Source organism: Kribbella sp. VKM Ac-2569, from assembly GCF_004216905.1.
In the GTDB taxonomy this organism is placed as follows: Bacteria; Actinomycetota; Actinomycetes; order Propionibacteriales; family Kribbellaceae; genus Kribbella.
The window spans coordinates 114484-164115 of the sequence record NZ_SGXJ01000009.1 but is presented as its reverse complement, the minus strand read 5'-3'; the positions used below and the strand labels follow the sequence as shown (position 1 = coordinate 164115).

The following is a 49632-nucleotide window of genomic DNA, read 5'->3' as shown; positions in this document are numbered from 1 at the left end:
GCCTCGCCCGCATCGTCTTCAACCACCTCACTACCGACCAACCCACCGCGAGAACCACCCTCGCAGCCGCGGCTTGACATAGGAGAAACACATGGCGGGTGGAGCGGCTGGTGCGGGCAAGAGCAGCAAGCTTGCGAAGAACTTGGTCAAGTACGGCGTGCGGTACGGGCCGCTCGTCGTCGAGGCGGTCCGGCACGGTCGGGAGCCCGCGCAGCAGGCGGTCCAGGCCGCCTGGGCGAAGCGGTCCGCGCGCCGGAAGGCGGTCGAGCACGCTCTCACCGTGCGCGACGGCTCCTTGCTGAAGGTGATCAAGGACGGTCAGGCGATCTTCTTCGTGTTCTCCGGCGACGCGATCGTGACGACGTACCCCGTCGTACCGCAGAGCAGCTATCCCGAGCTGCTGCGGCACGCGGACCTGGACAAGCGCGAATCGGCCGTCGTCCTGGCAGCGCGCAGGCAGAAAATCCTGCCCAAGGTCCGCCGGAAACGTTGACGAGCGCGTAACATTCCGGACCCGGCCGGGCAACAGGCGGGACGCACAGTGGAAGGACGTTTCCACGAGGGAGGGCGTCCGCATGCTCTGGAAGATCAGGACCGAACTCGCCGACCGGCCCGGTGCGCTGGCCGAACTCGCTGCACGGTGTGGTGCGGACGACATCAACATCCTTCACCTGGAGGTCTTCACCTCCGAGTCCGGCGCGGTCGACGAGCTGGTCGTCTCCACCGGCGTCGGCTGGACCGCCGACGACCTGACCGCGCTGGTCGCGGAGGCCGGCTGTGGCCGTACGACGGTCCGCCCGTGCCAGGCCGACGTACTCCATGACGCGCCGACGCGGTACCTGCGCGCCGTACTGCGGATGATCGACGACCCGGTGTCTGTCGACGACGAGCTGGGCAACCTGCAGGGGTTCGACGAGTACACGCCGGCCGAATGGGCCCGCGCGGACGTGCTGGTCGAGATCGCCGGCCGGCTGGCCGAGCGGCTCGATACGCCGGAGGGCCCGCGGCCCGGTAGCGGCGTCGTACCCGAGCTGCGGATCGCGACCGTCGAGGACGCCGACGCCGTCGTCGCGATGCACGAGCGGTGCTCGTACGAGAGCCGCACCCGGCGGTACCACGTGCCGATGCCGAAACTCACCTCCCGCACCGCGCGGCACCTGTCCGCGCCGGCCGGCGGCGTGTCGATCGTCGCGTGCGTCGACAACGCCGTGATCGGGATGGCGACGGCGGCGCCGTGGGAGGAGCTGGGCAGTACGACGATGGAGGTCGCCGTACTGGTCGAGGACGGCTGGCAGGGACAAGGGCTCGGGCTGCGGCTGCTGCGCCAGGTCGTCGGGGAGGCCCGCGCGCTCGGCGCCGACCGGGTGGTCTGCATGGTGCAGCCGGAGAACCACGCGATGCTCCGCACCCTCGAGCGGTTGCGGATGCGGTCCCGGGTGATTCGGGACGGCGACAGTCTGATGGTGAGTGTCGCACTGACCGACCGGAGCCTGTCGCATGCGGTGGATCGGCCGCCGGTGGAATATCGTCTGAACCGTGCCACCCCTTCCCACCGGTCGCAACCCGCACGGCCTGCTGGTCAACCTGCCCGCGAGCACGCGCTCGCCGCTCTTTCAGCTCTTCAGCCGATTTCTGATCGCGCTGGGGCTGCTGACCCTGATGGTGCTGATCGTGGTGGTCGACCGTGACGGGTACAAGGACAGCTATGACGGCACAGTCGGGCTGATCGACAGCATCTACTACGCAACCGTCACGCTCACCACGACCGGGTACGGCGACATCACGCCGGTGACGCCCACTGCCCGGCTGGTGAACGCCTTCGTCGTCACTCCGTTGCGGATCGCGTTCCTGGTGGTTCTGGTCGGTACGACACTGGAAGTACTGGCCAACGAGGGTCGCCGGATCATGCGCGACACGCGCTGGAGGAAACGGATGAAGGATCACACCATCGTCGTCGGCTACGGCACCAAGGGCCGCGCCGCCGTGCAGACCCTGATCAGCAACGGGGTGAAGCGCGACCAGATCGTGGTGATCGACCCGCGCGCCACGGCGATCGGTGACGCGGGCAACGACCAGATGGCCGCGTTCCACGGCGACGCGACGAACCGGACGGTGCTGCGTCGCGCCGAGGTGATGACCGCGCGCGAGGTGATCGTGACGACCGACCGGGACGACTCGGCCGTCCTGGTGACGCTGGCGGTGCGGCAGCTGAACCCGGACGCGCACATCGTCGTCGCGGTACGCGAGGAGGACAACGTGCCGCTGCTCCGGCAGAGCGGCGCGGATGCTGTGGTCACCTCGTCCGAGGCGGTCGGCCGGCTGCTCGGACTGACCTCGGTGAGCCCGAACCTCGGCGAGGTGATGGAGGACCTGCTCACGTACGGCGAGGGTCTCGAGGTCGCCGAGCGCCCGGTCCTCGGTCGCGAGGTCGGCAAGCCGCCGTCCGCCGTACCCGATCGCGTCGTGTCGGTGGTCCGCGACGGCAAGGTGCACCGCTACTACGACTCGAACGTCTCGGTGCTGGCCGCCGGCGACAAACTCATCGTCGTCCGTCCCGCCAAGGAAACCCCCTGGGCCGAACGCCCCGGCGCCGACGAGGACGACGAGTAGCTCTTCCGTCGTACGGCCGTCGTGCTTAGAGTCGAACTGCCTGGGGGACGGGCTCTGGCAGGGGGCGGTCATGAAGTGGAACAGGGCAGCGCGGACGGTCGCCGTGGTGGCGATGATGGGTGCCGGACTGAGCGGAACGCAGAGTCAGGCCACGAGTCTGCCGGGCGTTGACGCCTGCGTCTCGGAGGAGAGCGTCGTACAGGCGCGCGGCGGGCCGCGGGAGCCGAACCTCGGGCAGGTCGCCCAGGAGTTGCCGGCAACGGCACGGGGCAAGGCCAAGCCCGGCTTCAGGGCAACGGTCCCGGTGTACTTCCACGTGGTCACGAACGGGGTGATCGGGTCTCTGACGAACGCACAGATCGCGGCGCAGATCGACGTACTGAACAACACCTATGCCGGTGGTGAGGGCGGAGCCCGGACCGGGTTCGGCTTCACGCTGGCGGGCGTGACCCGGACGGACAACGCGGCCTGGTTCGCCGCGAATCCGGGCGGTGCCGACGAGACGAACATGAAGCAGGCTTTGCGCACCGGCGGAACGGATGCCCTGAACCTGTACTCGACGACCGCCGGCGACTATCTCGGATGGGCCTACCTGCCGAGCATCGTGACGAGCAGCCAGGCGTACCTGGACGGCGTCGTGATCGACTGGGAGTCCTTCATAGGTACGTCGACCACCTACGCCGGACGCTACGACCAGGGTGAGACCTCGACGCACGAAGTCGGGCACTGGCTCAACCTGGAGCACACGTTCGCCGGCAAGTGTGGCTCGAAGGGCGACTTCGTCGACGACACGCCGGCGGAGAAGACGGCGACGTCCGGATGCCCGGCCGGCAAGGACACCTGTCCGGCGCCCGGCCTGGATCCGATCCACAACTACATGGACTACTCCTTCGACTCCTGCTACACCGAGTTCACGCCCGGCCAGTCCCAGCGCATGGCCGACGCATGGTTGTTCTACCGCGCCTAACAGCGTCTTTGTGAAGCCACCAACCATTTCGGCGGTCCGCGGATGGTTGGTGGCTTCTCAAGGTTGAGCTGGGTGGGTCACGGTGTGGTTGCGGGGTGCGGTCGGGGACTACCCGGTGTTGACGGGGTTTGGGTGGCGGTTTAATGTCGGGCTTGTAAACGATTACAAGAACGATTACAGGAGGTCGGCGTGAGTCGTCCGACGATCGCTGGGGTGGCCCGGGCGGCCGGGGTCTCGGTGGCGTCGGTGTCGCGTGTGCTGAACGGGCTGCCGGCCACCGAGGAGATGATCGAGCGGGTCCAGCGGGCGGTCGACGAGCTCGGCTACGTGCCGGACGCGCGGGCGCGGTCGCTGAAGGTCGGGCGGACGTTCCAGTTGACGCTGGCGGTCGCGGACGTCGGCAACCCGGTGTACGTGACGATGATGCGGGCGGTCGAGGAGGTCGTCTCCGCGGCCGGATACCGGCTGGTGGTGACGACGACCGGGCCGGACGTGGTGGACGAGGTCGCGCTGGTTCGGGGGATGGCGCGCGGGTACGCCGATGGCTTGCTGATCAGCCCGATCCGCGTCGACGAGGACCTGGTCAAGTCGATCCGCGAGTGCGAGGTGCCGGTGGTGGTCGCAGGTAACGTCCCCGCCAAAGCAGGCGTCGACACGGTCCGGGCCAACTCACCCAAGGGCATGCTGCTCGCCGTCGATCACCTGGTCGCGAAAGGCCGCCGACGGATCGCCTTCCTGAACGGCCCGGCCGACACGGTCCCCGGGGCCGCGCGTTCGAAGGGCTTTACCGAGGCCATGAAAGCCCACGGGCTGGACCCGATCGCAGTTGCCGAGGCAAGCGACTTCACCTTCGCGGCGGGTCGCGCTGCGGCCCCCGCCGTACTGGGCGGGGAGAGCCGGCCGGACGCGGTGATCGCGGCGAACGACTTGCTGGCGGTGGGATTGATGCATGAGCTGGCTGCTGCGGGGCTTGAAGTGCCAGGGGATGTGGCGGTGGTTGGGATGGACGACAGCGAACTGGCCGAGCAGAGCTTCCCGCCGTTGACGAGCGTGAACCTGGGCTCCGCAGAGCGCGGACGCCGGGCCGCCGAGTTGCTGCTGGCAAGGATCGAGGACAACCAACGGACCCCGCGACGCATCGTCGTACAGCCGTCCCTGAGCATCAGGAGGTCCACCCCGTGACGGCGACTATCACCGCGCCGGCGCCGGTGAAGAAGAAGGGGGGCAGGCCGAAGGCGAATCGTGAGGCGATTCTGCTGTTCCTGCCTGCGCTGCTGCCGGTGCTGATCCTGAGCGTGTACCCGCTGATCCGCGGGATCGCGCTCGGCTTCACCGACGCCCGCGCAGGGCTGCACGTCGACACCAACTTCGTCGGCTTCGACAACTTCGGCAAACTCCTGCAGAACCACCTGTTCTGGGACTCGTTCCGGATCGGCGTGATCTGGACCCTGTCGGTCACGATCCTGCAGTTCGTCGCCGCCCTTGGCCTCGCGCTGCTGCTGAACACGAACCTCAAGTTCCGCGGCGTCGCACGCACCCTCGCGCTGATCCCGTGGGCGATGCCGCCGGTCGTGGTCGCGATCATGTGGCGCCTGCTGCTGCACCCGACCAACGGCCCGGTCAACGAGGTCCTGCAGAAGCTGCACCTCACCGACCATCCGATCAACTTCCTCGGCGACTTCGGTACGGCGCTCCCGGCCGTGATCGTGGTGGGGATCTGGGTCGGCATGCCGATGACGACGATCACCCTGCTGGCCGGACTGCAGGGCATCGACCGCACCCTCTACGAGGCGGCCGCGGTCGACGGCGCGAGCACCTGGAGCCAGTTCTGGAACATCACGCTCCCGCAGCTGCGGACCGTGATCGTCGCGATCACCAGTCTGGACATGATCTGGAACTTCAACTCGTTCGGCCTGGTCTACGTACTGACTGCCGGCGGTCCAGGCGGCAAGACGATGCTGCCGATGTTGTTCGCCTACAACGAGGCGTTCCGCTACGGCAGATTCGGGATGGCCGCGGCGATGGGTGACGTGATGGTGGTCATCATCATCGCGTTCCTGTTCTTCTACCTGCGGAACCGGCTGAGGAGCGAGGCATGAGAACTCGTCCCGGGATCCGCGCCCTGCAGTACGTCGCCGTTGTCTGCTACCTGGTCTTCCTCGGCTTCCCGCTGCTGTGGCTGATCTCCAGCTCGCTGAAGTCGCCGCAGGAGTTCGCCAGCATCACGCCGAGCCTGCTGCCGAAGCACTTCGACCTGTCCAACTACACCGACGCGCTGAACGAGCAGGGTCTGGTCCGCGGCCTCGGCAACAGCCTGCAGATCTCGATCTTCAGCACGATCCTGGTGCTGATCGTGGCGCTCCCGGTGTCGTACGCGCTGGCCCGTTTCCGTAGCCGGCTGCGGCCGCTGACGAACGGCTGGATCCTGGTCAGCCAGGTGTTCCCGGTGATCCTGATCGTGATCCCGCTGTTCATGATCCTGCGTCCGCTGCACCTGACGAACACGATCCCCGGCGTCGTGATCGTCTACATGGTCTGGTCGCTCCCGTTCGCCCTGTGGATGCTGCAGGGGTACGTCGCCGCGGTGCCGCGCGAACTGGAGGAAGCAGCCTCCGTCGACGGCGCCGGCCGGATCCGGACGATCGTCTCGATCGTGATGCCGCTGCTCCGGCCAGGGCTGATCGCGACCGCGATGTTCACCTTCATCTCGGCGTGGAACGAGTTCTTCTTCGCCCTGGTCCTGCTGCAGGACCCGCAACTCAAGACCCTTCCGCTGGTCCTGGCCCGCTTCGTGGGCGCGGAAGGGCAAGTGCAGTTCGGCCCGCTCGCCGCCGCCTCCGTGCTGGCCACAGTCCCCAGTCTCGTGTTCTTCGCGTTCCTCCAGCGCCGGTTGACCTCCGGCCTGCTGAGCGGCGCAGTCAAAGGTTAGGAGAGGTAATGAAGAAGGTATTGACCGCGTTGCTCGCGGCGGGAGCGCTGGTGACGCTCGCCGCGTGCGGGGGCAACAGCGACGACAACGGTTCGGGCTCCTCGAACGAGAAGGTGACGCTCAAGTTCCAGAGCCTCGCCTTCCAGAAGACGACGGTCGCCGCGACGAAGAAGATCGTCGCGGACTGGAACGCCGCCAACCCGAACATCCAGGTCGAGTACGTCCAGGGCAGCTGGGACTCGGTGCACGACCAGCTGGTCACCCAGTTCCAGGGCGGGACCGCGCCGGACATCATCCACGACGAGTCCGCCGACATCACCGGTTTCATCAACCAGGGCTATCTCGCGGACCTCTCGCCGTACCTGAGCCAGGAGACCAAGGACGCCGTCTCGCAGGGCGTCTGGGACACGGTCTCGAAGGACGGCAAGGTGTACGCCGCCCCGACCCTGCTGCAGTCGTACGTCGTGTTCGCGAACTCGGCGGCGCTCAAGGCGGCCGGGATCACGGCGACCGGTGACTCGCTCAGCTGGGACGACCTGGCCGCCGACGCGAAGAAGCTCACCGCGGGCGGCAAGTACGGTCTCGGCTGGGGACTGAAGAGCCCGACCGCGACGATGCTGAACCTCGGCGTGAACTTCGACGCGAAGTTCTTCGAGGGCTCCGGCAAGGACGCGAAGGCGACCATCGGCGACGCCGAGCTCGAGGTGCCGAAGCGGATCCACGCGATGGCGTACGACGACAAGTCGATCGACCCGACCTCGCTGACGCAGAGCGGTTCCGACGTACTGCCCGGGTTCTACGCCGGCAAGTACGGGATGGTTGTGGCCGGCAACTACGTCGCGCAGCAGATCCTCGAGGAGGCGCCGAAGACCTTCCAGTGGGAGGTGCTGCCGCCGCTGAAGGGCACCAGCACCAAGCAGGCCGCAAACCCGCAGACGCTGTCAGCGCCGGCCGAGGGCAAGCACATCGAGCAGTCGGCGAAGTTCATCGACTACTACATGAAGGCCGAGAACCTGGCCGCGGTCGGTCAGGGCGACTGGCTGATCCCGACCACCCAGGCGGCCCGGGACACGGTCCAGAAGGCGACCGGCGGCAAGAACGGCTGGCAGCAGATGCTGGCCAGTGGAGCCGAGCTCACCAAGGCGCCGTTCCAGAGCGTGGAGAACTACCCGCAGTGGAAGGACCAGATCGCGACGCCGGCGTTCCAGCAGTACCTGGCGAACAAGACCGACGCCGCGGCGCTGGGCAAGAAACTGAGCGACGGATGGGGCCAGGTCAACAACTGATGACCCAGTTGGAAGAGAAAGCGGTCGGCGCTCTCGTCGGCTCCGCGGTCGGTGACGCGATCGGTGGAGCCGTCGAGGGCTGGACCCCGGAGGCGATCCGGGAGCGGCACGGCGGCTGGGTGACCGGCATCGTCGGCCCGTGGTACGACGACTGGCGGACGGCTCGCCCGATCGCGCCGTACCACAAGGGCGACGGGCACATCACCGACGACACCTTGATGACGCACGCGCTGGTCGAGGTGTACGACGAACGCCGGTCGCACCTGGACGCCTACGCGATCGCCGAGTCGCTGGTGCCGAAGATGATCGACGGGACCCGCTGGATCCCCGAGCTCGAGGCGGACGCGTTGCTGCTGCAGCGGGTCTTCCTGGCCGAGAAGTGGCTGGTCGCCCGCCTGCACTACGGGCACGTCGATCCGCGCGAGGCCGGTGTCGGCAACATCGTCAACTGCGGTGCGGCGATGTACATGGCGCCGGTCGGGATCGCCAACGCGGGCGATCCCGAGGGTGCGTACGCCGAGGCGCTCGACGTCGCCGGTGCGCACCAGTCGAGCTACGGGCGGGAGGCGGCCGCGGTGTTCGCGGCCGCCGTCGCCGCCGCGATGGTGCCTGGGGCAACGGCTGCGTCGGCGGTCGAGGCGGCACTGCAGCTGGCCAAGGACGGCACTCGGAGGGCCGTCGAGGCAGTGGCAGATGCAGCCGACGGCGTGACCGATTGGGAGCAGGCGATTCCCGTGTTGCGCAAGGCGATCGAGCCGTACGACACGGTCGGCCCGAACTACCGCGAGCTGTCGATGGACGCCCGCCGCCCGAGCCGTACCAAGGCGATCGAGGAACTCCCGGTCGCGCTCGGCTTCGTGCTGGTGTCCGAGGGAGATGTACGCCGGGCTGTGCTGGGCGGCACGAACTACGGCCGCGACGCGGACTCGATCGCGTCGATGGCCGGCGCGATCACCGGCGCGTTGAGCGGACAGGACGGCGTACCGGCGGACTGGGCGGACGAGATCGCCGAAGCGAGCAAGACCGACCTCGTGCAGCCCGGTCTGGTGATGGCATCGGTCGTGCAGGACATCCGGGCGGCCGACGCCGAGCGGTGGGCCCGGCGTACGGCGGCGTTGGACGCGCTGGTCTGAATGTCAGTTGTGGTAGGCCTCGAGTTCGACGATCCGGGAGTACCCGTGGTCGTTGGAGTCGTGGATGACGAGCTGGACGGCGTCGACGGCGCGCGGCTCGAAGATGATGGTCACGCGACCTTGGGTGTTGCCGCGGACCTCACCCACCGTCGTCCACGTGCTACTGGCGCGGACCTGGAGGTCGAAATCTCGGATGCCCATCACCGCCGCGGGGTAGGTGGTCGAGTCGAGAGTTTGCAGTACGACTCGGCCGATCGTGGTGGGTTGGATGAAGTCGACGCCGTACGTGTCGGGGAAGACGCCCTTCGTGTTGTCGTGCCAGCCGCTGGCGCCCCACTGCGCCGAGTCGGCGTTGCCGTCGACGCCGCCGCACAGCCGCATGTTGCCGTTGGTGGACGAGGCGACGGCCTGTTCGCCGAGCAGTACGTTGTCGCGGGCCGGGACGGGCTTGATCACCACCGGCACCTGCAGACGCCCCTTGCCGACGGTGAGATCGACGGTGTGGGTCGCGGGCGCGGTGCCGCGCGGGACGGTGATCTCGAGCGGGGCGTTCACCAGTTGGTCGACCGGAAGATAGCTGGAGAACTGGTGCCGGGACAGCGTGAGCGCATCATCCGAGGAGATGCGCATGTCGGCGATCGTGGGTTTGCGGCCGGTGTTGGTCATGCCGAGGGTCAGTTTGCCCGCCGGGAAGCACGGCAGCGGGACGACCTCGACCGGCTGTGGGGTGGCACTGATCTCGACGTGGTTGTTGCTGGTAGCAACGAGAAGTGTCAGCGGGACGGCGACGAGGGCGAAGCGTCGGAGCATGGGGTGGTCCGTTCAGGCGAGGTGGGTTCCGGGGCGGCCGTCCTCGACGACCAGGGTGGCGCGGGTGGACGCCGTACCGCCGGGTGTGACGACGCGGTCGACGATGCGGAACTCGGACGTCCACTGGGTGCGGTCGAGGCGGCAGCTGAGGTAGCCGCGCTGGACGTTCTGGTACTTGATGTGCGGGTTCTCGGCGAGCAGCGCGCGTCCGGTCGCGTCGGCGTCGACACCGTCCTTGCCGGACGAGATCGACGTGGTGACGAACTCGGTGCCGATCGCCGGAGTGGACGGGTCCGCGAAGTTCACCCGCAGATCGGAGGCGACACTGCGGTGCAGGTCTCCGGTCAGTACGACGAAGTTGCGCACGTCCTGGTCGCGGACTCCGGAGAGCACGCGGTCGCGGGATGCGGCGTACCCGTTCCAGGTGTCCATCGGGAGCTCGAGCTCCGGACCGGTCTTGCGGTCAAGCTGAGCCATCGCGACCTGCTGAGCGACGACGTTCCACCGGCTCGTCGAGCGGCCGAGCGTGTCCAGGAGCCAGTGTTCCTGGGCGTCACCGGTGATGGTGCGCGCCGGGTCGGTCGACACCTCGTCCGGCGGCAGCCACCCACCGGACGAGGTCTGGTCGTCGCGGAACTGCCGCGTGTCCAGGACGCTGAGGTCGGCGGTACGGCCGTACCGGAGATGGCGATGCAAGCGGATCGACGGGCCGTCGGGGGACTGGTCGAGACGCAGCGGCATGTGTTCCCAGTACGCGCGGAACCCGTTGGCCCGGCGTACCAGGAAGTCGTCGTGCGGAATGCCGTCCTCGGACACGTACCCGGCCCAGTTGCCCTCGACCTCGTGGTCGTCGAGCGTGACGACCCACGGCGCCGCCGCGTGCGCGGCCTGCAGGTCGGGGTCGGTCTTGTGCAGGGCGTACCGGGCCCGGTACTCGTCGAGCGTGAAGATCTCGCCGGCGAAGTCGACCGGGACAGCCTGGTTCCGTACGCCGGCGGTCGGGCCGACACCGACCTCGTAGATGTAGTCACCGAGGAACAGCACGACATCGTGCTCCCGGCGTACGACGTCTTGGTAGGCGGTGTAGAACCCGTCGTAGAAGGCCTGGCAGGACGCGACCGCCATCGTCACGGCCGGCTCGTCGGACGGCGCGGGCGCGGTCCGCGTCCGACCGACCGGGCTGATCTGACCAGCGGCGCGGAAGCGGTAGAAGTAGTGCCGCCACGGACGCAGCCCGCGTACGTCGACGTGCACCGTGTGGGCGTACTCCGCACGGGCGTGCGCCGTGCCGCGACGTACCACTCTGCGGAACGTCTCGTCCTCGGCGACCTCCCACTCGACGTTCACCGTGCGGTCGTCCATACCGCCGAACGGTTCGAGCGGACCGGGTGCGAGCCGGGTCCAGATCACCACGGCGTCCGGCAGCGGATCGCCCGAGGCGACGCCGAGGGTGAAGAGCGGCCTTTTGTCGGTGCGATGCGGTATTCCTGCTGCATCGACGAGATCAGGGAGGTTGCCGGTCATCGCGAGCGCTGCGGCAGCGCCCGTGGCGGTCAGAAAGCTGCGGCGGGTGACCATGGGCCGAAGTATCGGCCCGCGCCGATGCAACGATCCAGGTGGGCGTTTCGCCTGGCGCAACAAGGGAAGGAAGCAGTGCGATGAGAATGACCTGGGTGCAGCCGGAGGATCTCCTCCCGCACCAACTGGTCCAGGCGCGGTCGGAAGGCGTTGACGTCACCGACGTGCAGGCCCGCTGGCTCGCCGCCGGCGGTACGACGGACGCGCCGGTGTCCGGTGCCTCCGACGAACCGGCCACGCCCGCGCTGCGTGCGCTTGCTCGCGAGCTGCTCGACGTGCTCGACGCCAGGACAGGGGAGTGGCGCGAGCCCGCGATTCCGGAGTTGCCTTCGCTGGGCGAACCGGTCGAACTCGAGGCCCGGACGTTGAACGCCTGGCTCGGGCGGATGGCCGGCAACCTGCTCGGCAAGCCGGTCGAGAAGATCCCGCGCGAGGGCATCCGGGAGATCCTCGCCAGTTCTGGACAGTGGCCGTTGACGCAGTACATCACTGCCGTCGGCGTACCGGACGAGGTGCAGCAGCGGTGGCCGTGGAACCGGCGGTCGAAGGTGAACAGCCTGCGCGAGGTCATCGACGGTATGCCCGAGGACGACGACATCAACTTCGCGATCCTCGCGCTGCTGATGATGGAGCGGTTCGGGGCGGGGCTGACCACGGACGACGTGGCGCAGAGCTGGTTGAACGACCTGCCGGCCGGCCGCGTGTTCACCGCCGAACGTGTTGCCTACCGCAACCTTCTGGAAGGGGTCGAGCCGGCCCGCGCGGCCGTCGTCGGGAACCCGTTCCGGGAGTGGATCGGCGCCCAGATCCGGACCGACGCCTACGGCTGGGCGCACCCCGGTGACCGGACCGCAGCCGCGCGGCTCGCGCTGGTCGACGCCCGACTCAGTCACACCGGCGCCGGTGTCGACGGCGCGCTCTGGGTCGCCGCGATGTCGGCCGCCGCACTGGTGCTCGACGATCCGGTCAAGGCCGCGGTCGCCGGCCTGGATGTGATCAGCGGTCAGGGCGCGATCGCTCGCGCCGTGCGCTTCGGCCTGACCCTCGCGGATGCTGAGCTGGACGATGCGCTCGACGCTCTGCATGCGGAGTACGGCGACCTGCATTGGGTACATGCGGTGAACAACACCGCACTCACTGCCTACGCACTGACTGCTCCGGACTTCACGACGGCGATCGGTCGCGCGGTGATGGGCGGCTGGGACACCGACTCGGCCGGCGCCACAGTGGGCGCGGTTTTTGGCGCGACGCGGGGGGTTCCGGCAGAGTGGTCTGCACCACTGGACAACCGGGTGACCACAAGCCTCCCGGGGATGAACCAGATCGCGATCGACGAACTGGCGCGGCGGACTGTGGAGGTGGCCCGGGGTGGAGCCTGAGGTTGTTGTTGTCGGTAGTGCGAACGTGGACCTGGTGTTGCCGGTCCAGCGGATCCCGCGGCCGGGCGAGACGGTCCTGGCGGGGGCCATGACGCGTGGTCCGGGCGGTAAGGGGGCGAACCAGGCAGTGGCCTCGGCGCGCGCCGGTGCGCGGACAGCGATGGTGGTCGCCCTGGGCGACGACGAAGGCGGTGCGCTGTTGCGGGCCGCACTGAAGGGCGTGGACCTGACGCTGGCGACGACCAGCGAGGCCCCGACCGGTACGGCGATCATCACGGTCGAGGAGAGCGGTGAGAACTCGATCGTGGTCGCGCCCGGCGCGAACGGTGAGCTGACGCTGTCGGCGGACGCTGTGGCCGCTATCGGACAAGCGAAAATCGTGCTTTCTCAATTGGAGATCCCGTTCTCGACCGTGCAGGCGGCGGCCGCTGCTTCGGCGTACTTCATCCTGAATGCTGCTCCGGCGGCCGAGTTGTCCGACGAGCTGCTTGCCGAGGTCGATCTGCTGGTGGTGAACGAGACCGAGGCCGAGGCGATCGCCGGGCCGGACCGGTTCGCGCTGCTGAAGAAGGTGCCGGCCGTGGTCGTCACCCTCGGCGGAGCCGGCGCGGTGATCCTGATCCGGGACCTGAACGGTGACGGCGAGATCGCCGTTCCCGGCGTACCCGTGGAGGTGGTCGACACGACGGCCGCGGGGGACACATTCTGCGGGGTGCTGGCTGCAACGTTAACTGCCGTGTCAGGGAGCGACTCGATCACGGCAAGCGACCTGACGAACGCGGTCCGACGCGCTAACGTTGCTGCTTCATTGAGTGTTCAGGCCGCGGGGGCGATTTCCTCGGTGCCTCACGGGGATGCAATCGACGCGCGTTATGCGGAGGTGTACCTGTGAATCCGCTCGAACCGCGGCCCATCGATCTACCCGGCAGGGTCGATCTCGGGCTCGGGACCGACTTGTCCTTCCTGGACGACGCCAAGATCCTCGGCGCGCCGGAGGACCCGGCCGACCTGCCGCGCTGGCGGGCGAAACTGGCCGAATGGCGGTTCGGCGCGATCGAACGGACCCGGTACGACGGTTCGCACTACGAGCAGCCCGGTCGCGAGTGGACCCAGACGGCGTACTCGGTGGCGCTCGTCTGGCTCTGGGACGACCTGCTCTACAACGTCGAGACCGGGAAGTTCACGCCGGAGAGGTTCGTCGAGCACGGGATCGCCGAGTTCGGCGGGTACGACGCGATCGTGCTCTGGCACGCGTACCCGGTGATCGGGATCGACGACCGCAACCAGTTCGACTTCTACCGCGACGTACCAGGCCTGCGTGCGTTGATCGACGACTTGCACCGGCTCGGCCTGAAGGTGTTCTTCGACTACAACCCGTGGGACGTCGGCACCCGCCGGGCGGACCGCTCGGACGCCGACGAGTTCGCGACCTTGGTCACGGACTACGCGGTCGACGGCGTGTTCCTGGACACCCTCAAGGAGGGCGACCCGAAGTTCACCCGCGCGATCCGGCAGGCGAACCCGGCGATCGCGCTGGAGGGCGAGTCGCGGTTGCCGATGGCAAGGATCGGTGACCATGCGCTGTCCTGGGCGCAGTGGTTCGCCGACACCCACGCGCCCGGCGTACTGAGGGCGCACCTGTTCGAGCGCCGGCACATGATGCACCACACCCGCCGCTGGAACCGGGACCACAGCGACGAGTTGCAGTCCGCGTGGGTGAACGGCGTGGGCATGCTGATCTGGGAGTCGGTGTTCTCGGCGTGGGTCGGATGGAACGCCCGCGACCGCGCGACCCTGCGCCGGATGGTCGCCGCGCAGCGGGCGTTCGCGCCGGTGCTGATCGCCGGCGACTGGATCCAGCTGACGCCGGAGATCCCGGAGACGGCCCGCGACCACGGCGTCTTCGGGTCCAGGTTCGACCTGGCCGACATCACGTTCTGGACGCTGATCAACCGTCACGACGAAGACTTCGACGGCATCGTGCTGCGCTCCGAGGATCAGGTCGGCGACTGGTACGACGTGACCTCGGGTGTGCCGATCACCGCGGACGACGACGGCGTACACCTGACCGTGCCGGGGCGTGGCGTGGCCGGGATCGTCCGGGTCGGCGCGACCGCCGGCGCCTCGTGCCGCGCGACTGCCCGCCGGTTGGGCACGATGCCGCGGGCGCACGTCAGCGAGTCCGCATTCCCGATGCGTCCGGCCGAGCTGGTCGTGGTGCCTGCCGTTACTGGGCCGGCCGATATCGGTCCGACGGTCGACGTACCGGCGGGGGAACGGACGTTGACGGTCCGGCACCGGCGGCGCGAGACCGGGTTGTACGACACCGCGCCGTACGTCGAGGAGTGGAAGCCGCTGCCGCCTCGCCTGCACGACATGCAGACGGTCGAGCGTGAGGTCTCGCTGCCTGGTGTCTCGGTGGCTGTTGCCGAGGTGACCAACGCGGAGTACTTGGCCTTCGTGCAGGCGACCGGTTATCGGCCGCTGATCGCGAACCGGTTCCTGCAGCACTGGGTCGACGGGGCTCCCGTGCCCGGGACCGAGGACCGGCCGGTGACGTACGTCGACCTGCCGGACGCGCGGGCGTACGCCGCGTGGCGTGGCGGGCGGCTGCCTACCGAGGACGAGTGGCAGATCGCCGCTCTCGAGGAGGGATTCGTCCGGCGCGAGCCGCTGGTGTGGAACCTGACCGAGAGCGAGCACCGCGACGGCCGCAGCCGGTTCTGCATCCTCAAGGGCGGTTCGCACTATGTTGCCGAGGGCTCCGACTGGTACGCCGACGGCGGGCCGCAGGACCCGGATGTCAGCTTCAAGCTGGTGCTGACCGGTGGCGGGCTCGACCGCTCGGAGAACATCGGCTTCAGGTGCGCGGGATGAGACCTGCTCCGCTCGACGGGGTGAAGGTGCTGGAGGCGGCGACGCTGTTCGCGGGACCGCTGGCGGCGACCTTCCTCGGCGACTTCGGCGCCGACGTCACGAAGATCGAGCACCCGGCCCGCCCGGACGCCGCGCGCACGCACGGCGCCTCGAAGGACGGTGTCGGGCTCTGGTTCAAGACCCTCGGCCGGAACAAGCGGCTCGCGACGCTGGACCTGTCGCGCGGCCGGGACGTGTTCCTCGATCTGGTCAAACAGAATGATGTGCTCGTCGAGAACTTCCGGCCCGGCACGCTGGAGCGTTGGGGGCTCGGGCCCGAGGTGTTGCTCGAGGCGAACCCGCGGCTGGTGATCGCGCGGGTGACGGCGTTCGGGCAGGTCGGGCCGTGGTCGCGGCGTCCCGGTTTCGGGTCGCTGGCCGAGGCGATGAGCGGGTTCGCGGCGGTCACGGGTGAGCCGGACGGGCCGCCGACGTTGCCGCCGTTCGGACTCGCGGACGGGATCACCGCGCTTGCCACGGCGTACGCCGTCCTGGTGGCGCTGCGCGAGCGCGACCGGTCCGGGGCGGGGCAGGTGATCGACATGGCGATCATCGAGCCGATCCTGATGATGCTCGGCGGCGGCATCACGGCGTACCAGCAGACCGGGTACGTGCAGCCGCGGCTCGGGAACCGGTCGTCGAACAACGCCCCGCGGAACGTGTACAAGACTCTCGACGGCCGATGGGTGGCCGTCTCGACGAGCTCGCAGAGCATCGCCGAGCGGGTGGTGATGCTGGTCGGGCGCGCCGATCTGGTCGCACAGCCGTGGTTCGCGACCGGGCGCGAGCGGGCCCAGCACGCCGACGAGCTCGACGACGCGGTCGGCTCGTGGATCGCGGCGCGGCCGCTGGAGCTCGTGATGGAGGAATTCGAGAAGGCCGAGGCCGCGGTCGGGCCGGTGCACGACATCCGCGGGATCATGAGCGACCCGCAGTACGCCGCTTTGGAGACGATCGTCAGCGTCGACGACGATGAGCTTGGCCCGGTGCAGATGCAGAACGTGCTGTTCCGGCTGTCCGAGTCGCCGGGGGCGATCAAGTGGGCGGGCCGGCCGCACGGCGCGAACACCGACGAGGTGCTCGCCGAGATCGGCGTCACGCCGGCTCAGCTGGCGGCGCTGCGTGCAGCTGGAGTGGTGTGAGGGGGCGTTGAAGTGCTGACGGCACTGTATGTTCCGGCCAACCGGCCGGACCGGTTCGCGAAGGCTGTTGCCGCGGGCCCCGATCTGGTGGTGTTCGATCTCGAGGACGCGGTACCGGTCGCCGACAAGGCGGACGCGCGGGGCTGGGCGGTGGCCTGGATCGCGGTGAACTCCCACGGGCGGGTGGAGGTCCGGGTGAACGCGCTCGGGACACCGTGGATCGCGGACGACCTGGCGGCGATCTCCGCCGTACCTGCGGTGCGGATCCGGTTGCCGAAGGTCGAGAGTGCGTCCGATGTGCAGACAGTCCTGGAAAAGGTGCCGTCAGCAAGGATCACTGCGCTGATCGAGTCACCGCTGGGCGTCGAGCGGGCCTTCGAGATCGCGAGCGCCGATCCGCGTGTCGTCGCGGTCGCGCTCGGTGAGGCGGACCTGTCCAGTGCGCTCGGGGTGGACGGCCCGGAGGGTCTCGCCTGGGCGCGTGGCCGGCTGGTGTCGGCGTCGCGGGCAGCGGGCCTGGGCGCGCCGATGATGTCGGTCTACCCGAACGTGCAGGACCTCGACGGTCTCCGCCGTACGTCGCAGGAAGGCCGCGCGCTCGGATTCGTCGGCCGTACGGCGATCCACCCGCGGCAGCTCGCCACGATCGTCGAGGCGTTCACTCCGTCGGCGATCCAGGTCGCCGAGGCGGAGGCGCTGCTCGCGGCCGTCGAGAAGGCGGATGTCGCCCACGGAGGCGTGATCGTGCTCCCCGACGGCCGCATGGTCGACCCCGCCATGATCGGCCGCGCCCGCGAGCTCACCACCCTGATGCGCGAGATCCAGGCCCGGGCCAGTTAGGCTCGAACCATGCTGCCGCGCAGTGTTGATGCCGTGGTGATCGGTTCGGGGCCGAACGGGCTGGTGAGCGCGATCACGCTTGCCGACGCGGGCTGGGACGTGCTGGTCCTGGAAGCCGCCGACACGTTCGGCGGTGCTGTCCGCTCGACTGAGGACGGCGGCTGGATCAGCGATCGTTTCAGTTCGAACTACCCGCTCGGGGTCGCGTCACCGGTGCTCCGGACGCTGGAGCTCGAGAAGTTCGGCCTGAAATGGGCGCATGCCCCGCTCCCGCTCGTCCATCTGCTCGATACCGACGGCGCCGCGGCCGCGATCCACCCGGATCCGGAGGACACCGCGAAGTCGCTCGGCGCCGAGCACTCGGGCGACGGTGACGCGTGGTTGCGCCTGTACCAGCAGTACGTAGCGATCCGGGAGCCGTTGCTGAACGCGCTGCTCACGACCTGGCCGCCCATCGGTCCGGGCGTGAAGCTGGCCCGGAAACTCGGCTCGGCGGGGGAGCTGCTGCGGTTCGCGCGATTCATGGCGATGCCGATGCACCGGATGGGCCAGGAGCTGTTCGACGGACGGCACGGACCGGCGATCATCGCTGGAAACTCGCTGCACGCGGACGCGCCGTTGTCGGGCGCCGTCAGCGGGACGATGGGCTGGCTGCTCGCGATGCTGGCTCAGGACGTCGGCTTCCCGGTCGTGGCCGGCGGATCCTCGGCGTTCTCCGGCGCGCTGGTACGGCGCGCCGAGCGAGCGGGCGCGTTGCTGGTCCCGGGTACGCCGGTGACCGGTCTCGAGGTGTCCGCGGGCCGAGTGACCGCCGTACACACCGCCTCCGGCGAGACCGTGACCGTCGAGCGCGCCGTCGTCGCGGACACCTCCGCGCCGGTGCTGTACGGCGAGTTGTTGCCGCAGGCCCTCATTCCGGGTGGGCTGCGGCGGGACCTGGACGAGCGGTTCGAGTGGGACTACCCGACGGTCAAGCTGAACTTCCGGCTGCACGGCCCGATCCCGTGGCTGGCTCCCGAAGCCCGGTCGGCCGGCGTGGTGCATCTCGGCGGGACGGTCGATGAGCTCGTGCACCTGTCCGCCGATCTCGACACCGGGCGGGTGCCGGCGCAGCCGTTCCTGTTGATCGGCCAGACCACGAAGGCGGATCCGACGCGCTCGCCGGACGGGACCGAGGCGGTCTGGGCGTACGCGCACCTGCCGCGCGGGATCGCCGACGACGCCTCCGCGGAGAAGCTGGCCGGCCGGATGGAACGCGCGATCGAGCGGTTCGCTCCCGGCTTCGGCGACGTCGTCATCGACCGCGACCTGCAGCGCCCGTCCGCGCTGGAGTCGGGGAACGCCGCGCTCGGGCTCGGCGCGGTCGGCGGCGGGACGATGCAACTCCACCAGCAACTGATCTTCCGCCCGACGATCGGCCTCGGCAGCGCCCGCACCTTCGTCGAGGGCCTGTACCTGGGCAGCTCCGCGATCCACCCCGGCGGCGGCGTCCACGGAGCCTGCGGCCACCTGGCCGCCCGAACCGCCCTCCGCGACGCCTCCCTCCTAGGCCCCCTCACCCGCAAACTCCCAACAGCAACCCTCCGCCACCTGCAGCGGTGACCCCTCCCTCACCACAACCCACCCGCCCAATTTCCCTGGCTGACCCACGAATTTGGCTGGTCAACCCATGAAGTTGTGCCTTTGCCACCCATATTCAGGGTGGCAAACCCCGAACGTCATGGGTCAGCCAGGCAAATTGGTGGGTAGGCCAGCCAAATGGGGGTGAGGTGGTTAGGGTCGGAGGGTGCGGATGGATGAGGCGACGTGCCGGGCTCGGGTGGCGGCGGCGCGGGTTGGGCGGTTGGGGACTGTTGGGGTGGATCTGCGCCCGCACATCGTCCCGGTGACGTACGCCGTACACGCGGACGAGCTGTTCATCGCTATCGATCAGAAGCCGAAGTCGACGACTGCGCTCAAGCGGCTGCGGAACATCGCCGCGCACGAGCGGGTCGCCGTGCTGGTGGATGAGTACGACGAGAACTGGGCGCATCTGTGGTGGGTCCGGGTCGACGGGGTCGCGCGCGTGCTGCCCGAGCACGCTGCAGCGGTCGAGCTGCTGGTAGCCAAGTACCCGCAGTACGAGGCAGACCCACCGCAGGGCCCGGTGATCACGATCCGCGCCGACGCGTGGTCAGGCTGGTCGTTCAGCTGACGCGTACGCTACGTGGGGTGGACGAGCGCGTGAGTGTGGAGGGGCTGCTGCGGGAGCTTGCGCCGCAGGTGCTGGGGTTTCTGGCTCGGCGGCATGGGCAGTTCGACCTGTGTGAGGACGCCGTACAGGAGGCGTTGCTGGCGGCGGCGACGCAGTGGCCGGTGGACGGCGTACCGGCGAATCCGCGGGGTTGGCTGATCACGGTCGCGACGCGGCGGCTCACGGACGCCTTCCGGAGCGAGAACGCGCGGCGGCGGCGCGAGGACAACGTCGCGGCCATGGCCGGGCCTGAGGAGCTGGTTTCGCCTGGTGCCGATGTGGACGAGGCACCAGACACCGACGACACGTTGACCCTGCTGTTCCTGTGCTGCCACCCGGCGGTGACGCCGGCCTCGCAGGTCGCGTTGACGTTGCGGGCGGTCGGCGGTCTGACCACCGCGGAGATCGCGCGCGCGTTCATGGTGCCGGAGGCAACGATGGCGCCGCGGATCAGCCGCGCGAAGAAGAGCATCAAGGCGGCGGGCAGCCGGTTCGTGATGCCGCCCGAGCCGGAGCGGGCCGAGCGGCAACGCGTCGTACTGCAGGTGCTGTACCTGATCTTCAACGAGGGCTATACGGCCAGCTCCGGCGAGGAGTTGCAGCGGGTCGAGCTGACGGCGGAAGCGATCCGGCTGACGCGGATGCTGCGAGCGGCGCTGCCCGACGACGGTGAGGTTGCGGGCCTGCTGGCGTTGATGTTGCTGACCGACTCACGCCGGGCCGCGCGCACGACCGCGGACGGTGGTCTGGTGCCGATCGACGAGCAGGACCGGTCGTTGTGGGACCGCGCGCAGATCACCGAAGGCGCCGACCTGATCCTGCACACGCTGCAGCAGGGCGCGGTCGGGTCGTACCAGCTGCAGGCCGCGATCGCCGCCGTACATGCGGAGGCGCCGAGCGCGGACGAGACCGACTGGCGGCAGATCCTCGCGCTGTACCTGCTGCTCGAGAAGCTCGCGCCGAACCCGATGGTGACGCTCAACCGCGCGATCGCGCTCGCCCAGGTCGAGGGTCCGCAGGCGGGTCTCGACCTGCTCGCGACCCTCGAGGACGACAAGAACATCACCGAGACCCATCGACTGGACGCGGTCCGTGCGCACCTGTACGAGCGCGCGGGGGATCCGGCCAAGGCCCACGAACATTATCTGGCCGCAGCCCGCCGTACGACGAGCCTCCCAGAACAGCGCTACTTGCAGGCGAAGGCCGACGCGGTCACGGGATGAGTCGGTAGAAACGGAACAGCGAGGTGTGGAACGGGAGGATCTGCACCTCCTGGAATCCTGCCTCTCCTGCGTACCGGCGGAGCGTCGCCGGTCGCATCACCGCGCCGGTCGCGGCCGACTCCGGATCACCCATCGCGTCCGGCAGGCAGGACATCAGGCTCCAGCCGTAGTGGTACCGCTCGAGCTCCGAGGCCGGGGCGGTGAACTCGTCCTCGACCAACTCGTCGAGGATCAGGACCGAACCGCCTGGTGCCAGCAGTTGATGCGCGCTCCGCAGCGCGTCGACGGGTCGCGGTATGTCGTGCAGGGCCTCCAGGATCGTGACCAGGTCGAACCGGCCGCTCTGTGAGGAGTCCGACGCGTTCGCGACCGAGTAGGTGACGCGGTCGCTCAGTCCGGCCTCGAGTGCATTCCGGGTTGCTGCGGCGATGGCGTCCTCGTCGAGGTCGAGGCCGTGCACGGTAATGCGTGGATAGGCCTGGGCCATCGCGATCGACGACCAGCCCGTGCCGCAGGCGAAGTCGGCGACCCGGGCCGGTGGGTCGGCGCGGAGTCGCTCGTCGATCTCGGGAATGGCGGGCAGCCACTGTTTGCCGAGCAAGTTCAGGTACGTCGGCCGGTTGAACTCCGCCCGTCCTTCTGGCTCCCACGGCTGGTGCGGCGGGGCGTCGCCGGTGCGGTACGCCTCGACCAGGTCCGGCAGCATGCGGGCCGCTCGGGCGAGCTCGACTCCCTTGTAGCCGTGGTAGTCGACGTGGTCCGGATCAGCCAGCACCGGAACGTGCTCGGGCGGCAGGGTGTAGCGCCGTTCGGTGGGAGCCGCGGTGACGTCGTCGACGTCGACGAGTCCGCTGGCTGCGTGGTGCTCCAGCCATTCGCGGATGTAGCGCTCGTTGGTGCCGGTGCGTTCGGCCAGCTCGACCGACGTCGCCGGGCCCTGCTCGGCGAGCGACCGGTACAGGCCCAGGCGCTCGCCGAGGTAGATGGAGTAGAGCTCGAGCGCCGCTCCGGCGTTCCGGAAGATCCGCTCGACGAGTGCGTTGGTCCGGTCCATGAACGGATCGTACTGACGTCAGGTGACGCTGACCCGCCGACCGGTCTCGTGGGATTCGATGGCGGCGTGGGCGAGTGCCAGGGCCCGTCGGCCGGCGCGGGCGTGCACGGGTGGTTGGTCGCCGGCGCGGAGTGCGGTGAGCAGCGCGTCGACGTGGCGGTCGAAGGTGCCCGCGAAGTTGCGGGCCTCGTCGTCGAAGTACGTCGAGTGCCAGCGCTGCTCGACCGAGTCGCCGGCCTTGGAGAACGTCAGCGCACGGACGGTGTCGTGGATGACGAGGCGGCCCTTCGTGCCGTTGATCTCGATGCGCTGCGTGTCGGGATAGGCGTACGACGAGTCGTACGTGCCGAGCATCGTGCCGACGGCGCGATTCTCGAAGTCGAGCGCGAGGGCGAGCGTGCTGAACGCGCCGTACGTCTTGTCGGTCAGGTGTGCGGAGACCGCGGAGATCGGGCCGACGAGGTGTTCGAGCATGTCGAAGCCGTGGCACTGGGTCTCGATGAGGTTGGCGTGCGGGGACCGGCCATGGTTCGCCTCGCCCCCGAAGCGCCAGGTGGCGAAGATCAGGGCGCCCAGTTCGCCCGCGTCGATGAGGGCCTTCGCGCGTTGCACCGGTTCGGCGTACCGGTGGTTGAAGTTGATCGCGAAGAAGCGGTCGCCGGCTTCGGCTAGCAACGTGTCGGCCTCGGCGAGGTCGAAGACGAGCGGCTTCTCGACCAGCAGCGGTACGCCGGTACGCACGAGCTTCAGCGTGACGTCGTAGTGGTCCTCGTTCGGCAGGCAGACCGTGATGAGCTCGGGGCGCTCGGTGCGCAGCATCTCGTCGAGATCGGTGTACGGCGTCGCGCCGTACCTCTCGGCCCGTGCCTGGGTGCGGGCCGGGGTGCGTCCGCAGACCGCCACCAGTTCGGTGTCCTCGCGTCGGGAGAAGATGCGCGCGTGCTGTTCGCCCCAGCCGCCGGCGCCGACCACCGCGACTCTCATGCGGCACCGTCCTGCGTGACTACGACCTTGCCCGTTTCACCGGCCATGAACAGGCGGAACGCGTCGGCGATGTCCGCGACCGGGAAGCGGTGGCTGATCACGCGTGCGATGAGCTCCTGGTGTTCCTGGAGGAGCGCGAGGTTGCCGGGCATCTCGTCGTACCGGAAGTATTCGCTGCCGAGGACCGCGTGTTCGGGGCTGATCAGGTCGCGGGACGCGTCGAGCGTGACCGATTCGCCGTGGCCGACACAGATCAGGGCGCCGCGCTGGCTGATGATGCCGAGCGCCGCGCGGCGGGCGGATTCCTTGCCGGACGCGTCGAAGGCGAGATCGGGGTTCCCGGCCTTGCTGAGGTCGTCGGCCAGTAGCGGGATCGCGCCGAACGATTCGGCGAAGTCGAGCCGCCAGCGGGAGAAGTCTGAGATGTAGACCGGTACGTCGGCGCCGTACTTGAGCTTGCTCATCACGGTCAGGCCGAGCCCGATCGGTCCGGCGCCGGCGATGTAGACGCTCTCGACGTCCTGCCGGACCAGCCCCGCGCGGCCGAGGGCGTGACTGCTGGTGCCCATCACGTCGAGCAGCATCGTCGCGTTGCCGATCTCGATGTCGTCGGTGATCGGGAAGAAGTTGGACTCGTGTACCAGTTCGTACGGCCCGTAGCCGCCGTCGTGGGTGAAGCCCATGTCTGCGCGCTTGGCGAAGCACTGGTTGGTCGCGTTGTACCGGCAGCTTCGGCATTCGCCGCAGAAGTCCATCAGGAACACGGCGCCGCGGCTACCGACGGGTGTGGTGGTGCCATCGCCGGCGTGCAGGACGGTGCCCGCGGCTTCGTGGCCGGGTACGACGGACGAGCCGTCGTAGTACTGGTGGCGGTCGGTGCCGCAGAGGGCGTTGGCCTGGACGGCGAGGAGGAGCTGGCCGGGTCCGGGGTCCGGGTACTCGTGGTCCGCGAACTCGATGTTGCCGGCTCCGGTGAATCTGGGAGCGAGGGCGGTACGCGTCATGCTGCCGGAATTTACTACGTAGCAAATCCTGCCCACAAGGGGTTGCCGGTGAGCGTTGTGTCAGCGGCCGGTGCTCTCCCGGACGCGCAGCTCGTAGCCGGCCATCCGGTGCTGCGGGACGTGATCCTCGTCCAGCTGTTCCTCGAGCAGGTCGAGCGCCATGCTCGCGATGTCGTCGAGCAGCGGTGCGACCGTGCTGAGCGACGGCGTGGACAGACCTGCCTCGACGATGTCGTCGAAGCCGATCACCGAGACCTGACCCGGTACGTCGATTCCGGCGCGGACCAGGGCGCGGAGGGCGCCGAGCGCGGCGGAGTCGTTCATCGCGAAGATCCCGTCGGGGAGCGCTCTCTCGGCGAGCAGCGCGGTGACGGCGTCGGCAGCCGCCGCGGTCGTCCAGTCGCACTCGACCACCAGTTCCGGATCTGGTTCGATCCCGTACTTCTTCAACGCCGCCTGGTAGCCCTGCCTGCGCAGCTGATACGAGCGCCTGGGCCCGTGGTTCGCGCCGAGCAGGAGGATCCGTCGGCGGCCGGCGTCCAGGAGATGGGTGACGGCGGCCTGGGCGGCCTCGCGGTTCTTGATGCCGACATGGTCGATCGCGCTGCCCGGCTCGCGGTCGCCGATCAGGACCACCGGGTGGCTGCTGCGCTGATCGGTGCGGCCGAGGGAGACCGCGCTCATGATCACGCCGTCGGTGAGGATCTCGCCGCCACCACGGAGCAGTTCGAGTTCGGTCTCGTGGCGGCCGCCGGTGGTCTCGACGAGAACGGTCGTAGAGCGCTCTCTCGCGGCGGAAACGACCGCCTCGGCGAGGTCTGCGAAGTACCGCTCGCGGAAGGTCGGGACGGCCAGCGTCACGGTGCCGGTCCGGCCGGTGCGCAGCCGGCGGGCGGCCGTGTTCGGGCGGTAGCCGAGGGCGTCGAGGCTGGCCTGGACGCGGGCCCGGGTCGCGGGGGAGACGTGGACGTAGTTGTTCACCACGTTCGAGACGGTCCGCTGCGAGACGCCCGCGTGCCGGGCCACGTCGGACATGCTGACCGCCACCGCTGCACTCCTTCTGAGCCTGGGTTGGTCAGGTTACAACGGGCAAAACGTGACCTGGGTTGTAACTTCGGTTTACAGTAGCGGCATGAGCATTCAGGAGCGGACGCGCGGAAGGCGGGACGCGATCGGCGTCGGGGTCGCCCTGCTGAACCGGCTGGCCCAGTGGCGGGCGATCGACCGGCTCGGGCTGCGGAAGCCGGCCGAGCGGGCGGTGTTCGAGGCGACCAAGACCGGTTTCCGGACGGCGGGAGCGCTCTCCCGGCGTTTCTCGGCGGCGTCGACGCTGGCCGCGCCGTCCCGGCTGCCCGCGGCGAAGGGGACCGGGCGGTTCGACCTGACGCCGACCGAGGACCAGCAGATGATGGTCGACGTCGTGCGCTCGTTCGCTGCCGACGTACTGCGTCCCGCTGCCGCCGCCGCCGACACCGCGTGCACGACGGACCCCAAGGTCCTGGAGTCGTCGGCCGAGCTCGGGCTGAGCCTGATCGAGGTCCCGGAGGAGCTCGGCGGCATCGTCACCGAGCGGTCCGCGATGACCGGCGTACTGGTCGCCGAGGCGCTCGCGCACGGCGACCTGGGGCAGGCTGTCGCGTGTTTGGCGCCGTCCGCGGTGAGTACGGCGATCTCGCTGTGGGGCGACGAGACGCAGCAGGCGACGTACCTGCCGGCCTTCACCGGCTCGTCGGTGCCGGCGGCGGCGCTGGCGCTGCTCGAGCCGCGGCCGTTGTTCGATCCCTTCGAGCTGCAGACGCGGTTCACCGGTGGGCTGCTGAACGGCGTGAAGTCGTTGGTGCCACGGGCCGCCGAGGCAGAGCTGTTCGTGATCGGCGCGCAGACCGACGCCGGGCCGCGGTTGTTCGTGGTCGAGCCGGACCATCCGGGCGTCACGATCGAGGCCGAGCCGTCGATGGGGCTGCGGGCCGCTTCGTTGAGCCGCGTTCTGTTGACGGACGTGCCGGCTGTGCCTCTGGGGTCAGTGGAGGACTACGCCGAGTGCGTGCGGTTGTCGCGGCTCGGGTGGTGCGCGCTGGCGTTGGGTACGGCGCGGGCGGTGCTCGACTACGTCACGCCGTACGTCAACGAACGCACGGCCTTCGGCGAGCCGATCAGCCATCGGCAGTCGGTGGCGTTCATGGTCGCGAACATCGGGATCGAGCTCGAGGGCATGAAGCTGGTGACGTACCGGGCCGGATCGCGTGCCTCGCAGGGTCTGCCGTTTGCACGAGAGGCGGCATTGGCGCGGCGGTTGTGTGTCGAGAAGGGCATGCAGATCGGGACCGACGGCGTACAGCTGCTCGGCGGGCACGGATTCGTGAAGGAGCATCCGGTGGAGCGGTGGTACCGCGATCTGCGGGCGATCGGCGTGATGGAAGGTGCGGTGCTGGTCTGATGATCAACCTCGAAACTCCTCGCAAGTTCAGGGCTTTCGTCAACCAGGCGCACCAGGTCGCGGCCGAGATGCTGCGGCCGAACTCGCGCCGGTACGACCTGGCCGAGCACGAGTACCCGGTCGAGCTCGACATGCTCGCCGCGATGGTCGACGGATTAGGTGCCTCGGGCACCGGTTCCGGCGCAGGAGCTTCCGGTGTACGGCGTACCGCTGCCGCCGAGGACGGCGTCGTGAACGGGTCGAACCTGTCGTCGGTGCTGTCGATCATGGAGATGTGCTGGGGTGACGTCGGGCTGCTGCTGTCGATGCCGCGCCAGGGCCTCGGCAACTCGGCGATCGCATCCGTTGCATCGGACGAGCAGCTGCAGCGCTTCGATGGTGTGTGGGCCGCGATGGCGATCACCGAGCCGGGATGCGGCTCGGACTCGGCCAGCATCCAGACCACCGCGCGGCTCGACGGCGATGCCTACGTGCTGGACGGCGAGAAGATCTTCGTCACCGCGGGCGGCCGCTGCGACGCGGTCGTCGTCTGGGCGACGCTCGACAAGTCGCTCGGCCGGGCCGCGATCAAGTCATTCGTGGTCATGAAAGACACGCCGGGCATGACCGTCGAACGCCTGGAGCACAAGCTCGGTATCCGCGCCTCCGACACCGCGACGATCCGCTTCGATAACTGCCGCGTCCCGGTGGAGAATCTCCTCGGCTCTGCGGACATCGACAAGGGTTTCGCGGGTGTCATGCAGACCTTCGACAACACCCGCCCGCTGGTCGCCGCGATGGCGGTCGGTTGCGCCCGTGCGTCGATGGAACTCACCCGCGAGTTGTTGACCGAAGCCGGCGTACAGATCGACTACGACCGCCCCGTCCACCTGCAGTCCGCCGCGGCCGCGACGTACCTCGCCATGGAAGCCGACTGGGAAGCCGCCTACCTCCTCACCCTCCAAGCCGCCTGGATGGCCGACAACGGCCAACCCAACTCCCTCCAAGCCTCCATGGCCAAAGCCAAAGCCGGCCGCACCGCCAACGACATAACCCTCCGCTGCGTAGAACTCACCGGCCCCCTCGGCTACTCCGAACACCACCTCCTCGAAAAATGGTCCCGAGACAGCAAAATCCTCGACATCTTCGAAGGCACCCAACAAATCCAGCAACTGATCGTCGCCCGCCGCCTACTCGGGAAGACCTCCGCCGAGCTCAAATAGCCTTGATTGCAAGGGTTTCCGCCATTCCTGGATCCCCAGCTAGAGCAGTCCGGGACCCGGGTCGGGAGACTCAATCTCCGGGTCGATTTCTGCCCTGGTCCGTGACTGGTCCGTCAGCCGCCGCGCAAGTCGCGTCAGTCGGCGGTCGACGGCCTGCCGGGCGCGGTCGTACGACGACGGCAGCATGTGGGTGTACATCTGCAGTGTGAACCCTGGATCGTGGTGACCGAGGTACTCCGAAAGCTCCTTGATGTTCACGCCGTCCGCGAGGGTGATGCTGGCGAAGTAGTGACGAAGCGCGTGCAGCCCGGTTGTACGGTCGGTCTTGAAGCGCCGGCGGCCACGGCTGTCTTTGTAGGGTGGCGGGATCACGCCGACTGCTGAGAGAGCCGGCTTCCGCACCAGCTCGTCATGCAGGCGCGCCGTCAGGTGTCTGCCGTCAGGCCAGCTGAAGATCAGGTCATGCTCCTGGATGTCGCCATCGAGCTTCTCCCAGCTTGGTGGCATACAGGGGTTCCGATCCTGCCGGTGGTCAGACGAAGGTGAACAGCTGGTCCGCGTCGAAGCGCGAGATCGGGTTGGTGTACTGCTTCGCGGGGTCGGGGTAGCCGAGTGCCAGCAGTACGGTCGTGGCATGCCCGGTTTCCCGGATCTTGAATGCCTTGTCGACGCTGGTCGGGTCGAACCCCTCGAGCGGTGTGGCTTCGACGCCGAGTTCGGCGGCGGCCATCATGGTCAGACCCACAACCATGTAGGTCTGTTTCTCCATCCAGTGGTTCACGTCCTTGTAACCGTAGTTGCGCAGGCTGAGGAAGTCGCGGGTCATTGACTCCCACAGCTCCTGCTTTGCGTGCTCGGGGAACCGGCCGTCAGCTCGCTCTTTGGTGAAAACCGCCTCGACGTGGCTCTCGGGCAGGTCTGCCCGGGTGGTGACGACGATGGTGTGCGAGGAGTTCAGGATCTTCTCGGCGTTGTCCTGGAAGCGTGCGCCCAGGTTGTCCGCCAGCCGCTGCTTGCCTTCGTCCGTGGCGAGCACGTAGAAGTGGTTCGGCTGAATGTTGGTCGACGTGGGCGTCGAGCGCAGGAACTTCAACAGCTGCTGGAGTGTTTCCTCCGGGATCGTCATACTGGGGTCGAAGTACCTGGTGAGGTGCTTGCCCATGAGCTTGTCGAGATCCATGTCAATCATCTTCCTTCTTGCAATCATTGGCTGGTTGGGTTTTCGCCTGGTTCTTGCCGCGGGCAAGTAGTTCGCCGATGCGCTCGAAGCTGATGCCGGTCGCGGCCGAGGCCAGGTCGCCCGCGACGAGAGCCTTGGTGGCTTCATCGAGCGCCCCCATCGCGTGGACATACAGCCACGGACCCAGGCTGATCCGTTTGACCCCAGCCTTCTGCAGTTCAGCGACGGACAGGACCCTGTCCGACGGTGACACGAGGACGTTCACCGGTGTCGGCGTGACTGCAGTGATGATCTTGTCGAGCGCGTCGAGGTCAGGTGGGTACGGGGCGTACAGCACATCCGCGCCGGCCTCGGCGAAGGCCGTCAGCCGCCGGATGGTGTCGTCGAGATCGGGCCGGCCCTGGATGAAGTTGTCAGTTCGGCCGGTGACGACGATCCGTCCCTTGGCCGCGTCGACGGCGCTACGTACGCGTTCGACGGCTTCGTCGAAGTCCCGGATCGGTCGGCCGGGGTCGCCCGAGGTGTCCTCGATCCCGATGCCGGCCAAGCCGTACTCGACCGCGGCTTCGACCGTCGCCGCGACATCCTCGGGCCTCTCGCCGTACCCGTCCTCGAAGTCGCCGTTGACGGGCAGCCCGGTGAGCCGGCCGAGCAGTCCGGCGTGCTCGAGATGCTCGTCGCGGGTGATCTGGTGCCGTCCGTCGGGCCTGCCGAGGGTGGCGGCGAGCGCTACGGACGACGTCGCGATCGCCTCGAAACCGGCGTCGGCCAGCATCAACGCCGAGAGGCCGTCCCAAGCGTTCGGCATGACGAGGCCACCGTCGCGGCTGTGCAGCGCCATGAATTGTTCATACAGTTCGGATCCGGGCATGTCGCGTCAGCCGGCCGCGTTGACGGCGGGGATGTCGACGTCGGTCTGACTGACGTTGTTGATGTAATTGGTGAGCAGGGCCTGCACCGCGACCGTGACGATGGCCAGGATCTCTGGGTCGCTGTACCCGGCGTCCCGGACAGCCCCGAGGTCGGCGTCGCTGACCTGTCCGCGACTCTCGACGACCTGTCGAGCGAAGCGAGCCGCCGCGGCGCGCTTGGGATCAACGGCGTTCCCGGCGCGGGCGAGGTCGATGTCTTCGCTCGACAGACCGCCGAACTCGGACGACGTGTACGTGTGTATAGCCAGGCAGTAATTGCACTCGTTGGCTTGGGAAACGGCCAGAGCGATGCTGTGCCGGGTCCGGGCGTCCAGAACCCGGCTCATCGTGCCTTGCAAGCTCGTGACGGCCTCTAGGACGGTTGGGTTCGACGCGATCGTCCGAAACATGTCCGGGACGAATCCGAGCTGCGCAGCAACCTTGTCCAGGATCTGCCGCGCGCCTGCAGGAACGTCATCCAGAGAGGGGGTAGTCAGTCGTGACACAGCGAATCAGCCTCCGATAGGGGGTGGTGCGAGTCGTTAGTGTCTGGCCCGCGCCGGTTCTTACCGCCGCTCGGTCGGCCAACCCGCTCCTCTCCGGGTAGGTGAAAGATTCACACCGATCTGGCCACCAAAGGAGGACGCCTGCAATTGCTGGCCATTCGTATCGAGAACGGAGTTGATCGCCGTGGACACGCTAGAGCTGCAGGGGATCGCAAACGACGTCGCCATGAACCTGCCGGGGGCCGACCTGGAGCATCGTCTCGACCCCAACTGGGATGTTTACAAGGTGCGCAGCAAGGTCTTCATGCTCATGACGGACTTGCCGGGTCGCCCTGTCGTGATCCTGAAAGCTGATCCGGACAAGGCTTCCGCCCTCCGAGAGCAGTACGCGGACATCAGCCCCGGCTATCACATGAACAAGAAGCACTGGATCACTGTGGCAGGCGGGGGCACGGTCGACGAGAAGCTGGTGAAGCAGCTCGTCACCGACTCCTACCAGCTCGTGGCGGGCGGGCGCCCGGTTGGGTTCTGACGACTCCCGAGGAGGATTGTCCGGCTGGTAAGGAAAGGTCCGGTGGCGGTCGTGACACTGGGGAGGTATGTCTATGGAATCTGTTGCGAACTCGGTGCAGTTGCCGCCGCTGGACAATCCGAACGAGCGGGCGGCAGTCGGTGGGGAGCTGCAAGTTGTGATGCAGGACCTGATCGATCTGTCGCTCATCGGCAAGCAGTTGCACTGGAGTGTGGTGGGGGCGGCCGCGCATGGTGTGCATCTGTTCCTCGACGAGGTGGTCGGGGAGTGGCGCGAGCTCGCGGATGTTGTTGCTGAACGCGCGGTGACGTTGGGAGTCGTTCCTGACGGGCAGAGTGCGGCGGTTGCGGCGGGGTCGCGTGTCGAGTCTGTCGCGGTACGGTCGCTGGCAGATCACGCGGTCGTCTGGGAGTTGGGCCGGCGGGTCGCGGCCGTCGCCGAGCGGATTCGTAAGCGGCTGGGATCGGTCGGTGCGGCGGATCTGGTCACGCAGGACGTGCTGGTCAGGGTTGTCGGGATGCTCGAGAAGCACCAGTGGATGCTGCGTGCGCAGCTCGGTGAGAAGGCCTGATGGCTGTCAGCAGAGGGTTCGTCGGGCGGCGTCCTGCGGATTCAGCGCGGGTTCCGCCCGGGCAGTACGTGACCCGGGACTTTCCGGTGTTGTCGGCCGGGCCGACTCCGTACACGCCACTGGACACGTGGGACTTCACGGTCCGTGGACTCGTGAACCGGCCGGTCTCATGGTCGTGGCAAGCGTTCCGGGCGTTGCCGCACGAGAACATCACCGTCGACATCCATTGTGTGACGAAGTGGACGAAGCTGGACACGACCTGGTCGGGCGTCTCGCTCGACACCTTGCTCGATGCGGCGCCGACCCAGGCGTCCTATGCGCTGGCGTTCTGCGACGGCGGCTACACGACGAACGTCCCACTGGCGGACCTGCGGGGTGGACAGGCTTGGGTCGTCGACGAGTACGACGGGCAGCCGCTCGACCCGGAACACGGTGGGCCGGCACGCCTTCTCGTACCGCACCTGTACTTCTGGAAGAGCGCGAAATGGATCCGTGGCCTGGAGCTACGCCCAGCCGATGAGCCCGGGTTCTGGGAGATGTTCGGCTATCACAACTATGGAGACCCGTGGAAAGAGCAGCGCTACCAGGGCGACTGACCTGGCAGACCGGGACGGTGGTCTCGATGACCGTCGAGACTCCGCGGGTCACGACCATCGCGCTTGCCATCCGGGATTGGCCCGGGCACCGCGCAGGTCAGCACGTCGACGTACGGCTGACGGCACCCGACGGGTATCAGACGGAGCGAAGCTATTCGATCGCGTCGGCGCCTGAGGACGCGGACGTGTCGCTCACCGTCGAGCGACTCGACGACGGTGAGGTGTCGCCGTACCTGGTGGACGAGTTGCGGCCAGGCGACGAAATCGAGTTGCGAGGCCCGGTCGGCGGATACTTTGCCTGGGACAACGAACTCGGTGGACCGTTGTTCCTGGTCGCCGGCGGATCAGGACTGGTGCCCTTTCGGTCGATGCTGCGGCATCACCGCGCGAGCGGAAGCCGGGTGCCTGTTCGCCTGCTGTGTTCGGCGCGGTCGCTGGAGTTGTTGATCTACCGTGAGGAACTCATCAAGCTGGCTGCCGACGACCTGGTCGATGTCTCGGTCACCTTGACTCGCGAGGCTCCGGACGACTGGCGCGGCTACCGCGGACGCATCGACCCGGCACTCCTGTCCACCACCGGATGGTCAGCCAAGGAGGAGCCGCTCACCTATATCTGCGGGCCAACGGCGTTTGTCGAGACCGCGGCTGCAGGCTTGGTTGCTTTGGGGCATGACCCGGGACGGATCCGGACCGAACGCTTCGGCGGGACAGGAGTGTGACGACAATGCATCCTCTCGACGGCAACGCAATGGCGGGCGTCATGCATGATCTCTTCGCGCGAGACATGACGACCATGGGATACCAGTGCACCGGTTGTGGGAAGACCGGTGCGGTGGCCGAGATGGCGGTGTACGCGTCCGGGCCTGGCACGGTGGCTCGGTGCAGGGACTGCGACACGATCCTGCTGATGCTCAGTGAACGGCGCGGCATGTACTGCCTCGATGCGCCGGGAATGACACACGCGATCCTCCCGTTGGCGTAATCCCGACTTACGACAACCTGCTGTTCACCCTCGACCTGAAAGGTGCCAGATGACGATCCAGACCCCGCCCGACCCGACCGCAGGCGAGATGGCCATGCACCTGCCGCACGCCATCATGCGGTTCCTGCGTGAAGCAGATCCGCAGCACAAGGCGAACGCTCACGACCTGCTCGCGGCCTTCGCGCCAGACGCCACCGTGATCGACAACGAGAAGACCTATGCCGGTCACGACGAGATCCACCACTGGCGCGAAGCCGAGTCCAGCAAGTACACCTACACGGTCACGGCGACTCACGTCGAGAAGTTCGACGACGGCCAGTACGTCGTCACCAACCGCCTCGAGGGCGACTTCCCCGGTGGTGTCGTCGACGTCATCTATCGTTTCAACCTCACCGATGGCCTCATCACCAGGCTCGAGATCGCTCCCTGAATGCCTGGTATCCCGCCTGGATGCCCGCCGCACGGTCGACGACCACTGCGGGCCTGGCGGCTGAAACTGATCCACCAGGCCGCCGCAGTTTCGGTCCTTATGAGCGAATTTGGATGATGGTCTTTCCCTTGGTGCGCTCGGTGGAGTTGAAGGTGGCTACGGCATCGTCGAGGGTTGCCACGGTGCCGATGTTCGTGCGCAGCCGTCCGTCGCGTACCCGTTGGACGATCTCGACGAGTTGTGTGCGGTCGGCTTCGACGACGAAGTCGACCGCCAGGCCGTCCGCGGGACGTGACTCGGGTGGTCCGACAACAGTGACCAGGGTTCCGCCGGCGCGGACGAGTGCCGCGGAGCGCTTCTGGATGTCGCCGCCGATGACGTCGAACACCAGATCGACCCCGCCGACGTCCTCCAGCGACTCGTTGGCCAGGTCGACAAAGGCGTGGGCACCGTAATCGAGCGCCTTCTCGCGGTCGGCGGCACGTCCGGTACCGATCACGTACGCACCGAACTCACGTGCGAGTTGCGTCACCATCGTCCCGACCGCGCCGGCCGCGCCGTGGGCGAGCACGGTCTGTCCTGCTTCGAGGCGGCCGTGCTGGAACAGTCCCTGCCACGCGGTCAGTCCGGAAATCGGCAGGCTCGCGCCGACCGAGAAGTCGACGTCGCCCGGGAGCGGCGCGAGGTTGCGGGCCTCGATCGCCACGTATTCGGCCAGCGTGCCGTCGCGGTGCCAGTCCGCGAGACCGAACACCCGCTGACCGACGGACAGGCCGGTCGTGCCGTAGCCGAGCGCGGTGACCACTCCGGCCAGCTCGTGCCCGGGGACCGACGGTGTCCGGTTGTGGTCGGCGCGATCGGTCCAGGTCGACGGCCACGTCAGCTCGGTCGGAACGTAGCCCGAGGCGTGGATCTCGACCACCACGTCGTTGATCGCCGGCGTCGGCTGGGGACGCTCGGCCAGCGTCATCCCAGCCGTCCCCGCACTCTCGTCCGTCACCACAATTGCCCTCATCCGGCATCTCCTTGTATCCAGCTGTCGCTTACACCGAACTTTCTGTTCACATGCGTTGGCTGCACCACACCCTCGACGTCTTACCACGCAGGTCGAGTTCGATGCAGGGCGTAAGATTCCGAGCCGCACGACCACTAACGGTTATCAGAACGGGCTGCTGATCACAGATGGACAGAGGTGAAAGGTCATGACCGGGTCGCGGCAGAGGCTCGAGCGGTTTCTGGCGACTGACCCGCGTGACGTGGGGTGCGATGAGGCGATGGCTGTCATGCACCTGTACGCCGAGCTGCTCGCAGCAGGGGTCGACGCCGCCCAGCACTATCCGGGCGTGGCCGCGCATCTGGCCGCCTGTGAAGCCTGCGCGGAGGATATGGACGGACTGCTGGCCGCCGTACAGGACGATGAGCGTCCTCCGGACTGAGATCGCGGTCACGGTGGCTCCTCCTGAACTCGGGACCAAATCAACTGCCCATGGTGTTGTACATGATGACGGCGCAGCCAGCGGCGTCAGAGAAGGAGAAATCGTGTCTCACGACTACCGGAAGACTTCGGAGGCGCTCAGCCGCCTCACCGACTACCAGTTCCGCGTCACTCAGGAAGGCGGCACCGAGCCTGCGTTCCGGAACGAGTACTGGGACAACCACGAAGCCGGGATCTACGTGGATGTTGTCTCCGGACAGCCCCTGTTCTCGTCGACCGACAAATACGACAGCGGCACGGGTTGGCCGAGCTTCACCAGGCCGATCGCGGTGGATGCCGTCCGTACGGAGGCCGACAGGTCGTACGGGATGATCCGCACGGAGGCCTTGTCCGCCGGCGCCGGCAGCCACCTCGGCCACGTGTTCGACGACGGTCCGGTCAACGCCGGCGGTCAGCGGTACTGCATGAACTCCGCCGCGCTGCGCTTCGTCCCGGTCGCAGAGCTCGAGGCGCAGGGCTACGGCGAGTACCGGTCCCTGTTCGAGGCCACCAGTACCGAGGAGCCCGCATCATGACCAGCGGAATTCACGACAGCGGAGAGATCACCCGCAGGCCGGGTACCGAAACCGCGGTTCTCGCAGGCGGGTGCTTCTGGGGTATGGAGGATCTCATCCGCAGGCAGCGCGGCGTGCTCGACACACGTGTCGGGTACACCGGCGGCCAGAACGATCACGCGACGTACCGCAACCACCCCGGGCACGCAGAGGCGGTCGAGATCGTTTTCGACCCGGCGCGGACGACGTACCGCGACATCCTGTCGTTCTTCTTCCAGATCCATGACCCGTCGACGCTGAACCGGCAGGGTAACGATGTCGGCACCAGCTACCGTTCGGCGATCTTTCCGCTCACCCCGGAGCAGGAGAAGGTGGCCCGCGAGACGATCGCGGACGTTGATGCTTCAGGGCTGTGGCCGGGCAAGGCGTTGACGACGATCGAGCCCGCGGGCCCGTTCTGGGAGGCCGAGCCCGAGCACCAGGACTACCTGATCAAGTACCCGGCTGGGTATACGTGCCACTTCGCACGTCCGAACTGGGTTCTTCCACGCCGCGCCACCGCCTGAGTGTCTGACCCCGAGGGCGTGTCCATCGATGAGCGATGGACACGCCCTCACTGCTGTGCTCTTCGCACAGTAAGCATGCGTGCGTCGGTGGCCACCAATGCATCGAAGGCAAGTCGATGACGGAAGGCGATGGGCGCGATGCGTGACGTATTACAGGGGATTCAGGCGGAGGACGGCGCGGCGGTTGCGGCTGTCGATATCCCGAAGGCGGTGACTGCCGGCCGGTTGGTGTACGGCGACGGCGCGACTCAGGTCTTCGCGAGCGACGGCAAGACGACCTATACCGAACGCGGCGGCGACAGCGCCGGCGAGTGGTATGTCGACGACCAGGACAGGTTCTGCTCGTTCTGGCCGCCGTCCTATCGAGCCTGCTATGCGCTGCGCTGGATGGTCGATGGCGCACGGATCGTCGGACTCAGGTTCACCGGGCTCAACGACGGCGTGACGTTCGAAGGTCACTACGAATAGCGTTCGCGACCAGGGTCTGCAGAGCGGGAATCACGTCCGTCTCGAACCATGGGTTCTTGGCCTGCCAGCGGAAGTTCAGAGGTGAGGGATGGACGAGCGGGATCCGGTCCGGAGCGTAGTCCCGATAGGCGCGGACGGTCTCGGTGAGGTTCTTCTTGGCGCTGGTTCCCAGGTAATACTTCTGGGCGTAGCTCCCGATGAGAACCGTGAGACGGACAGCCGGCATCAGCTGCAGGATTCTCGGGTGCCACAGTGACGAGAACGGCGGGCGCGGTGGGAGATCACCGTGTGCGCCCTTGCCCGGGTAGTAGAAGTCCATCGGCAGCAGGGCGATCGTGTCCGGGTCGTAGAACTGAGCGTCGGTGACGCCCAGCCACCGCCGCAGTTTGATGCCGCTGGCATCGTTCCACGGGATCTGACTCTCCTGAGCCTGCCGGCCGGGCGCCTGACCGATGACAACGATCCTCGACCGCGGTGACGCGGAGTAGATCGGCTCGTACCCGCGTTCCGTCGCCCACGCGTTCGAGGCGTGGTTCCGGATCTCTTCACGTACTACTGCGAGTTCGTCCATGCGGATCTCGATTCGTGGGGGAGTAAGGGTGGCGCAGGCCCGCGACACCGTCAAGCTGTGATCAATGACGAGGTCGCCGTACGGCGGATCCCGATGCAGATTCGTGTCGGCGGATCGCTAATAGGACGATATAGACCCGTTCTGCGGTGGTGGGCTGATCCGAATCCGTCTGTAGACCTATCGGTTGAGACGATTGGACTGACCTGCGAATGGACCGTATCGTCCATGTTACCCTTTCATCGGTCAGCACGGATGTGCCGGACCTGTGGTCATTACAGTGCGTTGGTCGCGGGAGATTCCAGTGAAGAGAGAGAGTTCCGAGTCCTTGACGCAGGTGCGGGTCGTCTCTCCAGAGGTCGCGGGGGAGAACCAGATCTGGGTCCGCGATCTGAGCGGCGGCGGAGATCAGCGTGAAGTCGCGAGTCGTCGCTTGTACGAAGTTCTCCTGCGGGCCGCAAGGTCGGAGGCCGCGCGGCGTGCTGCCCGACTGCGGCTCGCCGGCCCGGAGTTGGACGACATCGCGCACCAGGCAGCCGCGGATGCCCTCCTGACGATTTGCGGCAAGGTCAGCACGTTCCGTGGCGACTGCAAGTTCACCACCTGGGCGTACAAGTTCGTGATCTTCGACGTAGCCGCCAAGATCAACCGGCACTTCTGGCAGCGGGCGAACGTTGCGTTCGACGACGAGGATTGGGAGCGTCTTCCGGCCCGACTCGGCATCGAACCTGAGTCGCATGCCGAGAGCCGGGATCTGATGAACGCCGTGCATCGTGCCGTCGACGAGAAGCTGACGGCCAAGCAGCGGGTGGTCTTCGTTGCTCTCGTACTGAACGGAATGCCGACGGATGTACTCGCCGATCAGCTCGGAGCGACGCACAACGCGATCTACAAGATGATGTTCGACGCCCGCCGCAAGCTGCGGATCGCCCTGGTCGAAGCCGGCTACCTGGCGGAGCAACAGATCGCGTGAGCAGCCTCGGCGGACGGGGAGAACGCGAGCAACGCTACGAGTTCGACTCAGACGGGTCGGGTATCACCGGTCTACTCGACGGTTACTCGCGTGGTGTCGAAGGCGACATAGCCGGTGAAGTCGTGTCCGACGTTCTCTATCGCCGATCGCTTGGGATGCGGATAACACCACGCCGCGTCAACGTACTCGTGATGCGGCGTCTCCACGCTGTAGTAGCGAGCCTGCCCCTTCCAAGGGCAGACATAGGGGGTCGGGCTCTCTTTCAAGGACCCGATGGTCAGCGATTCCGGAGGGAAATAGCGACTCCCCTCGATCGTGACGGTGTGTTCGGCGGTTGCGTCGGCGATGAGAACGCCGTCGATCGATGCGCGCACTGTCTTCCTCTCAGTCGAGACTTTCGCAGATTCTGTGTCCGGTCCGAGCCTCGGCCTTACCGGCCGCGACAGTCGCCAGTGCCGTCGATCCTCGCGAGCCCGTCCTCGACCGTCGGACGGACTTCCCATGGCGGCATCAGCACCACTCCTTGACGATCTCGTCGTAGAAGGTGTTGATCTCGTCGGCGATCTGTTGCAGGCAGTCCTCCAGCGCGAAGTGTCCGGAGTCGAGGCGGACCAGTTTCGCGTCAGGGAGATCGCGGAGGTAGGCCTCTCCGCCGGCAGGGGTGAAGAAGATGTCGCCCTGCCCCCAGCAAATCAGCGTTCTGGGCTGGTCACGGCGCAGCCGCGCCTGCCAGGCCGGGTACATGGCGGCGTTCGTCCGGTAGTCGTAGAACAGATCCAGTTGCGCGCGGCGCGCATTCGGCCGGGTGAGGAAGTGCAGGTCGAGGTTCCAGTTGTCCGGGCTGATCCTCGCCGGATCGCGGTGTCCGGTCAGGTAGATGGCCTTTACCGTCTCCGGCTCGAGCACGACGTCGATCGGCGTTTCGGTCTCGGCGTTGCGGTCGGTCCAGAGGCCGTTGCGCATCCCGTCCCAGAGCTCGGCGAACCCTTCCTCGTAGACATTGGCGTTCTGGATGACCTGCCACCGCAGCCAGTCCGGATGAAGCGAGATCAGCCGGTTGCCGACAGGGCCGCCGTGATCCTGCATGTACAGCCCCATCGGTCCGGTGAAGTCGATGGCGAGCAACGTCTCGTCGACGATCTCTGCGAGGTGGTCGAAGGTGTAGTCCCAGCCGGCAGGATCCGGCAGCTCGGTGTTCCCGAAGCCGGGATAGTCGATCGAGACCAGGTGGAACCTGTCGTCCAGCGCCGGCATCAGGTTCCGGAACTGGTGGGACGAGGAGGGGAATCCACCCAGCAGTAGGAGTTTCGGTGCTCCCGGCTTACCCGCTTCGCGGTAGAAGACCTCGAGCCCGCCGGCGGACACGGTCCGAAAACTCGTCATGGGCACTCCACACTCATTCCAGCCGGATGTGATCGAGCGCGCGTTCGGCGGCGGTATCGATCCAGATCACCCGACCGGTCCGGCGGCTGCACTCGTACGAGTTGGCCGCCGGTACAGATCGGTTTCTTACTTGACAGTCCTGACAATGCGGTGCGGAGCCCGGTTCGGTCGTTAGTTGCGGCCGGCCATGACGCCGCCGTCGACGTTCAGGATTGCTCCGGTGATCCAGCTGGCCTCCGGGGAGAGGAGGAAGACGATCGAGGAGGCGATGTCCTGGGCGGTTCCGACTCGCCCGAGGGGGTGGAAGCCGTCGAAGCTCTTCACGGTCTCCTCGAGTTTGTCGGCCGGGATGAATCCCTCGTACAGCGGCGTGGCCACCACTGCGGGCGCGACCGCGTTGACGCGAATGCCGTCGGCCGCCAGTTCCATGGCCAGATTGTGCGTCAGCGCATGCAGGCCGGCCTTCGCCATCGAGTACGCGGTCGCCGGCGTCGCCGCGATCGCCTGGTGGGCCCACATGCTGCCGATGTTGACGATCGCGCCACCAGAGCCCGCGGCCTTCATTCCCCGTACGACGGTCTGGGTGAGGAAGAACGTGGCCCGGCTCAGCTCCAGGTAGGCGTCGTAGTCCTCCTGGCTGTAGTCGAGGAATCCCCCGGGGATGAAGAAGCCGGCCGCGTTGACCAGCAGCGTGGCATCGGGGTGTTCCGCGGCGAGCTGCTCCTGCACGTCCTCGACCTGCTTGCGGTCGGCCAGGTCCGCGGTGATGCCCCAGGCTTCGCTCTTCTTGCCGAGTTCGGCGACCGTCTCGTCGACCTTGTCCTGCTGACGCCCGACGATGACTGCCTTGCCGCCTCGCCCGACAACGTTCACTGCGGTTTGCCGGCCCATACCGCTGCTTCCACCGACCACGATGAGCTTGCGGCCTTCGAAGTACCCACTCATGAGCTTCTCCTCGATCCGTACCGGGCCGGAGTAGCCCGGACTGTCCCTACTTGTGTGCCGATCGAGGATCCGGCCTTACCGCTTTTCAGGATCCTGATCTGTTGGATCGGGGTCGTCGGCGGTCCCGAACAGGTAATGGGAGAAGGCCGAATGCTGATTCGCGGGCTCCGCCGGTTCGGTCGGAAGCCCGCGCCCCTCCAGCTCGTCCCAGGTCGAGTCGGCGATGCGCCACAGCTGACGTGCCAGTCGTCCGGCGACACCGGCGTGCGGCGAGTTCGGGTGCGGTCGCGTCGGCGAACTCCACTGCCGTTGCGCCAGAGTCCGGGCCATGTCATTGGCCTGGTCGGCGCCATGGAGCCGCTCGAGGCCGGACACGATCCGCGCCTCGGTCGATTCGTGCTCGGTCAGCAGACGTTCGGCTTCTTGCCAGGTTTCGGCTGCGCTGAGATTCAGGAAGCGCGCGTCGCCGTACGCCCTGCCTTTGAGTACTCTCAGCGCCTGCTCGAACTGTCTCAGATTGTGGAGCAGAACCGCGGCGTCGTCACCGGAGGACGTCCTGGCGGCGGTGAGCAGTACGTCGGCGACGGCCGCGGCGTGTTGCGCGGCTACGGCCGCGAACTGGTCCGTGGTACGGCGCCGTTCGAATCCGTCGAGGTTCGGATCTTGGGAGCGCGCGGCGAGTTCTCTGAGTCTGGAGTGCTGCACGTGCACGAACTGCTGCAGCGGGGCGTGCTGCCTCCGGCCCGCCGGCATCGGTGGGTGCTCCGGATCGAGCACCACGGCGTACTCCGGATTGCCCTGAAGGAAACGCTCGACCGCGGGACAGTAGTTCGTGACCCGGACGCCCGTGGTGACGAGGTCGTCGAGGACCGCCTTGATCAGCGCCGTACTGAGTCCACGGCCACGCTGATCAGCCGCGATCTCGGTATGCCCCAGGACACGCCGCCGGCCCAGGAGCCGGAAGTCGAGGGTTCCAACCGTCGTCCCTGCGGCGAGTAACTCGTACCTTCGCAGCTCATCGTTCTCGACCACGGTCAGGTCACGCCCGGCGTCCTTCGCCAGTGTTCTCATGAGTCGATCTCGTCGGGCTCGAGCGGTTCGTCGTCCACGACGTGGATCGCGGCTTCCTCGGCGCTCGCGGCACCTCCGTCGATCCCGACGTCGGCGGCCACGAGCTCTTCCTCCAGATCGAAGTGCGAGCCCTCGTCCGGGGCCACCAACCGGCCGGCGCGGTCCCGGCCGATCTCCGGGCCGTCGACATCCTCCAACGGCACGGCGTACGGATCGATGTCCGGTTCCTCCTGGGCGAGCCGCTGCTCGAAGGTCTCACCGCGTAACGCCTCCGCCGCAGTCGTACCGAAACCTTCGCCGGCCGACCACTTCTCCGGTGGTGAATAGCCCTCGTCGAGCAGGTCGGAGACCCCACGCCCGTCGAGCGTGTCGGAGAACTGCAGCTGGTCCTCGTCGTCCACGCTGTAACTGCCGTAATACTCCCGACTGACCTCACTCATTCGTCCTCCTACCGCCCGACCGGCGACATGCCGGCTCCTCACGGGGTTGGTAGCGGCCAGAGCAGTGGTACTTACCCTCAAGCCGGGATCAGACTGCGCTGCCCCGTGCCTGGGCGGGCCATCGTTGCCGGCGTCAACACCAGTCTTCGGCATTAGCCGCACTCAGCCGAGGCATGCTACTCAGGGGTATCCTGTCGCGATGGTGGAGCGTCGTTCGTCGTTGGCCGGTCCCGATAAGCTCGTCATGTGCCCGAGACCGTGAACGAGCTCGATCGCCGCCTGACCGCCCGCGGCGCGGCCACCAGAGCCCGGATCGTTGCCGCTGCCGATGAGCTGATGGCCCTCAAGGGCGCGGCGGCGACCACGCTCGACGACGTGACGGCGGCGAGCGGGACGAGCAAGTCACAGTTCTACCGGCACTTCAGCGACAAGTCCGCCTTGGTCCAGGCGGTGATCGCGCTGCGCGGCAGCCGGGTGCTCGAGCGCGAGGAACAGTACTTCCGCAGGGTCGACTCGTTCAGTGGCCTCGAACGCTGGTGCCGGGCCATCCTCCAGCGAGTCACAGCTCGCCGTGGCGCGTTGGGCTGCGAACTGGGTGCGCTGTCGACCGAGCTCTCCGACCATGACGAGGCGGCCCGTATCGATCTCGACGCGCACCTGACGTCCTGGATCTCCCTGCTGACCGATGCGCTGGAGCGGATGAAGACCAACGGCACACTGACCGCGGACGCCGACCCGCGGAAGCTGGCGACCGGCATCATGGCGGCGCTTCAAGGCGGATACGTCCTCGCCCAGGCGGCTCGTGACCCCGCACCGATGGAGGTCGCGCTCACACTGGCAATGGACTCGGTCCGCGCGCACGCCACGACGCCCACCGAATAGCCCGGGTCGGTGGCTTGCTCCCTGCACCACTGATCTTCAGCGGTTGGCGAAGGAATCGATACGGTCCAGCGCCATGTCCAGCGCGTCGGCCATCAGCTCAGGGTTGTGCCGGTTCTGGGCAAGGATGTATCCGCCCTGCAGAGCGGCGAGCAGACCGGTCCCGAGTTTGCGCGGGTCGATGTCGCTCCTGAGGACGCCGAGATCACGCAGCCGGGTCAAGGCCTCGACGAGCAGTCGTTGCCAGTTCTCGAACGCTGCGGCCAGTGCCGTACGGGACCGTTCGTCGTTGTCGGACAGCTCGCTGGACATGGCACCGAGCGCGCAACCGTACGAGCCGTCGTGAAGCATGTTCGACTGAACGAGCGCGTCGCGCCACCGTCGTAACCCGGACAGATTGCGGACACCCTTCAGGTGGCCTGCTTCGCGGGCGAGCACCGATTGCGACTGTACGTCGATCACGGCGTGAATCAGCGCGGTCTTGTCCGGGAAGTGGTCGTACAGCTGCGACTTACTGGTGCTGCTCGCCGCCCGTACGTCATCGAGCGTGGTCGAGCCGACGCCCTTGATGTAGAAAAGCCTGGCGGCCGAGTCGAGGATCCGCTCGCGAGTCTGCAGGCCTCGTTCGGTCCGGGCAGCCGTTGCTTCGGGAGCGTTCAGCTTGTCGTGGTCCGGCATGGTCGGCAGGTCCTTCCGTCAGGACGTCTGGTGGGCGGCACGAGCCGCGCTGAGGAGGTCGCGGTACTGCGGGTTCTTCTGGACGAACCGGTCGACGACCGGGCAGTAGTTGGACACCGCGACGGATCTCGTGCGGATGTCGTCGAGTGCGCGGCCCACCAGCGTCCATGAAAGTCCTCGGCCGCGGTAGGCCGGTTCGATCACGGTGTGGGTGATCGACAGCCGAGAGCCGATCACGTGGTACACGAGGAGTCCGGCCTGCTCACCGTCGACGAGCAGCTCGTAGTACTCGTCGTCGGGATGGTGGACCACGCTCACTGCCGGCGCGCCGCCGACGTTCTCCAGACTTCGGGCGTCGTCGGCTGACTGTGGCGGCATGCTGTCTGCGCTGTCGATCGTCATCAAGTCGGCGATAGGAGCAAGCCAGCCTGCCTCGAATGCTTCGGTGGGCAGACTGGCCTGCCAGGTCAGGCCCGATCCTGCGTGATTGCGAAAGTGCAGGACGAGCCGCCATGCCCCCTCCGTGTCGTGATGTCCCGCCGCTGTGCGTAGGTGGACTCGCACACTGGTCGGAAGCGAGCTGAGGATCAACGGCTGTGTCCGCAACGGCAGGACCGTTCGGTCGTCTTCTGACCGCACGCCGTCCAGATCACCCGCCCGCTCGGTGCTCCAGTTCGCCAGCACCACATCCATCTCGGGATCGCCGAGCAATCCTGCGGTGACACTGAAGTCGACAGGCCGGCCGCCGGCGATCCATTGCCCGGAGACGCCGGCCGCCGTCAGCTCGCCACCGGAGAGATAGAAGCCCGTTCCATCGGGCCGAAGAACCTGATCAGTCATCGCTGCTTCCTGTGCTGTGGTTGGCGTCCCGCCGCCATTAGTGGACTATATCGTCCATCAATGGATTAATGTATCGCGGTTGGCTCAGGTCGGCCATCGGCGAACCGCCACCATACTTGCGGGTTGAAGACTGGACCGATCGGGCCTCTTTCGGTCATTGGACGGCCGTCATTGGACGGCTGGAGCGCGGAATCACTCAGACGACAGGATGGTGGAGATGGCAGTGATCGCTGAAAGCGAGCGGCTCGCGATTCGGGACTGGACGGAAGCAGACGCGACGGCAGCCCTGGAGATCGGTCGGCGAGACCGACAAGTACTACGGCCTGCCGATGCAGATCTACCGCATCCGTGCGGCCGAACTCGGATGAGTGGAGGCGGCGTCAGCTTTGGCCGGCGGCTTTTGCCTGCGCTGCTTCGGCGGTGGCGCGGTCGGGGTAGCCCGGGTGCCTCGGGTCGAGCAGATCGGCGTACGTCGTAGTACGCGAGAGGTAGTCGGCCACGAAGGGACAGATTGCGGTGATCGTGCCCTCGCGGGTGCGGACCTCGTCGAGCACTCGCCGTACCATGGCGCCGGCCACGCCCTGGTGCTGATGAGTCGGTTCGACTTCGGTGTGCCGGAGTGCGTACCGATTGGGCCTCAGACGGGTGTAGTAGAGCCATCCGACCAGATCGCCATCGCGGTAGAGCTCGAAGCGGCTTTGCTCGGTGTTGTCGATCAGCTCCTCGGCCGCCGACGCCTGTTCTTCGTTGCTCATCAACTCAGCCTTTCACACCATAGGTCTGCGGATTACGTGCGGCGAAGGCGGTGAACAGCGTGGCGATGAGCGCGAGTCCGCCGTACCCGAGGGAAATGTGTGGCACGGAGAGGATGCCGGAGAGTCGGGCGGAGATGAGGCTGGGAACGGTCGCGCCGCTGTAGCTGAGCAGATAGACCACCGCAAAGATCGGTGCCCGGTCTGAAAGGGTGCTGCCGTACAGCAGACCTCGGGTGGCCGCGCTGATGGCGATGCCTTGACTGGTCCCTCCGACAACGGTTGCGGCGATGAACAGGACCAGCGTTCCGGTGGCGATCGCCGTGATGATGCCGATCCACCCGACCAGGAAGGTGATCATGCCGAGGCGTTGCGCTGCTGCCGGTGAGAACCGGCCGCCGAGGGGAGCGCCCAGGGCACTGGTGCCCATGTACGCGGCGAACACCAAGCCGAGGATGAGTGAGTTGTCGGTGTGCAGTTGGTCCTCGATCAGCGCGGGCACGAAGGCCTGGTAGAAGGCGCCGGTCGCCCAGGTGGCCAGGAACACGGCGGCCGCGACGGGCAGCAGATGACTGACACGGACCGGTAGGCGAACGTTCGGGCGCAGTGATCGCCAACCGCCCGGTGTCGAGGTCACGGTCTCGGGGCTGATCGCGACGAGCGCGGCGGACAGCAGAAGCAGGCCGATGACAACCAGGTAGATGAGGTCACGTGGCCACGGCCCGAACTGGACCAAGGCGCCGGACGCGATGGCCCCGACTGCCAGTCCGAGCATGACTGTCTGGCTGGAAGCAACGGAGGTCAGCCAGGCCGGCCGGGTCGGCGCAGCGTCGACGATGTAGGCGGTGAGGGTGCTGCTTCCCAGCCCGGCGCCGAGGCCCATCAGGAGCCGGCCGGCAATCAGGATGCCGATGTCGTGCACGTTCAAGAGCAGTAGGCAAGCCAGTACGATAAGTCCGAGGCCGGCGATCGCGAGCGGCCGTCGGCCCACATGGTTGGACAGTCGTCCCAGGACCAACAGTGTGCTGAGAGTTGCGGCGGAGTAGGCGACGACGGTCAGCGAGATGTCGGCGCTGGTGAACCCTTCCTCGGCGCGATAGATGTTGAAAAGCGGGATCGTCGACCCCACCGCGGAGAACATCGCCACCAGGGCGATCACCGCGGAGACGAACGCCAGCGTGAGCGTCCTGTCCCGGCGGTGCAGATTGATCATCGGTGCCACGTCGTGCATCGAGCCGTGCCTCTCTCTCCAGGTCGATTGCCCCGCGCCAAGCAGTACCGCTATGGCGTCCTGATACCTCTGATCAGCGTCGATCCCGTCGTGCTGTCTTACCGGCAGTGGCGGAGGAACGAGTTGTGCGTGTCGGTAAGACGTCCTGGCGGACCGACACTCATCGCTTGCCCGACACACCTATGACCACCAGCGGACCGGACACACAACGGGGCAGGAAATGAGCGCCACCAAGCCGGCGGAGGACCTGGCGATCCTCGAACGACACGATGCTTGCCGGCGGCACGGAACAGGAAGCGCTGTACACGGACGCGTATCAGAAGCGCGAGGGCACCTGGCCTGCGTGTCAGCGTGTGCGATCGCTCCGGGCACCTGACCAGGAATGCCTCGCGGTCAGACCGCCAGCCACCACGATCTCATGCCCGGTGACATACGCCGCTCCGTCCGAGGCCAGGAACGCGACGGCTGACGCCGCCGCCCCACCGAGCCGCTCGTAGCGCCTCCGGCATGGTGCAACGCGGGTAGGTCCGACCGTGTCCAGCTGGCGAGGTGATCAGTATGAGCTCACTTGGTCCAAGTCAGTTGGCTGGAGCCGCCCGCTAGACGGCCGTCGTTCTTGTCCTCGGATGCGGTGTTTCCCAAGACAGTTCACCCGTCTGTGGGGGCTCGAGGTTTCGGCCCGACCGACGAAGCACGATCGGGATTCGACCACCAGATACCGAACTACTTCGTATTCGACGCTCTCGTCCGCTTCCGCAGGCCGGCGGTGATCCCCGCGATCGCGATAACTTCGCGACCTCTTCTTGCATCACATCGTGCGGATACTTTCGACACGATGTGGAGGGTGATGACTATGAAGGACTCGAGGTCGCGGTGGGCCGGCGTACTGCCACTGGCCGCACTGCTGGCGGCAGGCCTCGGCGCCGGCCCGGCGAGCGCCTCGCCGGTGGTGGCGCCGGCCGGGGCTCAGCAGGTGACCGCCGCGTGCAAGATGTCGGTGGGTTCGGTGACTGATGCGGGCGATCACTACATCCGCGAGTACACGGCGACCAGTCCGCCGTCGATGACGGGTGAGACGCGCGGTCTTCTGGCGACGGTCCTGGATGCCGGGATGGCTGGTTCTATGGTGAAGGAGCCGGTGGCCGCGGGTTCGCGGTACTCCGGCTGGATGGTCTTCGGCAACGTCATGTGGGCCGTGAGCTACGAGGTCGACGCGCAGAACAAGCCGATCGCGGGTACGACCAAGACGGCCCGGGTCGGCGGCGGCTGGGACGGGTACAGCTATTTCGAGACCTCTCGCACCACCACGCGGACGAATCAGTACGCACTCCGCTCGGACGGCACGCTGTTGCGGTGGACGATGAGCGGCAGTACGTGGGCTGCGAAGGTCAGCGCCCCTGGCTTCTCGTCGGTCCGGGCGATGGCCCTGATCAGCCAGACCTCCGCGTACGACACGTTCCTGGCCACGACCCGCGGTGGCGCCCTGTATTCGGTCCGCGTGCCGACGACCGGCGCGTTCAAGCCGGTGGTGAGGCTGGTGGGGGCGGCGGGGAGCCGGTGGGAGAAGCCCATCAACCTGGTCGCGGAGCGCTGCGGCCAGTACGGCACCTTGCTGGTCGGCATCGACCGCAACGGCCAGAACGCCGAGATGTTCGCGATCGGCCATGTCAACGGCACCGCGACCGTCATCAACGAACTCCACTGGGTCGAGGCTGAGTTCGCCGACCCGGTCTACTTCCGGATGACCGGCCGCCCGGATCTGACCCCGCCGCTCAACGGCGAGTAGACGGCAGACGGCCGCGACAGTCGCGTGATGCCGGAGCGGTGGCCGGGCTCGGCTATGGCGCCATCAGTCGGCGATGATCGCGATGTCGGGGGTGAGGCGGGGGAAGCGGTCGAGGACCAGGGGGTCGTGACCGGGGACGATGTGGTCGGGGGAGTCGGCGATTTGCTTGATGCGGTCGAAGGCGGCGTACGTGCCGGTCGTGGTGGACAGGATCGGGAACGGGCGGTCGTCCTCGATGTTCTCGTAGAAGTGGCTCGCGTCAGAGGCCAGGACGATGCTGCCGATGGCAGTTTGTAGGCGTACCACTTGCATTCCTTCGGTGTGACCGCCGACGAGGTGGACACTGAGACCGGGCACGATCGTCGCATCTCCGGTAGTCAGCACCACACGACCGTGTGCCTCGGCGGATTGCAGGTGTGCGAGGTCGTCGTCCTCGATGAGCCAGCTTTCTCTGAGGATCCGGGTCGCCCACGGGGAGGTCCAATAGTCGATCTCAGTTTCCTGTATCACGTAGGTCGCGTTCTCGAAGTCGCGCGCCGTGCCCGTGTGGTCGTAGTGCAGGTGTGTCAGTACGACGTGATCCACCGCGTCGGCGGTGACGTCGAGAGCGGCCAACGCGGCTACCGGCGTCGTCCGGTAACGCAGGCCCGCGATCGCGGCGGCGCGATCTGGCCCGATTCCGGTGTCGATGACGACGGTGTGCTGATCGGAGATCGCGAGCCAGATGTAGTACGCCGTCGTATGCGGCTCGCCGGCGCGAGCGTCGTACCCGTGGAAGTGCTCGCCGCGGAACGCGTCACGTTCGGCGAAGCGAATGGCGTAGACCCGGAACCGGCTCACGCGGCGACCTCGACCGGCCGTCCGAGATTCTCCGTACGGACCCGGTAGGTTTCCTTGCCGGTGGCAACCGCGACGATGTTCATCAGGCAGAAGATCGCGGTGATCACCGAGACACCGAGCCAGCTGCCCTGGCCGGTGCCCGCGATCGCGGTTGCCACGGCCGGCGCGAACCCGGAGATTGCGAAGCCGATCTGCGTCCCGATCGCCATGCCGGACAGTCGCACCCGGGTCGGGAACATCTCGCCGTAGAACGACGGCCAGACCGCGGCCGTTGCGCTGTAGACCATCCCGAACGTGACGATGCCGAAGAGAAAGATGAGCGCGTACGTCCCGGTCGAGATCGACCACAGGTAGCCGAACGTCAGCACCGCGCTGCCTACCGAACCGCAGATGAAGACCGGCTTGCGGCCGATTCGGTCCGACAGATTCGCCCACAGCGGGATCGTGATGACCGCGGCCACGTTGGCCAGTACGCCGACCCAGAGCATCGGAGTGCGATCGAGATCCATCGTGTTCACGGCGTACGAGAGGGCGTGGACGGTGAAGATCGTGCTGACGGAGGCGATCAGTGCGGCAGCGGTCACCCGGACGACGTCGCGCCAGTGGTCGCTGAACAGTACGGCGATCGGCAGTTTGGCGACCGTACTGGTGGCGACCTCCTGCTCGAACAGCGGCGTCTCCTCGAGCGATCGGCGGATGATCAGTCCGACCACCGCAACGACGATGCTGAACCAGAACGGCACCCGCCAGCCCCAGCTCAGCAACTGTTCCTCGGGCAGTACCGCGAT

55 protein-coding genes (1 of these 55 only partly in view) are annotated in these 49632 nt (G+C 67.3%); 32 read left to right on the top strand and 23 right to left on the bottom strand.

The window, feature by feature from the left end:
- Positions 1–91: 91 nt before the first annotated feature.
- The 9 genes from EV649_RS39950 (at position 92) to EV649_RS39910 (ending at position 8925) form a co-directional block, all read left to right on the top strand.
- Positions 92–493, top strand: a complete 402-nt coding sequence (locus tag EV649_RS39950) for a hypothetical protein (RefSeq protein ID WP_130388943.1) — start codon at positions 92–94, stop codon at positions 491–493.
- 82 nt (positions 494–575) lie between these two features.
- On the top strand, positions 576–1688 hold the full coding sequence (locus tag EV649_RS39945; protein ID WP_130388942.1) for a GNAT family N-acetyltransferase: 1113 nt from the start codon (positions 576–578) through the stop codon (positions 1686–1688).
- Complete coding sequence (locus EV649_RS39940) at positions 1660–2610, top strand: potassium channel family protein (protein ID WP_130388957.1); 951 nt, start codon at positions 1660–1662, stop codon at positions 2608–2610. The genes EV649_RS39945 and EV649_RS39940 overlap by 29 nt, the downstream gene beginning before the upstream one ends.
- Before the next feature lie 70 nt (positions 2611–2680).
- Entirely contained in the window at positions 2681–3577 is an 897-nt protein-coding gene (locus tag EV649_RS39935; protein ID WP_130388941.1) for a zinc metalloprotease, read from the top strand.
- 189 nt (positions 3578–3766) lie between these two features.
- Complete coding sequence (locus tag EV649_RS39930) at positions 3767–4759, top strand: LacI family DNA-binding transcriptional regulator (protein WP_130388940.1); 993 nt, start codon at positions 3767–3769, stop codon at positions 4757–4759.
- Entirely contained in the window at positions 4756–5676 is a 921-nt protein-coding gene (locus EV649_RS39925) for a sugar ABC transporter permease (protein WP_130388939.1), read from the top strand. The genes EV649_RS39930 and EV649_RS39925 overlap by 4 nt, the downstream gene beginning before the upstream one ends.
- Entirely contained in the window at positions 5673–6506 is an 834-nt protein-coding gene (locus EV649_RS39920) for a carbohydrate ABC transporter permease (RefSeq protein ID WP_130388938.1), read from the top strand. Before EV649_RS39925 ends, EV649_RS39920 begins: the two co-directional genes overlap by 4 nt.
- 8 nt (positions 6507–6514) lie before the next feature.
- Positions 6515–7792 carry a sugar ABC transporter substrate-binding protein gene (locus tag EV649_RS39915; RefSeq protein WP_130388937.1) on the top strand — a complete coding sequence of 426 codons (1278 nt, stop codon included), beginning with the start codon at positions 6515–6517 and terminating at the stop codon, positions 7790–7792.
- Positions 7792–8925: an ADP-ribosylglycohydrolase family protein gene (locus EV649_RS39910; protein WP_130388936.1), complete on the top strand. Its 1134-nt coding sequence runs from the start codon at positions 7792–7794 to the stop codon at positions 8923–8925. Before EV649_RS39915 ends, EV649_RS39910 begins: the two co-directional genes overlap by 1 nt.
- A gap of 3 nt (positions 8926–8928) precedes the next feature.
- Here EV649_RS39910 and EV649_RS39905 read toward each other — a convergent pair whose 3' ends face one another.
- Both EV649_RS39905 and EV649_RS39900 read right to left on the bottom strand, forming a co-directional pair.
- Positions 8929–9735, bottom strand: a complete 807-nt coding sequence (locus tag EV649_RS39905; protein ID WP_130388935.1) for a discoidin domain-containing protein — start codon at positions 9733–9735, stop codon at positions 8929–8931.
- Positions 9736–9747: 12 nt separating this feature from the next.
- Positions 9748–11313, bottom strand: a complete 1566-nt coding sequence (locus EV649_RS39900) for an alkaline phosphatase D family protein (protein ID WP_130388934.1) — start codon at positions 11311–11313, stop codon at positions 9748–9750.
- An 80-nt stretch (positions 11314–11393) separates the two neighbouring features.
- Between EV649_RS39900 and EV649_RS39895 the strand changes: the two genes are divergently transcribed.
- From EV649_RS39895 to EV649_RS39860, 8 genes are all read left to right on the top strand, one after another.
- Positions 11394–12692 (top strand): ADP-ribosylglycohydrolase family protein, encoded by a 1299-nt coding sequence (locus EV649_RS39895; protein WP_130388933.1) that lies wholly within the window; start codon positions 11394–11396, stop codon positions 12690–12692.
- Positions 12682–13584, top strand: coding sequence for a ribokinase (locus EV649_RS39890; RefSeq protein WP_130388932.1), 903 nt, complete (start codon positions 12682–12684; stop codon positions 13582–13584). The genes EV649_RS39895 and EV649_RS39890 overlap by 11 nt, the downstream gene beginning before the upstream one ends.
- Entirely contained in the window at positions 13581–15569 is a 1989-nt protein-coding gene (locus EV649_RS39885; protein WP_130388931.1) for an SUMF1/EgtB/PvdO family nonheme iron enzyme, read from the top strand. Before EV649_RS39890 ends, EV649_RS39885 begins: the two co-directional genes overlap by 4 nt.
- On the top strand, positions 15566–16750 hold the full coding sequence (locus EV649_RS39880; protein WP_130388930.1) for a CoA transferase: 1185 nt from the start codon (positions 15566–15568) through the stop codon (positions 16748–16750). The genes EV649_RS39885 and EV649_RS39880 overlap by 4 nt, the downstream gene beginning before the upstream one ends.
- Positions 16751–16762: 12 nt before the next feature.
- Complete coding sequence (locus EV649_RS39875) at positions 16763–17590, top strand: CoA ester lyase (protein ID WP_130388929.1); 828 nt, start codon at positions 16763–16765, stop codon at positions 17588–17590.
- Between the two features lie 9 nt (positions 17591–17599).
- Entirely contained in the window at positions 17600–19192 is a 1593-nt protein-coding gene (locus EV649_RS39870; protein WP_130388928.1) for an NAD(P)/FAD-dependent oxidoreductase, read from the top strand.
- Positions 19193–19382: 190 nt separating this feature from the next.
- Positions 19383–19784 carry a TIGR03668 family PPOX class F420-dependent oxidoreductase gene (locus EV649_RS39865; RefSeq protein ID WP_130388927.1) on the top strand — a complete coding sequence of 134 codons (402 nt, stop codon included), beginning with the start codon at positions 19383–19385 and terminating at the stop codon, positions 19782–19784.
- A gap of 17 nt (positions 19785–19801) precedes the next feature.
- A complete protein-coding gene (locus EV649_RS39860; protein ID WP_130388926.1) occupies positions 19802–21046 on the top strand; it encodes a sigma-70 family RNA polymerase sigma factor in 1245 nt (414 codons plus the stop codon).
- On the opposite strand, the gene EV649_RS39855 is transcribed toward EV649_RS39860, so the two are convergent.
- The 4 genes from EV649_RS39855 to EV649_RS39840 are packed head-to-tail and all read right to left on the bottom strand — an operon-like array spanning position 21036 to position 25135.
- Entirely contained in the window at positions 21036–22100 is a 1065-nt protein-coding gene (locus tag EV649_RS39855; RefSeq protein WP_130388925.1) for a class I SAM-dependent methyltransferase, read from the bottom strand. The two genes, EV649_RS39860 and EV649_RS39855, sit on opposite strands and share 11 nt — an antisense overlap.
- An 18-nt stretch (positions 22101–22118) precedes the next feature.
- Positions 22119–23084 carry a Gfo/Idh/MocA family oxidoreductase gene (locus tag EV649_RS39850; protein WP_130388924.1) on the bottom strand — a complete coding sequence of 322 codons (966 nt, stop codon included), beginning with the start codon at positions 23082–23084 and terminating at the stop codon, positions 22119–22121.
- A complete protein-coding gene (locus EV649_RS39845) occupies positions 23081–24088 on the bottom strand; it encodes an alcohol dehydrogenase catalytic domain-containing protein (protein WP_130388923.1) in 1008 nt (335 codons plus the stop codon). The genes EV649_RS39850 and EV649_RS39845 overlap by 4 nt, the downstream gene beginning before the upstream one ends.
- Before the next feature lie 60 nt (positions 24089–24148).
- Complete coding sequence (locus EV649_RS39840; protein ID WP_130388922.1) at positions 24149–25135, bottom strand: LacI family DNA-binding transcriptional regulator; 987 nt, start codon at positions 25133–25135, stop codon at positions 24149–24151.
- A gap of 85 nt (positions 25136–25220) precedes the next feature.
- Between EV649_RS39840 and EV649_RS39835 the strand changes: the two genes are divergently transcribed.
- Both EV649_RS39835 and EV649_RS39830 read left to right on the top strand, forming a co-directional pair.
- Positions 25221–26525, top strand: a complete 1305-nt coding sequence (locus EV649_RS39835) for an acyl-CoA dehydrogenase family protein (protein WP_130388921.1) — start codon at positions 25221–25223, stop codon at positions 26523–26525.
- Positions 26525–27727 (top strand): acyl-CoA dehydrogenase family protein, encoded by a 1203-nt coding sequence (locus EV649_RS39830; RefSeq protein WP_130388920.1) that lies wholly within the window; start codon positions 26525–26527, stop codon positions 27725–27727. Before EV649_RS39835 ends, EV649_RS39830 begins: the two co-directional genes overlap by 1 nt.
- A gap of 39 nt (positions 27728–27766) precedes the next feature.
- On the opposite strand, the gene EV649_RS41920 is transcribed toward EV649_RS39830, so the two are convergent.
- From EV649_RS41920 to EV649_RS39810, 4 genes are read right to left on the bottom strand one after another with little or no spacing between them, the layout of a single operon-like run.
- Positions 27767–28234 (bottom strand): tyrosine-type recombinase/integrase, encoded by a 468-nt coding sequence (locus EV649_RS41920; protein ID WP_241999263.1) that lies wholly within the window; start codon positions 28232–28234, stop codon positions 27767–27769.
- 25 nt (positions 28235–28259) lie between these two features.
- Positions 28260–28916 (bottom strand): nitroreductase family protein, encoded by a 657-nt coding sequence (locus EV649_RS39820; RefSeq protein ID WP_206751603.1) that lies wholly within the window; start codon positions 28914–28916, stop codon positions 28260–28262.
- The gene (locus EV649_RS39815; protein WP_198682959.1) at positions 28909–29748 is read right to left on the bottom strand and encodes an isocitrate lyase/phosphoenolpyruvate mutase family protein; all 840 of its coding nucleotides are present in this window, start codon (positions 29746–29748) and stop codon (positions 28909–28911) included. Before EV649_RS39815 ends, EV649_RS39820 begins: the two co-directional genes overlap by 8 nt.
- A gap of 36 nt (positions 29749–29784) precedes the next feature.
- Positions 29785–30324, bottom strand: a complete 540-nt coding sequence (locus EV649_RS39810) for a carboxymuconolactone decarboxylase family protein (RefSeq protein ID WP_130388918.1) — start codon at positions 30322–30324, stop codon at positions 29785–29787.
- A gap of 184 nt (positions 30325–30508) precedes the next feature.
- Between EV649_RS39810 and EV649_RS39805 the strand changes: the two genes are divergently transcribed.
- The 6 genes from EV649_RS39805 (at position 30509) to EV649_RS39780 (ending at position 33435) form a co-directional block, all read left to right on the top strand.
- Positions 30509–30856, top strand: a complete 348-nt coding sequence (locus EV649_RS39805; RefSeq protein WP_198682958.1) for an MmcQ/YjbR family DNA-binding protein — start codon at positions 30509–30511, stop codon at positions 30854–30856.
- Positions 30857–30929: 73 nt separating this feature from the next.
- Positions 30930–31427 carry a DNA starvation/stationary phase protection protein gene (locus tag EV649_RS39800; RefSeq protein WP_157996409.1) on the top strand — a complete coding sequence of 166 codons (498 nt, stop codon included), beginning with the start codon at positions 30930–30932 and terminating at the stop codon, positions 31425–31427.
- A complete protein-coding gene (locus tag EV649_RS39795) occupies positions 31427–32023 on the top strand; it encodes a sulfite oxidase-like oxidoreductase (protein WP_130388916.1) in 597 nt (198 codons plus the stop codon). The genes EV649_RS39800 and EV649_RS39795 overlap by 1 nt, the downstream gene beginning before the upstream one ends.
- Positions 32024–32049: 26 nt before the next feature.
- A complete protein-coding gene (locus EV649_RS39790; protein WP_241999260.1) occupies positions 32050–32742 on the top strand; it encodes a ferredoxin reductase in 693 nt (230 codons plus the stop codon).
- A gap of 5 nt (positions 32743–32747) precedes the next feature.
- A complete protein-coding gene (locus tag EV649_RS39785; protein ID WP_130388914.1) occupies positions 32748–33005 on the top strand; it encodes a DUF6510 family protein in 258 nt (85 codons plus the stop codon).
- 49 nt (positions 33006–33054) lie between these two features.
- The gene (locus EV649_RS39780; RefSeq protein WP_130388913.1) at positions 33055–33435 is read left to right on the top strand and encodes a nuclear transport factor 2 family protein; all 381 of its coding nucleotides are present in this window, start codon (positions 33055–33057) and stop codon (positions 33433–33435) included.
- A gap of 97 nt (positions 33436–33532) precedes the next feature.
- On the opposite strand, the gene EV649_RS39775 is transcribed toward EV649_RS39780, so the two are convergent.
- Positions 33533–34450, bottom strand: coding sequence for an NADP-dependent oxidoreductase (locus tag EV649_RS39775; protein WP_130388912.1), 918 nt, complete (start codon positions 34448–34450; stop codon positions 33533–33535).
- A 259-nt stretch (positions 34451–34709) separates the two neighbouring features.
- Between EV649_RS39775 and EV649_RS39770 the strand changes: the two genes are divergently transcribed.
- The 4 genes from EV649_RS39770 to EV649_RS39755 all read left to right on the top strand — a co-directional run bounded on the left by EV649_RS39770 (position 34710) and on the right by EV649_RS39755 (position 36458).
- Positions 34710–34871 (top strand): hypothetical protein, encoded by a 162-nt coding sequence (locus EV649_RS39770; protein WP_198682957.1) that lies wholly within the window; start codon positions 34710–34712, stop codon positions 34869–34871.
- Positions 34872–34974: 103 nt separating this feature from the next.
- On the top strand, positions 34975–35445 hold the full coding sequence (msrB, locus tag EV649_RS39765; protein ID WP_241999259.1) for a peptide-methionine (R)-S-oxide reductase MsrB: 471 nt from the start codon (positions 34975–34977) through the stop codon (positions 35443–35445).
- Positions 35442–35990 (top strand): peptide-methionine (S)-S-oxide reductase MsrA, encoded by a 549-nt coding sequence (msrA, locus tag EV649_RS39760; protein WP_130388909.1) that lies wholly within the window; start codon positions 35442–35444, stop codon positions 35988–35990. The genes msrB and msrA overlap by 4 nt, the downstream gene beginning before the upstream one ends.
- Positions 35991–36128: 138 nt before the next feature.
- Positions 36129–36458, top strand: coding sequence for a hypothetical protein (locus EV649_RS39755; protein ID WP_130388908.1), 330 nt, complete (start codon positions 36129–36131; stop codon positions 36456–36458).
- Here the strand turns inward: EV649_RS39755 and EV649_RS39750 are convergent.
- A complete protein-coding gene (locus EV649_RS39750; RefSeq protein WP_130388907.1) occupies positions 36421–37029 on the bottom strand; it encodes a uracil-DNA glycosylase family protein in 609 nt (202 codons plus the stop codon). The genes EV649_RS39755 and EV649_RS39750 overlap by 38 nt on opposite strands.
- 301 nt (positions 37030–37330) lie before the next feature.
- Between EV649_RS39750 and EV649_RS39745 the strand changes: the two genes are divergently transcribed.
- A complete protein-coding gene (locus EV649_RS39745; RefSeq protein WP_198682956.1) occupies positions 37331–37999 on the top strand; it encodes a sigma-70 family RNA polymerase sigma factor in 669 nt (222 codons plus the stop codon).
- Positions 38000–38070: 71 nt separating this feature from the next.
- On the opposite strand, the gene EV649_RS39740 is transcribed toward EV649_RS39745, so the two are convergent.
- The 5 genes from EV649_RS39740 to EV649_RS39720 form a co-directional block, all read right to left on the bottom strand.
- A complete protein-coding gene (locus EV649_RS39740) occupies positions 38071–38373 on the bottom strand; it encodes a DUF427 domain-containing protein (RefSeq protein ID WP_130388906.1) in 303 nt (100 codons plus the stop codon).
- 136 nt (positions 38374–38509) lie between these two features.
- Positions 38510–39382 carry an alpha/beta fold hydrolase gene (locus tag EV649_RS39735; RefSeq protein ID WP_130388905.1) on the bottom strand — a complete coding sequence of 291 codons (873 nt, stop codon included), beginning with the start codon at positions 39380–39382 and terminating at the stop codon, positions 38510–38512.
- A 171-nt stretch (positions 39383–39553) separates the two neighbouring features.
- Positions 39554–40327 carry an SDR family oxidoreductase gene (locus EV649_RS39730; RefSeq protein ID WP_130388904.1) on the bottom strand — a complete coding sequence of 258 codons (774 nt, stop codon included), beginning with the start codon at positions 40325–40327 and terminating at the stop codon, positions 39554–39556.
- 75 nt (positions 40328–40402) lie between these two features.
- Positions 40403–41398: a GNAT family N-acetyltransferase gene (locus EV649_RS39725; RefSeq protein ID WP_130388903.1), complete on the bottom strand. Its 996-nt coding sequence runs from the start codon at positions 41396–41398 to the stop codon at positions 40403–40405.
- Positions 41395–41838, bottom strand: coding sequence for a DUF5709 domain-containing protein (locus EV649_RS39720; protein ID WP_130388902.1), 444 nt, complete (start codon positions 41836–41838; stop codon positions 41395–41397). Before EV649_RS39720 ends, EV649_RS39725 begins: the two co-directional genes overlap by 4 nt.
- A gap of 246 nt (positions 41839–42084) precedes the next feature.
- Here EV649_RS39720 and EV649_RS39715 point away from each other — a divergent pair, with 246 nt between their 5' ends.
- Complete coding sequence (locus tag EV649_RS39715) at positions 42085–42720, top strand: TetR/AcrR family transcriptional regulator (protein WP_198682955.1); 636 nt, start codon at positions 42085–42087, stop codon at positions 42718–42720.
- Between the two features lie 36 nt (positions 42721–42756).
- Here the strand turns inward: EV649_RS39715 and EV649_RS39710 are convergent, their stop codons facing one another.
- The 4 genes from EV649_RS39710 to EV649_RS39695 all read right to left on the bottom strand — a co-directional run bounded on the left by EV649_RS39710 (position 42757) and on the right by EV649_RS39695 (position 46200).
- A complete protein-coding gene (locus tag EV649_RS39710) occupies positions 42757–43395 on the bottom strand; it encodes a TetR/AcrR family transcriptional regulator (RefSeq protein WP_130388901.1) in 639 nt (212 codons plus the stop codon).
- Between the two features lie 18 nt (positions 43396–43413).
- Positions 43414–44235, bottom strand: a complete 822-nt coding sequence (locus EV649_RS39705; protein WP_130388900.1) for a GNAT family N-acetyltransferase — start codon at positions 44233–44235, stop codon at positions 43414–43416.
- Between the two features lie 380 nt (positions 44236–44615).
- Positions 44616–44990, bottom strand: coding sequence for a GNAT family N-acetyltransferase (locus tag EV649_RS39700; RefSeq protein WP_130388899.1), 375 nt, complete (start codon positions 44988–44990; stop codon positions 44616–44618).
- Positions 44991–44994: 4 nt separating this feature from the next.
- Positions 44995–46200, bottom strand: coding sequence for an MFS transporter (locus tag EV649_RS39695; RefSeq protein WP_198682954.1), 1206 nt, complete (start codon positions 46198–46200; stop codon positions 44995–44997).
- Positions 46201–47071: 871 nt separating this feature from the next.
- Between EV649_RS39695 and EV649_RS39680 the strand changes: the two genes are divergently transcribed.
- Positions 47072–48004, top strand: a complete 933-nt coding sequence (locus EV649_RS39680) for a hypothetical protein (RefSeq protein WP_130388897.1) — start codon at positions 47072–47074, stop codon at positions 48002–48004.
- A 63-nt stretch (positions 48005–48067) separates the two neighbouring features.
- Here EV649_RS39680 and EV649_RS39675 read toward each other — a convergent pair whose 3' ends face one another.
- Entirely contained in the window at positions 48068–48844 is a 777-nt protein-coding gene (locus EV649_RS39675; RefSeq protein WP_130388896.1) for an N-acyl homoserine lactonase family protein, read from the bottom strand.
- Positions 48841–49632: the 3' portion of an MFS transporter gene (locus tag EV649_RS39670; RefSeq protein WP_130388895.1), read on the bottom strand. It continues 510 nt past the right edge of the window; 792 of the gene's 1302 nt are visible here — the last part of the coding sequence; its start codon lies off the right edge, out of view; it ends in the stop codon at positions 48841–48843. The genes EV649_RS39675 and EV649_RS39670 overlap by 4 nt, the downstream gene beginning before the upstream one ends.

Coding starts and splice junctions, on each gene's coding strand:
- EV649_RS39705 (WP_130388900.1), bottom strand. CDS start 44,235: ATGACTGATCAGGTTCTTCGGCCCGATGGAACGGGCTTCTATCTCTCC.
- EV649_RS39735 (WP_130388905.1), bottom strand. CDS start 39,382: ATGACGAGTTTTCGGACCGTGTCCGCCGGCGGGCTCGAGGTCTTCTAC.
- EV649_RS39750 (WP_130388907.1), bottom strand. CDS start 37,029: ATGGACGAACTCGCAGTAGTACGTGAAGAGATCCGGAACCACGCCTCG.
- EV649_RS41920 (WP_241999263.1), bottom strand. CDS start 28,234: ATGCCACCAAGCTGGGAGAAGCTCGATGGCGACATCCAGGAGCATGAC.
- EV649_RS39820 (WP_206751603.1), bottom strand. CDS start 28,916: ATGATTGACATGGATCTCGACAAGCTCATGGGCAAGCACCTCACCAGG.
- EV649_RS39725 (WP_130388903.1), bottom strand. CDS start 41,398: ATGAGAACACTGGCGAAGGACGCCGGGCGTGACCTGACCGTGGTCGAG.
- EV649_RS39910 (WP_130388936.1), top strand. CDS start 7,792: ATGACCCAGTTGGAAGAGAAAGCGGTCGGCGCTCTCGTCGGCTCCGCG.
- EV649_RS39945 (WP_130388942.1), top strand. CDS start 576: ATGCTCTGGAAGATCAGGACCGAACTCGCCGACCGGCCCGGTGCGCTG.
- EV649_RS39865 (WP_130388927.1), top strand. CDS start 19,383: ATGGATGAGGCGACGTGCCGGGCTCGGGTGGCGGCGGCGCGGGTTGGG.
- EV649_RS39700 (WP_130388899.1), bottom strand. CDS start 44,990: ATGAGCAACGAAGAACAGGCGTCGGCGGCCGAGGAGCTGATCGACAAC.
- EV649_RS39795 (WP_130388916.1), top strand. CDS start 31,427: ATGGCTGTCAGCAGAGGGTTCGTCGGGCGGCGTCCTGCGGATTCAGCG.
- EV649_RS39950 (WP_130388943.1), top strand. CDS start 92: ATGGCGGGTGGAGCGGCTGGTGCGGGCAAGAGCAGCAAGCTTGCGAAG.
- EV649_RS39815 (WP_198682959.1), bottom strand. CDS start 29,748: ATGGCGCTGCACAGCCGCGACGGTGGCCTCGTCATGCCGAACGCTTGG.
- EV649_RS39895 (WP_130388933.1), top strand. CDS start 11,394: ATGAGAATGACCTGGGTGCAGCCGGAGGATCTCCTCCCGCACCAACTG.
- EV649_RS39790 (WP_241999260.1), top strand. CDS start 32,050: ATGACCGTCGAGACTCCGCGGGTCACGACCATCGCGCTTGCCATCCGG.
- EV649_RS39780 (WP_130388913.1), top strand. CDS start 33,055: ATGACGATCCAGACCCCGCCCGACCCGACCGCAGGCGAGATGGCCATG.
- EV649_RS39905 (WP_130388935.1), bottom strand. CDS start 9,735: ATGCTCCGACGCTTCGCCCTCGTCGCCGTCCCGCTGACACTTCTCGTT.
- EV649_RS39710 (WP_130388901.1), bottom strand. CDS start 43,395: ATGCCGGACCACGACAAGCTGAACGCTCCCGAAGCAACGGCTGCCCGG.
- EV649_RS39880 (WP_130388930.1), top strand. CDS start 15,566: ATGAGACCTGCTCCGCTCGACGGGGTGAAGGTGCTGGAGGCGGCGACG.
- EV649_RS39730 (WP_130388904.1), bottom strand. CDS start 40,327: ATGAGTGGGTACTTCGAAGGCCGCAAGCTCATCGTGGTCGGTGGAAGC.
- msrA (WP_130388909.1), top strand. CDS start 35,442: ATGACCAGCGGAATTCACGACAGCGGAGAGATCACCCGCAGGCCGGGT.
- EV649_RS39680 (WP_130388897.1), top strand. CDS start 47,072: ATGAAGGACTCGAGGTCGCGGTGGGCCGGCGTACTGCCACTGGCCGCA.
- EV649_RS39755 (WP_130388908.1), top strand. CDS start 36,129: ATGCGTGACGTATTACAGGGGATTCAGGCGGAGGACGGCGCGGCGGTT.
- EV649_RS39720 (WP_130388902.1), bottom strand. CDS start 41,838: ATGAGTGAGGTCAGTCGGGAGTATTACGGCAGTTACAGCGTGGACGAC.
- EV649_RS39920 (WP_130388938.1), top strand. CDS start 5,673: ATGAGAACTCGTCCCGGGATCCGCGCCCTGCAGTACGTCGCCGTTGTC.
- EV649_RS39775 (WP_130388912.1), bottom strand. CDS start 34,450: ATGAGGGCAATTGTGGTGACGGACGAGAGTGCGGGGACGGCTGGGATG.
- EV649_RS39835 (WP_130388921.1), top strand. CDS start 25,221: ATGAGCATTCAGGAGCGGACGCGCGGAAGGCGGGACGCGATCGGCGTC.
- EV649_RS39855 (WP_130388925.1), bottom strand. CDS start 22,100: ATGGACCGGACCAACGCACTCGTCGAGCGGATCTTCCGGAACGCCGGA.
- EV649_RS39900 (WP_130388934.1), bottom strand. CDS start 11,313: ATGGTCACCCGCCGCAGCTTTCTGACCGCCACGGGCGCTGCCGCAGCG.
- EV649_RS39830 (WP_130388920.1), top strand. CDS start 26,525: ATGATCAACCTCGAAACTCCTCGCAAGTTCAGGGCTTTCGTCAACCAG.
- EV649_RS39845 (WP_130388923.1), bottom strand. CDS start 24,088: ATGACGCGTACCGCCCTCGCTCCCAGATTCACCGGAGCCGGCAACATC.
- EV649_RS39800 (WP_157996409.1), top strand. CDS start 30,930: ATGGAATCTGTTGCGAACTCGGTGCAGTTGCCGCCGCTGGACAATCCG.
- EV649_RS39850 (WP_130388924.1), bottom strand. CDS start 23,084: ATGAGAGTCGCGGTGGTCGGCGCCGGCGGCTGGGGCGAACAGCACGCG.
- EV649_RS39770 (WP_198682957.1), top strand. CDS start 34,710: ATGGCTGTCATGCACCTGTACGCCGAGCTGCTCGCAGCAGGGGTCGAC.
- EV649_RS39940 (WP_130388957.1), top strand. CDS start 1,660: ATGGTGCTGATCGTGGTGGTCGACCGTGACGGGTACAAGGACAGCTAT.
- EV649_RS39870 (WP_130388928.1), top strand. CDS start 17,600: ATGCTGCCGCGCAGTGTTGATGCCGTGGTGATCGGTTCGGGGCCGAAC.
- EV649_RS39695 (WP_198682954.1), bottom strand. CDS start 46,200: ATGATCAATCTGCACCGCCGGGACAGGACGCTCACGCTGGCGTTCGTC.
- EV649_RS39935 (WP_130388941.1), top strand. CDS start 2,681: ATGAAGTGGAACAGGGCAGCGCGGACGGTCGCCGTGGTGGCGATGATG.
- EV649_RS39785 (WP_130388914.1), top strand. CDS start 32,748: ATGCATCCTCTCGACGGCAACGCAATGGCGGGCGTCATGCATGATCTC.
- EV649_RS39915 (WP_130388937.1), top strand. CDS start 6,515: ATGAAGAAGGTATTGACCGCGTTGCTCGCGGCGGGAGCGCTGGTGACG.